General features: G+C 48.8%; 47 protein-coding genes and 1 tRNA gene (1 of these 48 running past the window's edge). 15 read left to right on the top strand and 33 right to left on the bottom strand.

What is annotated here, in order from left to right:
• Nucleotides 1-405: 405 nt before the first annotated feature.
• Complete coding sequence (locus tag HQ48_RS08205) at nucleotides 406-1,293, top strand: DUF3078 domain-containing protein (protein ID WP_044233065.1); 888 nt, start codon at nucleotides 406-408, stop codon at nucleotides 1,291-1,293.
• A gap of 92 nt (nucleotides 1,294-1,385) precedes the next feature.
• Here the strand turns inward: HQ48_RS08205 and HQ48_RS08210 are convergent, their stop codons facing one another.
• The 19 genes from HQ48_RS08210 to HQ48_RS09590 form a co-directional block, all read right to left on the bottom strand.
• Nucleotides 1,386-2,132: a glycosyltransferase family 2 protein gene (locus HQ48_RS08210; protein WP_044233067.1), complete on the bottom strand. Its 747-nt coding sequence runs from the start codon at nucleotides 2,130-2,132 to the stop codon at nucleotides 1,386-1,388.
• Between the two features lie 4 nt (nucleotides 2,133-2,136).
• Complete coding sequence (locus tag HQ48_RS08215) at nucleotides 2,137-2,556, bottom strand: RNA-binding S4 domain-containing protein (RefSeq protein ID WP_044233069.1); 420 nt, start codon at nucleotides 2,554-2,556, stop codon at nucleotides 2,137-2,139.
• Between the two features lie 25 nt (nucleotides 2,557-2,581).
• Nucleotides 2,582-3,229, bottom strand: a complete 648-nt coding sequence (locus HQ48_RS08220) for a porin family protein (RefSeq protein ID WP_081969770.1) — start codon at nucleotides 3,227-3,229, stop codon at nucleotides 2,582-2,584.
• A complete protein-coding gene (locus HQ48_RS08225) occupies nucleotides 3,226-4,707 on the bottom strand; it encodes a LysM domain-containing protein (RefSeq protein ID WP_044233070.1) in 1,482 nt (493 codons plus the stop codon). Before HQ48_RS08225 ends, HQ48_RS08220 begins: the two co-directional genes overlap by 4 nt.
• Before the next feature lie 64 nt (nucleotides 4,708-4,771).
• A complete protein-coding gene (locus HQ48_RS08230) occupies nucleotides 4,772-5,410 on the bottom strand; it encodes a WbqC family protein (RefSeq protein WP_044233072.1) in 639 nt (212 codons plus the stop codon).
• A 38-nt stretch (nucleotides 5,411-5,448) separates the two neighbouring features.
• Nucleotides 5,449-6,084 (bottom strand): signal peptidase I, encoded by a 636-nt coding sequence (lepB, locus tag HQ48_RS09095; protein ID WP_052409035.1) that lies wholly within the window; start codon nucleotides 6,082-6,084, stop codon nucleotides 5,449-5,451.
• A gap of 19 nt (nucleotides 6,085-6,103) precedes the next feature.
• On the bottom strand, nucleotides 6,104-7,543 hold the full coding sequence (lepB, locus tag HQ48_RS08240; RefSeq protein WP_044233073.1) for a signal peptidase I: 1,440 nt from the start codon (nucleotides 7,541-7,543) through the stop codon (nucleotides 6,104-6,106).
• 25 nt (nucleotides 7,544-7,568) lie between these two features.
• Nucleotides 7,569-8,345 carry a 4-hydroxy-tetrahydrodipicolinate reductase gene (gene dapB / locus HQ48_RS08245; RefSeq protein WP_044233075.1) on the bottom strand — a complete coding sequence of 259 codons (777 nt, stop codon included), beginning with the start codon at nucleotides 8,343-8,345 and terminating at the stop codon, nucleotides 7,569-7,571.
• A gap of 260 nt (nucleotides 8,346-8,605) precedes the next feature.
• Nucleotides 8,606-9,616, bottom strand: coding sequence for an energy-coupling factor ABC transporter permease (locus HQ48_RS08250; protein WP_081969771.1), 1,011 nt, complete (start codon nucleotides 9,614-9,616; stop codon nucleotides 8,606-8,608).
• 10 nt (nucleotides 9,617-9,626) lie between these two features.
• Nucleotides 9,627-10,541 (bottom strand): sirohydrochlorin cobaltochelatase, encoded by a 915-nt coding sequence (locus HQ48_RS08255; protein WP_044233076.1) that lies wholly within the window; start codon nucleotides 10,539-10,541, stop codon nucleotides 9,627-9,629.
• Nucleotides 10,542-10,597: 56 nt separating this feature from the next.
• Complete coding sequence (gene fmt, locus HQ48_RS08260) at nucleotides 10,598-11,548, bottom strand: methionyl-tRNA formyltransferase (protein ID WP_044233128.1); 951 nt, start codon at nucleotides 11,546-11,548, stop codon at nucleotides 10,598-10,600.
• Between the two features lie 136 nt (nucleotides 11,549-11,684).
• Nucleotides 11,685-11,759, bottom strand: a tRNA-Pro gene (locus HQ48_RS08265).
• Nucleotides 11,760-11,792: 33 nt separating this feature from the next.
• Complete coding sequence (aroB, locus tag HQ48_RS08270; RefSeq protein ID WP_044233077.1) at nucleotides 11,793-12,854, bottom strand: 3-dehydroquinate synthase; 1,062 nt, start codon at nucleotides 12,852-12,854, stop codon at nucleotides 11,793-11,795.
• A 126-nt stretch (nucleotides 12,855-12,980) separates the two neighbouring features.
• Entirely contained in the window at nucleotides 12,981-14,255 is a 1,275-nt protein-coding gene (locus tag HQ48_RS08275; RefSeq protein WP_044233079.1) for an acetate kinase, read from the bottom strand.
• A 45-nt stretch (nucleotides 14,256-14,300) separates the two neighbouring features.
• Complete coding sequence (gene pta, locus HQ48_RS08280) at nucleotides 14,301-15,308, bottom strand: phosphate acetyltransferase (protein WP_044233080.1); 1,008 nt, start codon at nucleotides 15,306-15,308, stop codon at nucleotides 14,301-14,303.
• Nucleotides 15,309-15,362: 54 nt separating this feature from the next.
• The gene (locus HQ48_RS08285; protein WP_044233081.1) at nucleotides 15,363-16,922 is read right to left on the bottom strand and encodes a YifB family Mg chelatase-like AAA ATPase; all 1,560 of its coding nucleotides are present in this window, start codon (nucleotides 16,920-16,922) and stop codon (nucleotides 15,363-15,365) included.
• 35 nt (nucleotides 16,923-16,957) lie between these two features.
• A complete protein-coding gene (locus tag HQ48_RS08290; RefSeq protein WP_044233083.1) occupies nucleotides 16,958-17,653 on the bottom strand; it encodes a hypothetical protein in 696 nt (231 codons plus the stop codon).
• A 235-nt stretch (nucleotides 17,654-17,888) separates the two neighbouring features.
• Nucleotides 17,889-21,131 (bottom strand): T9SS type A sorting domain-containing protein, encoded by a 3,243-nt coding sequence (locus HQ48_RS08295; RefSeq protein ID WP_044233085.1) that lies wholly within the window; start codon nucleotides 21,129-21,131, stop codon nucleotides 17,889-17,891.
• A gap of 312 nt (nucleotides 21,132-21,443) precedes the next feature.
• Nucleotides 21,444-21,569 (bottom strand): hypothetical protein, encoded by a 126-nt coding sequence (locus HQ48_RS09590; RefSeq protein WP_255327507.1) that lies wholly within the window; start codon nucleotides 21,567-21,569, stop codon nucleotides 21,444-21,446.
• A gap of 658 nt (nucleotides 21,570-22,227) precedes the next feature.
• On the opposite strand from HQ48_RS09590, the gene HQ48_RS08300 reads away from it, so the two are divergent.
• The 5 genes from HQ48_RS08300 to HQ48_RS08320 all read left to right on the top strand — a co-directional run bounded on the left by HQ48_RS08300 (nucleotide 22,228) and on the right by HQ48_RS08320 (nucleotide 27,016).
• Nucleotides 22,228-24,765, top strand: coding sequence for an ATP-dependent Clp protease ATP-binding subunit (locus HQ48_RS08300; RefSeq protein WP_044233086.1), 2,538 nt, complete (start codon nucleotides 22,228-22,230; stop codon nucleotides 24,763-24,765).
• Nucleotides 24,743-25,315 carry an RNA polymerase sigma factor gene (locus HQ48_RS08305; protein ID WP_044233088.1) on the top strand — a complete coding sequence of 191 codons (573 nt, stop codon included), beginning with the start codon at nucleotides 24,743-24,745 and terminating at the stop codon, nucleotides 25,313-25,315. The genes HQ48_RS08300 and HQ48_RS08305 overlap by 23 nt, the downstream gene beginning before the upstream one ends.
• Nucleotides 25,316-25,399: 84 nt before the next feature.
• Nucleotides 25,400-25,792, top strand: a complete 393-nt coding sequence (locus HQ48_RS09100) for a hypothetical protein (RefSeq protein WP_052409036.1) — start codon at nucleotides 25,400-25,402, stop codon at nucleotides 25,790-25,792.
• A 30-nt stretch (nucleotides 25,793-25,822) separates the two neighbouring features.
• Nucleotides 25,823-26,371 carry a hypothetical protein gene (locus tag HQ48_RS08315; RefSeq protein WP_044233090.1) on the top strand — a complete coding sequence of 183 codons (549 nt, stop codon included), beginning with the start codon at nucleotides 25,823-25,825 and terminating at the stop codon, nucleotides 26,369-26,371.
• A gap of 60 nt (nucleotides 26,372-26,431) precedes the next feature.
• Nucleotides 26,432-27,016, top strand: a complete 585-nt coding sequence (locus HQ48_RS08320; RefSeq protein ID WP_044187423.1) for a peptidylprolyl isomerase — start codon at nucleotides 26,432-26,434, stop codon at nucleotides 27,014-27,016.
• A 110-nt stretch (nucleotides 27,017-27,126) separates the two neighbouring features.
• Here HQ48_RS08320 and HQ48_RS08325 read toward each other — a convergent pair whose 3' ends face one another.
• The 4 genes from HQ48_RS08325 to HQ48_RS08340 are packed head-to-tail and all read right to left on the bottom strand — an operon-like array spanning nucleotide 27,127 to nucleotide 32,045.
• The gene (locus tag HQ48_RS08325; RefSeq protein ID WP_044233091.1) at nucleotides 27,127-28,350 is read right to left on the bottom strand and encodes an ABC transporter permease; all 1,224 of its coding nucleotides are present in this window, start codon (nucleotides 28,348-28,350) and stop codon (nucleotides 27,127-27,129) included.
• A complete protein-coding gene (locus tag HQ48_RS08330; RefSeq protein ID WP_044233092.1) occupies nucleotides 28,350-29,528 on the bottom strand; it encodes an ABC transporter permease in 1,179 nt (392 codons plus the stop codon). The genes HQ48_RS08325 and HQ48_RS08330 overlap by 1 nt, the downstream gene beginning before the upstream one ends.
• Nucleotides 29,529-29,530: 2 nt before the next feature.
• Entirely contained in the window at nucleotides 29,531-30,520 is a 990-nt protein-coding gene (locus tag HQ48_RS08335) for an HlyD family secretion protein (RefSeq protein ID WP_044233094.1), read from the bottom strand.
• Between the two features lie 43 nt (nucleotides 30,521-30,563).
• On the bottom strand, nucleotides 30,564-32,045 hold the full coding sequence (locus HQ48_RS08340) for a TolC family protein (protein ID WP_044233095.1): 1,482 nt from the start codon (nucleotides 32,043-32,045) through the stop codon (nucleotides 30,564-30,566).
• A gap of 999 nt (nucleotides 32,046-33,044) precedes the next feature.
• Between HQ48_RS08340 and HQ48_RS08345 the strand changes: the two genes are divergently transcribed.
• Nucleotides 33,045-34,985 carry an Omp28-related outer membrane protein gene (locus tag HQ48_RS08345; RefSeq protein WP_044233096.1) on the top strand — a complete coding sequence of 647 codons (1,941 nt, stop codon included), beginning with the start codon at nucleotides 33,045-33,047 and terminating at the stop codon, nucleotides 34,983-34,985.
• Between the two features lie 134 nt (nucleotides 34,986-35,119).
• Here the strand turns inward: HQ48_RS08345 and HQ48_RS09305 are convergent, their stop codons facing one another.
• A complete protein-coding gene (locus HQ48_RS09305) occupies nucleotides 35,120-35,404 on the bottom strand; it encodes a hypothetical protein (protein WP_152568356.1) in 285 nt (94 codons plus the stop codon).
• A 180-nt stretch (nucleotides 35,405-35,584) separates the two neighbouring features.
• Here HQ48_RS09305 and HQ48_RS09425 point away from each other — a divergent pair, with 180 nt between their 5' ends.
• Together HQ48_RS09425 and HQ48_RS08350 are read left to right on the top strand one after the other, a co-directional pair.
• The gene (locus HQ48_RS09425) at nucleotides 35,585-35,725 is read left to right on the top strand and encodes a hypothetical protein (RefSeq protein ID WP_160225971.1); all 141 of its coding nucleotides are present in this window, start codon (nucleotides 35,585-35,587) and stop codon (nucleotides 35,723-35,725) included.
• Between the two features lie 26 nt (nucleotides 35,726-35,751).
• Nucleotides 35,752-37,902: a hypothetical protein gene (locus HQ48_RS08350; RefSeq protein ID WP_044233097.1), complete on the top strand. Its 2,151-nt coding sequence runs from the start codon at nucleotides 35,752-35,754 to the stop codon at nucleotides 37,900-37,902.
• Nucleotides 37,903-38,108: 206 nt separating this feature from the next.
• On the opposite strand, the gene HQ48_RS09310 is transcribed toward HQ48_RS08350, so the two are convergent.
• On the bottom strand, nucleotides 38,109-38,339 hold the full coding sequence (locus tag HQ48_RS09310; protein ID WP_152568357.1) for a hypothetical protein: 231 nt from the start codon (nucleotides 38,337-38,339) through the stop codon (nucleotides 38,109-38,111).
• Between the two features lie 31 nt (nucleotides 38,340-38,370).
• Here HQ48_RS09310 and recJ point away from each other — a divergent pair, with 31 nt between their 5' ends.
• The 6 genes from recJ to HQ48_RS08380 all read left to right on the top strand — a co-directional run bounded on the left by recJ (nucleotide 38,371) and on the right by HQ48_RS08380 (nucleotide 48,357).
• Nucleotides 38,371-40,110 carry a single-stranded-DNA-specific exonuclease RecJ gene (recJ, locus tag HQ48_RS08355; RefSeq protein WP_044233098.1) on the top strand — a complete coding sequence of 580 codons (1,740 nt, stop codon included), beginning with the start codon at nucleotides 38,371-38,373 and terminating at the stop codon, nucleotides 40,108-40,110.
• A gap of 5 nt (nucleotides 40,111-40,115) precedes the next feature.
• Nucleotides 40,116-42,182 carry an ATP-dependent DNA helicase RecQ gene (locus HQ48_RS08360; RefSeq protein WP_152568358.1) on the top strand — a complete coding sequence of 689 codons (2,067 nt, stop codon included), beginning with the start codon at nucleotides 40,116-40,118 and terminating at the stop codon, nucleotides 42,180-42,182.
• Nucleotides 42,183-42,343: 161 nt separating this feature from the next.
• Nucleotides 42,344-44,137: a 30S ribosomal protein S1 gene (gene rpsA, locus HQ48_RS08365; RefSeq protein ID WP_044190019.1), complete on the top strand. Its 1,794-nt coding sequence runs from the start codon at nucleotides 42,344-42,346 to the stop codon at nucleotides 44,135-44,137.
• A 908-nt stretch (nucleotides 44,138-45,045) separates the two neighbouring features.
• The gene (locus HQ48_RS08370; protein WP_044233099.1) at nucleotides 45,046-46,245 is read left to right on the top strand and encodes a uracil-xanthine permease family protein; all 1,200 of its coding nucleotides are present in this window, start codon (nucleotides 45,046-45,048) and stop codon (nucleotides 46,243-46,245) included.
• Between the two features lie 58 nt (nucleotides 46,246-46,303).
• Nucleotides 46,304-47,005 (top strand): DUF5020 family protein, encoded by a 702-nt coding sequence (locus tag HQ48_RS08375; RefSeq protein WP_044233100.1) that lies wholly within the window; start codon nucleotides 46,304-46,306, stop codon nucleotides 47,003-47,005.
• A gap of 53 nt (nucleotides 47,006-47,058) precedes the next feature.
• A complete protein-coding gene (locus HQ48_RS08380; protein WP_044233101.1) occupies nucleotides 47,059-48,357 on the top strand; it encodes an NCS2 family permease in 1,299 nt (432 codons plus the stop codon).
• 120 nt (nucleotides 48,358-48,477) lie between these two features.
• Here HQ48_RS08380 and HQ48_RS08385 read toward each other — a convergent pair whose 3' ends face one another.
• From HQ48_RS08385 to ispG, 8 genes are all read right to left on the bottom strand, one after another.
• Nucleotides 48,478-50,142 carry a dipeptidase gene (locus tag HQ48_RS08385; protein ID WP_044233132.1) on the bottom strand — a complete coding sequence of 555 codons (1,665 nt, stop codon included), beginning with the start codon at nucleotides 50,140-50,142 and terminating at the stop codon, nucleotides 48,478-48,480.
• A 258-nt stretch (nucleotides 50,143-50,400) separates the two neighbouring features.
• Nucleotides 50,401-50,880, bottom strand: coding sequence for a hypothetical protein (locus HQ48_RS08390; protein WP_044233103.1), 480 nt, complete (start codon nucleotides 50,878-50,880; stop codon nucleotides 50,401-50,403).
• A 141-nt stretch (nucleotides 50,881-51,021) separates the two neighbouring features.
• Entirely contained in the window at nucleotides 51,022-52,335 is a 1,314-nt protein-coding gene (gene rimO / locus HQ48_RS08395) for a 30S ribosomal protein S12 methylthiotransferase RimO (RefSeq protein WP_044233104.1), read from the bottom strand.
• 622 nt (nucleotides 52,336-52,957) lie between these two features.
• Nucleotides 52,958-54,043 (bottom strand): PepSY domain-containing protein, encoded by a 1,086-nt coding sequence (locus tag HQ48_RS08400; protein ID WP_044233105.1) that lies wholly within the window; start codon nucleotides 54,041-54,043, stop codon nucleotides 52,958-52,960.
• A 153-nt stretch (nucleotides 54,044-54,196) separates the two neighbouring features.
• Nucleotides 54,197-55,060: an RNA polymerase sigma factor RpoD/SigA gene (locus HQ48_RS08405; protein WP_044190036.1), complete on the bottom strand. Its 864-nt coding sequence runs from the start codon at nucleotides 55,058-55,060 to the stop codon at nucleotides 54,197-54,199.
• 128 nt (nucleotides 55,061-55,188) lie between these two features.
• Nucleotides 55,189-56,184 (bottom strand): HAD-IB family phosphatase, encoded by a 996-nt coding sequence (locus HQ48_RS09105; protein WP_160225973.1) that lies wholly within the window; start codon nucleotides 56,182-56,184, stop codon nucleotides 55,189-55,191.
• On the bottom strand, nucleotides 56,165-56,596 hold the full coding sequence (gene dut, locus HQ48_RS08415; RefSeq protein WP_044190038.1) for a dUTP diphosphatase: 432 nt from the start codon (nucleotides 56,594-56,596) through the stop codon (nucleotides 56,165-56,167). The genes HQ48_RS09105 and dut overlap by 20 nt, the downstream gene beginning before the upstream one ends.
• An 18-nt stretch (nucleotides 56,597-56,614) precedes the next feature.
• A protein-coding gene (gene ispG, locus HQ48_RS08420) for a (E)-4-hydroxy-3-methylbut-2-enyl-diphosphate synthase (RefSeq protein ID WP_044233106.1) crosses the window boundary here: on the bottom strand, nucleotides 56,615-57,671 show its 3' portion. 731 nt of this gene lie beyond the right edge of the window; only the last 1,057 of its 1,788 coding nucleotides appear in the window; the start codon falls outside the window, past its right edge; its stop codon occupies nucleotides 56,615-56,617.

Below are 57,671 nucleotides of genomic sequence, written 5' to 3' on the forward strand. Positions count from 1 at the left end.
TTTGTAGATGGTTAGTGAAGGTCTAGACCACTACACTTCTTGTCAATATCTTATCTCACCTCATCGAAGCTCGGTCTAGTAATAGATCGAGCTTTTTTGTGTCAATATGAATGCGCAAAATGGAAGAAGCTAAGACATAGGCTCACGACAAGCTCCGTGCGGACCCAATGTCGCAAGTAACTTGAGCAGTTTACGTGTTATGATACATCGCCTTTTGGTTTTGTGTGTTATCCCATATAGTACTACTCGATGTAGCGATACTTCTAGTTCAGATTCATCTAATAATAAGTCTTTTGCCCTCTTTTTTGATCCTAAAAATGGGATATTCTCTTGTCGGATTAGGGTTTTTTGATTAATTTTGTGTGAATTTGCAATAAAGTATTTATATAGTAAGATAAAACTAAAATGAAAAAGATCTTCTCTATTTTGGCACTTGCAGGTGCTGTGACTCTTTCGGCTCAAGCTCAGGAAGAGAAGGATAGTAAATGGACGCTCAAAAATGTAGGTGGCATCAATCTTGCCCAGACCTCTCTGACTAACTGGGCAGCTGGGGGTGAGAACTCTGTGGCTTGGAATGTGTACTTTAATGGTTCTGCCAACTATAAAAGCGATCGCTGGAGCTGGGACAACGGTATCGTTGCAGACTTCGGTAAGACCTATACTTCTAGCAACAAGTGGCAGAAGAGCCTCGATAAGCTGAACCTCAATACCAAGGTGGGTTATGGTATTAGTAAGCATTGGAACATGTCGTTCTTGGCAGATTTCCTTACGCAGTTTGCAGAGGGGCACAAGAATGCAGCCGCTGCGCTCAACAATGAGGCGCCAATCTCTAAATTTATGGCACCGGGTTACCTTACTACTGCGCTTGGTTTCGACTATAAGCCAAACTCCAACTTTTCTATGCTGATGTCACCTGTGACTGGCAAGCTCACCTTCGTGACGGATAAGGCCCTCTCCGATGCAGGTGCCTATGGCGTGCAGAAGGGTAAGAATGTGTTGGCCGAAGTCGGAGCTTCGCTTGTGGCTAACTACAATCAAAACATTACGTCAAACATCAACCTCATCAGTAAGCTAACCCTCTTTACTGCCTACAACAATAACTTCGGCAACATCGATGTAAACTGGGACGTGATGGTGTCCTTCAAGATCAACAAGTATCTGGCTGCCAACTTCTCAACTAACCTCGTGTACGACGACGACATAAAAACTATTGATGAAAAGACCAAGATGCCTCGTGGAGCCAAGGTCCAGCTTCGTCAGGTGCTGGGCTTAGGTGTCACTTACAGTTTGTAGGCGATAGCTTCTCCCTCTCAGCATGTAAAAAGCCCCTCAAAGGATAAGGTCCTTTGGGGGCTTTTTGTGTGTAGATTTTGTTTAGGCCGTTTTTAGTCCCTCAGTGCGCGTAGCACAAAGCCGATGTGGCGTAGTAATGTAGGGAGTAGGCCATAGTGGCGGCGCATCACATCGAAACGCTCTAGTAGAGATGCTCTGTGGTTGGCAGTAGTAGTTCCCTCATTGAGGTAGAGTGAGAGAGGACTGTCAATGCGCTTATAGAGTTTGGCTTTCTTCATTAGGCGAATGCACCAATCGACATCAGCAGAGAACCGATAGCGTAGATCATAGCTTAGAGCCAGCTCACGTTTAGCAATAAAAGACTGGTGACAGACTAGCATACCCCTACGGAAGCTCCGCCAATTAAGCTCCTTAGGTGGGCGTAAACGTCTAGGCCCAATAATCCGATCCTCGGCATCAATGAGCCAAGTATCACCATAGATCACATCAGGCCAAGTGTGGTACTCGCCACAGGCTTCGGCTACCAGTAGCTCTACTACTTTGTTGTGGGGGAGTGCATCTCCAGCGTTGAGAAACCAAACATAGTCCCCAGTGGCATATTTTATCCCCTTATTCATTGCATCATAGATCCCCTTGTCAGGTGCGCTATAGATATGTGCTGTCGGCATATATGTGTGCACAAGCTCTAGGGTGCTATCGGTAGAGGCGCCATCAACTACGATATATTCGATAGCTGGATAGCTCTGCTGGGCGACTGAGCGTAGGGTACGCTCTATGCTCTTCGCCGCATTGTAGCAAACGGTAATAATGGATATAGTAGGCGCCGTATGCGTGTTCATAGGTTTACTCCCAGTCTTCGTCCCAGTCGAATAGATCCAAGCCTGAGGGGAGGTCTTGGCTGAACTGATCCAGATCTCGACGCTCTTTTTTTGTCGGGCGTCCCAGGCCTTTGGCTCTATCAACGAACCCAGAGATACGCTGTAGCTCTAGGATATCGTACTGCTCTCGTGGGGTGATATTTTCCATGTATTCGGGTACAAGCTTGGCGCCTACTCGATTATTGAGCAATGCTAGCACACGAAATGAATACTCAATAGGAGGTTTGCGTACCGAAACGATATCGCCAACTTTAACGCTTCTGGCGGCCTTGGCAGCCGATCCATTGATGCTTACTCGGTTTTTCTTGCATGCATCAGTGGCAATGGAGCGTGTCTTGAAGATACGTACAGCCCACAGCCATTTATCTACTCTTACTTCTGACATAATAATTACGATCGAGCTTGACCGACTACTTCAGACGAAAGAAATAGTTGAAGGTAAAGCCAAAAATCATTTCCGCCGACTGCCCATAGTCGTCTTTGCGTTGATTAGGCCAGATATCTCCAAAGCCATATGTAAATCGCCCTTCTAGCTCAAGACGATTATGGGTGCCGAGTATTACACTTAGCCCCGGCCCTCCGCCAAGCCCCCAGAAAAGCTTGTTCTCTACTCGGCGTTGGTAGCTGGTATTACCGACAGCTTCGGTCTGTTGGGTATCTTCATCGAGGTTGTACCCAACGATAGGTCCAGCATTGACGAAGATGCGTGCTGGGCCATTGCCGAGGTACAGCTGAGCCAGTAGAGGCACCTCTATATAGGTCAGATTACGTTGGTAGGCCTTATTTGCATCATCGAAGCGTACCTTCCACCCCGTGCGCATATAATTGACCTCGAGCTGGGCTGATGCTCCACGCTCCACCTCGAAGCGAAGGGCTATCCCACCACGCTGACCGAAATGAGTATGCTGTCTGATAGAGGGGACGAATAGAAAGCGGCTAAACTGCACACCTCCTTTAGCTCCGATCCACCAAGACTGGCGAAAAGGTTTTTTTTGCTGCCCGAGAAGAACCGAACATAAGGTCAGGCCTAGTGCTAGGGTGTAGAGATGCTTCCTCATAGTGAGATGCGCTGGATAGACCCATCTTGAGCATAGGTCACAAAGTAAAATTTCATATTACCAAAACCATTGGCCTCCACCATACGATCTAGTTCGATATCCAACTGTAAACCATCGGAAGGTAGTAGGTGCGAGTGCGTGGTAAGCTCCAAGCCTAGAGAAGCGTACCCACGGATAAAGTAGCGGGCCATATCGTAGCCCAGTACACTAAATTTGGGGTAGTTGTTACCCGTCTTCTTGTTGAACCAAGCTCTATACTTGGTCAAGAACAGCTTGCCATCGGGCGATTCAGGATCGAAGAAAAAGCTACTATATATAGTGGCATTGTACTTACGAGCCTTTGAGAGGAAGTCTGTTCCATAGCTTTGCCACTGCGGATAGCCGAAAATCGTACAATTATTGTGGCTAATGGCAGAGAAGAGCTTTAGTCCAAGATCTCGACTACTTGATACGGGTACAACGACAGAGCGTGCTGGGAGGTCATTGACAGTGGTCTGTCGATCAAGATCAATATAGCGGACGTCGCTCCCGGATTGCTTTAGTGATTTTTTAAGTTCGTCGGCGAATGGCTCTTCTCTGTCTTGGTTGCGACCAGCTAAGTAGATCTTATAACCATTGTATTTGTCTAGGAACTTGGGGATCGCACGTGCGACGACTTCTCGGGCAGGCTGATTGATACGGATGAAGTTGCTAGCCTTCAGATTGCTGTACTCTTGAGAGCTGAAGGGAATTACATACAAGCCCTCTGATGGCATCTTACTAGCGATAAGTTGGATCTGATCGTCCGATATGCCACCGATGACTAGGTCATGCCCGTAGAGAATGCCCGACGAAACGTGATGTTTTAGTGTGTTCAGGTCGGGGATATCAAGTGCAGTTAGGTTAATGGATATTCCATCTTTTTTTAGGTCGTTCATGCCCATTAGGAAGCCTTCGTAGAACTCTACATGTCTAGGCATACCCTTGAAGGGGAGCATCAGCAACACTTTGATTGCCTCTCGTTTGGCTTTGTGTTCCTCTCTCTCTTCGTGACTCAGACTATCGGTAGTATGTGTTGTGGTAGAGGCAGGAATGCGTAGCTCTACTCCGATGGGGAAATGGCTTGCACTGATGCCGGGATTGGCACGTAAGAGCGCTTCTTCGCTGATGTCGTACATGCGACAGATTCTGTAAACCGTTTCTCCTGCTTCTATGCGATGTGTGCGTGTCTGTTGGGAAGCTATCTCCAGACTATCTAGCGTCGAGAGCACCATTAGTTTGTCGCCGTCTTTGATTTTATCCTTAGCCCATGGATTGAGCTCGTAGACTTTCTCTACGGATGTCCCATATCTCTGTGCTATGCTGTACACAGTTTCGGACTTGCGCACAATATGCTCCACAAGCCGACCCTTATTGGTTTGCCCTAGTCCTGCTTGAGAGATGCTCCAGCAGAGGATAAGCAGGAGCGTTACCTTGAGTTTAATACCCTTGATATTCATTCGGAGAGTCTAGAAGTTATTATCTTACAAATGCACAAATTTACACAAAAACACCATACTCTTCTTATTGCTTAGGTGGCACAATACTCTCGTGCAGGGCTATTAGAGCCTCAGGCCCCATATTGAAGAGCAGATCTAGTATGCTTGCATTAGGCACGAAGCCATGCCTTAAGGCAAAGGGTTGGTAGTAGGGGGGAGCTACGAAAGTAGGATCTGCCTCAGTGTGTTTCGGGCGAATACGATAGCGCCAATCATCCGGGCTGTCTGTTGGTGCTAGATAGTCACTTGTTTCTCTCAAACAAATGTCCAAATCAATCATAGAGGCTATTAGCTTGATCATAGATAGATTTAAATCCCATAGATGCACCCATTGGCGCTTTAGCTCTGCCTCTATGTCGTCCCAGTAGTATTCGAAGAAAGGACTGGGACCGTATGCTGTGCGTATGGCCTGTATGTGGGATCTCTGCCAACTACCATGACTAGAGAGCCTCAGCTCTCGAATCGTTTGTTTACGACCTGCACCGTGCTCAACTGGTATGGAGAGTATCTGAGCTCCTCGGGCTTCGACGATTAGGCAGCGACTGCGGTAGGTTTGTTTGACGAAGCTCTCGCATGCCTCTAGATATACCGGCCCTCCAGAGGCAGCGTATAGCTTGCTGAAATATTGTATGGGAGGGAAATATGCAGTAGAGAGAAGTGTCATCAGAATTGATAATAGACTACGTGAAGTGTAGCTAGATATTAGAGGTGGAAGAGTACAACAGCCTCTATTTGCTCGGCAGAAATGATTCCGATGTGTCTAGAGTCTGGGGTTTGGTTTAGGTTGTCCAAAAGAAGCCAATAATAGTCGTGCGCAAAACCGAAACTCTTGAGCTCCGCTCCTTGTATGTATGGACGCCCTTGCCTCCAAGTGAGTTCGGTCTTTACATTATCTAGCTTGATCTCCTGCTCTATAGCTTGTCGAAAGGCAACCGATTGTAGCGGGTCTAGTGCGGTACGTTCGCCTGCACGAGGTAGGCGCAGGCTATAGGTAGTTGTGTCACTCGTGTTTGGATATGAGTGAATTGCCTCTCCAGAGCGAAAGAGCTTCCCAGAGCGATAGGTAATGCTATCCCCAGGTAAGGCGACTATGCGAGCTACGGAGAGTTTTCCTCCACCGTGCGATTTGGGTAGCCTAAAAAGAACAATATCTCCTCGTCTAGGGGATAAGAACTTAATGCCAAAAGCATAGCTGCCAGAGGGAATAGTCGGCGCCATGGTCTGACCATCTATTCGTATAATAGATAAGATCATAAAGCGAAGAATAAGTACTACTACTAGTGTTAGTAGTGGCCATGCTCCGTAGCGGAGCCAACTTCGTTTTGCGATCTGATTCATACGGAAACCAAGTTAAAGTCTATTCTCCTGTAATGATGGAGAATAGTCTACTCCAGCGGATGCGACCAGAGAACCAACTCTGCTCGTCGTTAAGCGACATCCAAATAAAAGCCGGTTTGCCCACGATATGGTCCTCGGGGACGAAGCCCCAAGCACGGCTATCGGCAGAGTTGTGTCTGTTGTCACCCATCATGAAGTAGTAATCTTGGCTAAACGTGTAGTGCGTAGCTGGTTGTCCGTCGATAAGAGCCGTACCATCGGCTTGCACCTCTAGTCGATGTCCTTCGTAAGCATGGATACAGCGAGCATAGGTTTTGAGATTGTCTGGAGTGAGTTCTACTCTGAGTCCTGCACGTGGTATCATAAGAGGGCCATAGTTATCTCTATTCCACCCTTTATTTAGGTCAAGAGGGTAGACGAAATCTCCCTCCATTTGGGGTAATTGCTCCACGATGATTGCCTTGACGTACGGTTCAGAGCCAAGCTTCTGCTTCATCTCTTGCGTTAGTGGAATGTGATAGAGACGTCCATATCTATGGCTATCGTCTATTGGTTTGAGGCCCGTTTGTGCTGTGATGACACTGTCGGTAGCTGAGTTGTCTGAGGCAATGGGTACCTCGCTTACATCTCTATAGTTGATTTCGAGAGCATCAAAGATCTCTTTGCCAATGGCTGTTCCATTAGTCTGTACAAGGTAGTTGAGCTGTAGGTACTTGGGATTTACGAGGGCTTTGCCGTTGATGTATACCTGATTGTTTATAATCTGAATCGTTTCTCCCGGCATTCCGATGCAACGCTTTACATAGTGGTCGCGCCGGTCTATAGGGCGGTAGACAACTTCGCCAAACTCCTTAGGATTATTGTGAATAGCCTCTCTACCGTAGATCTTGCATAAGCTGTAATAGTCTGGGTTAGGCATACGCAGAGCGACAGTATCGCCTGCAGGGAAATTGAAGACTACCAAGTCGTTTCGTTCCACTTTGCCTAGTCCTCGGAGTCTGTGGTAGCCTAGTGTAGGGGTCTCGCTGTAGGACTTGTGCCCGAAAATTTCATTATGAACTAGGGGGAAAGCTAGAGGTGTCATTGGCATACGAGGACCATAGCTCAGCTTATTGACCCATAGATAATCCCCAATAAGCATCGTTTTCTCTAGAGAAGAGGAGGGGATGCCAAAGTTTTGGAAGAAGAACGTGGTCAAGAAAGTTACCCCGATGACAGCGAAAAGGATGTCATCCATAAGCTTACAAACAGAGCGAACGATGGGGTATGGGCTATTGCGATACCAGCCCCAGTTGATAAACTTGGTGAAATAGTTATCAATAATTAGAGGCAGAAGAACAAGCCAACCCCACCCTGCCCAAAAACAGAATAGGGTGTAGGCTACGACAATAATAGCGCCCACAATATATCTACGCATACGTTTACTCGAACTCTCGGCTGGGTCAATATATCTTTTCATCAAAACTTAGTTCAAAATAAAATGGTTAGGTGTTTTGCTTATTGTCTTGCGTCGTGCTAGAGCAGAGGTAGTCCATTACGTCTTGCATGCGATGTGCTCCATAATGTGTGCTGGCATACTCAGCCGCGACAACGGCGCCTAACGCAAAGCCTTCTCGGCTAAAGGCCTCGTGTTCTAGAGTGATTTTATCAACAGAAGAGGTATAAGCTAGGCGGTGGATTCCTGCGACTTCTCCTTTTCGGATTGACTTGATCGGTAGAATGCCCTTCTTAACTTCATCTTCCCCACAGAAGGGTGACCAACTAGATAAGTCTGCTCGTTCCGATAAAACGGTTTCAGCCAATGTAATAGCAGTACCGCTGGGAGCATCAAGTTTGTGGGTATGATGTATTTCCTCGATAGAGAGGCGGTAGCCAGAGATAGACTGCATTAGACGAGCCGCTTGCCTATTTAGTTCCCAAAACAGATTGACGCCCAAACTGAAGTTGGAGGACCACAAGAAACTCATCGTCTTGTTGTGTGAACATAACTCTTGCAGCTGAGCAACACCGTCAGTCCAAGCAGTGGTGCCAGATACGACGGCTACTCCTCTTTCCAGAGCTCTGTGGCAGTTGGTGTATGCTGCCTCGGGCGTGGTAAACTCAATGGCTACATCAGCCTCGGCTATTAGTTCATTGTCCAGAATATTTGTATCAGCCTTGTCTATACGTAGGACAATCTCGTGGCCACGTTCACGAGCTACCCGCTCTACCATTTGCCCCATACGGCCATAGCCAATGAGGCAAATCTTTAATGATTTCATATTTGATTATTTCTAACTAACTGAAAGGTCGCAATTAAACGACCATCTGCTAAGGCAAAGATACTTAATCATCGCTACTTGAGAAAGAGTGTACACTATAATGTCTAGAGAAATCCTGCTCAGAGAGCCTACCTTCAAGTTTACTCATGTGTCAAACTAGATAACGAAGAAGGTGCTGTGACTGAATAAAAATCCAGACATAGCACCTTCCTTCCCTCTTGGGTGAATTTTAGGGAGGGCTAAATACTTCTCTCCCGAAGTTAAGGTTGTTTCATGCCTCTACGCTTAGCGAACAGTCTATATCCCCAGATGAATAGAGCGATCCCTAGGGTTGCTTGTAGTACGAATAGCCAAGGTTCGAGAGCTTCGCTTGGTTCGTAGCCCTCAAATAGAGGCATAGGCATATAGTCTGGCGCAAGAGACTCAACCGTTGCTCCTGCACGATCGTCTGAACCCTCTCCGAAATCAATATAGGCGCTGAGTATAGGTGCTGTAAGGCAGATGAGAGCACCAAGGCTGAGTAGGAACTCGCGTATGCCGAAGACTGGCTTGGACGAGGTTGTGATACTTGACGTCGTAGAGCTACTGGTGCGTTCGAGTAAGCGAATGACGGCGAGTGTCATGCCCCCTTCAAGTAGGGATAATGGCACTTGTGTGACAGCGAAGATGGACATAAACTTCGTAAATGCTGCCCATATTCCTTCTTGGGCATCTGGGAAAACAATAGCTAGCTGTAAGGAGGTGGTTACATAGGTAGCCATACTGCCGATGAAGGCAGCAAGGAAAATTCCGATGGACTTGCCCAAGTTTAAACGACGGCACAATGTATAGATTGCGTAGGCTACCAATGGCCCAGCAATTGCTAGCGAGAAGACATTAGCCCCGAGTGTACTGATGCCGCCATGGGCCAGTAGTAACGCCTGGAAGAGTAGCACAATCACCCCGATCAAAGGCATAGACATAGGGCCAGAGGTGAGTGTGCCGAGGGTAGTTCCCGTTAGGTGAGAGCTTGAACCAGTCACCGAGGGGAGCTTGAGCGCAGATAGGATGAAGACGAAAGCCGTGTTGAGAGCAAGCGTGATGCGTTCCTTAGGCGAAGACTTGAGCTTGCGACTGATAGTACGATAGCTTAAGATCACGAATGGAAGCGACACTAAGTACCAGAAGATACACCAGCCTAGAGGTAGGTATCCTTCCATGATATGCATCGCATGGCTTGGGCTAATGGTTAGCGTCAGTACGAGTACAATTAGATATAGTTTACGTAGCATAGCGGTTTCGTTATTGAGTTTGATTGCTTAGTTGATGCCTATCTCTCGCCTCGGCTCTCAGCAGGTGGTTTACCCAGATTTGGCAAATCTCATCATAGTCGCCAAGTCCGTGCATATGGCTATTTTCTTCTTCTGCGCAGAACCCCTCGTGTAGCAGACGGCTACGCCAGCTCTGCTCTTCCAGAGGCTCGTCTTCCTCCCATTCACCTACCATGTCATTGAGCGCATGGTCGCCAGCCACAGACATCAGAGGTAAGAAGTTGATAGTCGCAGGTGGCGGGCAATGTTGGTGTAGATGTTCCGATACATGCTCGTACAGCATGGATTCGTAGTCCACAGTCCCAATCACGATTTTGGGGTCAAGTGATTGCAGATAGGCGTTGAGCTCGTTGTACTTACTATTGGCTATGGGGAATTTATCCGTGTGGTTGCCATGCCCCATAAGTACTAATCCCTCTCCTTTGCTTAGCCGATTGGCAAAAGCTGTATATAGAACGTCCCCTACCGATCTGATATCCTCATTGTCGTATAGGAGAGGCTCCCCAACTACCACAGATATATCTGGGTACTTAGCCGAAAAAGGAGGAAGGTACCGATCATATATAAATGAATACTCTAGCCCGGGAATGATGTGCAGACTCTGGATACTGACGTGCTTGTATCCTGCTGCTCCGATGGCATCAAGCCATTTGTCGGCAGGGTAATATTGCTCGCCGCTCTTCTGGAACCAGCGTTTCATACACATACCAGAAGTAAAGGCCATAAAAATATCTCGATGGGGGAAGGCATCGGCAAAATACTTGCGGATACGGGCGAAGGTACGATGTGGCCCGGGGTATGTGCTCCCAAAGGTTACTAGTAAGAGGGCTTCGTTAGACGATCGGGTAAGCTCCGAGGGAGATAAAACTTTTGCGTGAAGATCCATTTAGTTATGTTTTGATTCCTTGGCAAATATAGTAAACAGTTTGTTAAGCTGAGCCTTTACCTAAGTCCGTTGAGATATGCGGACGTGGGCATTGATTTCTTCCCTGCCGGCTGTAGTTGTGTGATGCGTAGCACACCCTCTCCACAGACAACGTCTAGGTGTTTCTTACCTATGATTACGACTTCTCCCACTGCTTTGCCTAGATGATCAGCTGTAGGCTCAATTACCTCACAGGCGTGTAGCTTGTAAGTTATGGCCTCGTCAAGTAGAGGGAGCCGAAGCTCAGTCCATGCACAGGGGTAGGGGTAAAGACCTCTTACGAAGTTATAGAGCTCTCGTGCTGGTTGCTTCCAATTTACTTTAGTATTCTCTTTGGTGAGTTTAGGTGCCTCTGTTGGGGGCTCGTCCATAGTTTCCTGAGCTGTCACACTGGGTTCTGTTTCAAGGAATAGGTCTACAGTCTTGAGTAGAGTCTTGGCTCCAAGGTGCATCATGCGGTCGTGTACTTGTCCTGTGGTTTCATCGGGGGCGATGGGCATGCGTGTCTGTAAGATGATATCCCCCGTGTCCAGCTCATGCTTGAGTCTAAAGGTTGTGACCCCTGTCTGTGTATCACCGTTGATGACTGCCCAATGTATGGGGGCTGCGCCTCGATAGCGAGGGAGTAGTGAGCCGTGCAGGTTGATAGTGCCTAAGCGTGGTAGGCTCCATACGATTTCTGGAAGCATACGGAAGGCTACGACTATTCCTAGATCAGGAGCAATCTCTCGTAGTCTATTGACAAAGATCTCGTCCTTGAGCTTCACTGGTTGTAGGACCTCGATCCCTACGCTCTGTGCGTAACGTTTGATATTGCTCTCTTGCAGCTTCATGCCTCGGCCTGCCGGTTTATCTGGCATGGTGACGACAGCCCTAACATTGTATCCTCCCTCGACCAGTGCCTGCAATGATGGTAGGGCAAAGTCTGCAGTCGCCAGATAGACGAGCTTAAAGTCTGTCTTGTTCATCTGTGCTATAAGTGATGTATTGCGGTTGGCTATGAATAGTAGATGCAAAGTTAGAGATTTGTCTGCTGAATCTCTACTATCTACGCAATAAAGGAAAGAGGGCGTGTCACTTTTCAGACACACCCCCCTCGCTTTGTCGGGATGACTGGATTCGAACCAGCGACCACACGCCCCCCAGACGTGTACTCTAACCGGGCTGAGCTACATCCCGCTCAATTGCATTGCAAAAGTAGAATAAATTTGTCTAATTGCCAAAACTCTCTCGATAAAAATCCAGTGCGTCTTTGATAATATCTGGGTCAGAGAGGTTAAGTGTAATAGGTTCTCCTACCCTCCTAAGTCCAATAGCCACGATTTCGTCTTGGCGATTCTTTTTGTCGCTACGCATTAGGCGGATGATCTCTGGGTAGTCCTTACATGTGTAGTGGAAGGGGGAATATAGCTCTCTGCAAAGCGTATGTAGCTGTCTAAGAATATCTCTATCTGCACCTGCCTGCACAACTCCAGCATAGATCTCAACAATCATACCCACGATGATGGCTTCTCCGTGCAGGAGGGTGCGGTGTTTGTCCGAGCTGTGGCTGAGTGCCTCTAGGGCATGGCCTACTGTATGGCCTAGATTGAGTACACGGCGTAGGTCCTGCTCGGTCGGGTCAGCCTCGACGATACGTTTCTTGTAGGCTACTGCCTGCTCGATTAGCCTAATCCAACTCTCTATCTCGATGTGTTGAGGGTCTTGGATTCGCAGAATTTCTCGCCAAAACTCTTTGCTATCCAGTAGAGCTGTTTTAATTAACTCGGCATACCCAGAATACAGTTCATCTAGGGGCAGAGTGTCTAGGAAAGCAATATCAAGGAATACGGTTTCGGGTTCGTGGAAAGCTCCAACAAGGTTTTTGATTCCTCCGAAGTCAATGGCTGTCTTGCCCCCTACTGAGGCATCAACCATACCTAGTAGGGTGGTTGGGATATTTACTGTACGGATGCCTCGCATATAGGTGGCGGCTGCGAAGCCCCCCATATCTGTGAGAGTCCCCCCTCCCACGATGACTAGTACCGATCGTCTAGATGCTCTCGAGTGCATCAGCCATTGCCATATGAGCTGCACGCTGTCGATGTGCTTATTCGCCTCTCCAGAGGCTAGGCTGAGGTGTCTTTCTGTGGTTGTGAGTTCTTTTAGCGGGGCTAGAGCCTCTCCATGCAGATTATCTACTTGCACATCAATGAGTAGGTAGATGCTGTCACAGGCCATAGATTGCAGATGTGGGACGATTCTATTCTCGACTATGTGATGACCAATAACCATATTTCCTTATCGACTTTATTTGTGCTGCTGGCGTCTTGTTCAGTTTAGATGGCGAGGTGCCGAGTATTGACAGAGGCGAAGACCGATGAAGATCTTCGCCTCCGATACTATAGCTCTAGTGAGTGATTACTTACTCTTGGTTACGATGTCGTAGGTGTCCTTTGCGATCATGTATTCCTCGTCAGTTGGGATAACCACCACCTTGACTATGCTATCTGGGCTGCTGATCACACCGGCTTCGCCACGTGCAAGCGAATGATTGAGCGATTCGTCTATCTTTACACCCATATATTCTAGTCCAGAGCAAGCATCTGTACGTAGCTCTGAGCGATTCTCTCCAACACCTGCCGTGAAAACTAAAATGTCTAGGCCTCCTAGTGCTGCCGCATAGGCTCCGATATATTTCTTTACTCTGTAGCCGAGCATATCGGCTGCGAGTTTAGCGTGCTCGTTACCCTTCTCTGCTGCGCTATCGATGTCACGCATATCCGAGCTACCGATGCAAGCGATGCCGTATAGTCCGCTACGCTTGTTGAGCAGGAAGCTTACATCTTCGGGCTTCAGACTAGTGCGTGTGTCACGCTCGGCTTTGTCTTGGATATACTCTTGGATCTCGGCATTGTCGAAGTCCTGCTTGCTCAAAAGGAACTCAATGACCCCTGAGTCTATATCGCCAGCACGAGTCCCCATGACTAGTCCTTCGGCTGGAGTCATACCCATAGAGGTGTCAATACATTTGCCACAGTCGATAGCAGATATGGAGGCGCCGCTACCCACGTGTGCTGTAACGATTTTGACCTCATCGTATTTGACGCCAAGCATCTTGGCTGCCTCATGGCTCACGTAGTCGTGGCTAGTGCCATGGAAGCCGTAGCGACGCAGACCGTACTTCTCGTATAGGGCGTAGGGTAGTGCGTACATGTAGGCGTGCTTAGGCATCGTTTGGTGGAATGCCGTATCGAATACCCCCACATGAGGAACCTGACCGAGCACAGCTTTGGCAGCTCCTATACCCATGATGTTGGCAGGATTGTGTAGAGGGGCTAGAGGAATGTTCTCTCTGAGAGCCTCTACGACAGTTTCGTCAATCAGTACACTAGTGGCAATGCGCTCGCCCCCGTGAACCAACCGATGACCAACAGCCTCAATCTCGCTGAGAGAAGCAATGTGTCCAACCTCTGGGCGTGTTAGGACATCTAGAATGATTTCTACGCCTCTAGTATGGTCGGGAATGTAAACGCTCTCGACAATCTTTTCGCCAGCGGGGGTAGTAAACTTGATAAAAGACTCGGCGGTGCCTACACGCTCCTCGATACCAGAGGTGATGACACGATACTCTGGTAGCTCGATCAAGGAGTATTTGAGTGATGAGCTACCACAGTTTAGAACTAGTATTTTCATAACGAATGTAATGTCTATCGGTTTGCAGTGAGCCAGAAGATCGGTTTAGTGCTTCATCGCAATGGCCTGATTGGCTGTAATGGCAGCCATCTTATATATATCGTCTACCGAGCAGCCACGGCTGAGGTCATTGACTGGGGCCGCCATACCCTGCAGGATAGGACCCACGGCCTCTGCACCGCCAAGGCGTTGTACGAGCTTGTAGGAGATGTTGCCTACTTCCAAAGTAGGGAATACCAACACATTTGCTTGACCTGCTACAGTGCTGTCTGGAGCCTTGAGGGCAGCAACCTTGGCTACGAGTGCAGCATCGGCTTGTAACTCCCCATCGATCTGTAGATCGGGGGCCATCTCCTTGGCAAGGCGTGTAGCCTCCACGACTTTGTCCACCATCTCGTGCTTGGCACTGCCCTTGGTTGAGAAGCTAAGCATAGCCACACGTGGCTCCACACCTGCAATAGCACGCGCGGATTGAGCCGAGGCAATGGCGATCTGAGCTAGCTCTGGAGCTGTGGGGTTGGGCATTACTGCGCAGTCTGCGAAAAGCATTAGGCCATTGTGCCCGTACTCCTCCGTTGGTAGGAACATCAAGAACACACCACTGACGCAGCTCATACCAGGCATAGTCTTAACAATCTGTAGTGCAGGGCGTAGGACATCGCCAGTGGCATTGATTGCTCCTGCGAGCTCACCGTCTGCATCTCCAGCTTTGATCATCAAGCACCCAAGATATAGAGGATCCTCGACAAGGATCGACGCCTGCTCCTCTGTCATGCCCTTGCTTTTGCGTAGCTCCATAAGTAGGTTGATGTACTCTTGCTTCTTCTCATGGTTTTTGGGGTCGAGCAGGTTTGCCTTGCCGATGTGCTTTAGTCCTAGGTCGTGTGCTCTAGCACGTATTGAGTAGGGGTCCCCGATGAGAGTTAGCTTCACTACACCATCTCTGAGCAGCCTATCTGCTGCCTTGAGTGTACGCTCCTCTGTCCCTTCTGGGAATACGATGTGCTGGGGATTAGCCTTCGCACGGTCGATAATGTCTTGAATTAGATCCATAGCGATGTCTCTATATTTTTAGTAATTGATGTTGTATGCTACAAAGTTAATAAATCAGACCGGACTTTTGGCCGTTTGCGTACCCCAACTTGCTTTATCAAGGCTGCGGTACTGGATCGCCTCACCGATATCTGACTGATCTATCCGTTCTTTTCCTGCTAGATCGGCAATCGTGCGTGCTACCTTGAGGATACGGTCGTAGGCTCTTGCCGATAAGTTTAGGCGCTCCATGGCGACTTTGAGCCGTGCGAGCCCCGCTTCGTCGGGTTGGGCATAGAGCTGCATCAACTTGGGTGTCATTTGAGCGTTACAGTGTACCTCGGGGCACTGTGCAAAGCGCTGATTTTGGATTTCCCTAGCTCGAACAACCCTCTGGCAAATCTCGTGACTACTCTCACCCATAGTTTGATCCGAGAGCTTCTCAAAGGGAACCGGAAAGATCTCGACTTGGATATCTACTCGGTCTAGCAGCGGACCTGATACACGCCCTAGGTACTTCTGTACCTGCTGTGGGGTACACTCACAAGCTCTAGTTGGGTGGTTGTAGTAGCCGCATGGGCAGGGATTCATAGCAGCGATAAGCATAAAGCTCGCAGGGTAATCGACCGAGAAGCGAGCACGTGCTACCGTAACCATGCGCTCCTCCAAGGGTTGGCGCATTACCTCTAGCACGTTGCGGCTAAACTCAGGCAACTCGTCGAGGAATAGTACCCCATTGTGGGCTAGGCTAATCTCTCCGGGCTGCGGGTTGCTTCCGCCTCCGACTAGAGCGGCGGGCGATATAGAATGGTGTGGAGCTCGGAAGGGGCGCACCGTCATCAGCGTAATGTCCTTACCTAGTTTCCCCGCTACCGAATAGATCTTGGTCGTTTCTAACGATTCGCCTAGAGAGAAAGGAGGTAGGATGCTGGGCAGTCGTTTGGCCATCATCGACTTGCCGCTACCGGGGGCACCTACCATGAGCAGGTTGTGTCCACCCGCTGCAGCAACCTCCAAGGCACGTTTGACGTTCTCTTGCCCCTTGACCTCGTTGAAATCGAATGGATAGGCTCGCTGGTTACGATAAAACTCGCCTCGTGTATCGACCTCGGTCGGCATGATGTCTTGCCGACCGCAGAGCATGGCTATGACCTCGCTTAGATTGTCTGCTCCGTAGACCTTGAGCTGATTGACCACAGCGGCCTCTTGGGCGTTGCTTTTGGGAAGTATCAACCCCTCGTAACCCTCGCTACGTGCTTGTATGGCGATAGGGAGTGCCCCTCGTATGGGTTGGAGTGAGCCATCGAGAGATAACTCGCCCATGATCATCAGGCGCTCGAGTGGCTCCGATGGTATTTGCTCATCGGCTGCCAGTATGCCTATGGCTAGAGGTAGGTCGTATGCCGAGCCTTCTTTGCGTAGGTCGGCTGGGCTCATATTGATGACGATACGTCGACCGGGATATCTGTAGCCACAGCTCTGTATGGCCGAGATGATACGATCTTGGCTCTCTTTGATAGCGGTATCTGGTAGCCCCACGAGTTGGAAATATGATCCGGGTGTACAGCTCACCTCTATGGTGACCGTACGGGCGTTGATGCTCTGCAGGGCAGCAGCGTATGTTTTGACTAGCATAGTTTGTGGTAGAGTAGGTTAAGCTGGGGGGAGATCTATAGAGCGCTGACTTTGCCTAGGCTATCAATTAGGAATAGTTTGGGAGAGGTAGCTCGATCTATCCCATAGGCCTTGCGCATCTGTGTCACTAGGGAGAGGCTGTCCGAGTAGACAATCCCGGAAAGCGTGTCCCGCTTGATACGTGCTAGGCTGGCACTGTCCGAGAGAGAGAGCATCATATATATAAGTTGTAGGCTATCGCCCCCATATTGTTTACGTAGGCTATCTCGCTCGGCTTTGCTGTGCGTGCGCAGGTCTAGTGAGCTAAAGACTAGTACTGCATAGCGCCTCTTGATGAGCTCGGCTATGTCATGGCTCTTGCCTTTGGTATCTATACCAGAGATAGGCAACACTTCTTGCGGTGTTTGCTCTGGGGTGTAGGTTTCGGGTGCCGTAGCGCTCCATTGCCCTTGGCTGAGCTTGTAGTATTGGGCTAGTCGGTCGCCAGCATGAGCAACCACGAGGTGCATAATCCCCGTAGTGTCGGGATACAGCTCGATCGAGTCGGCTGAGTAAAAGTAGAGGCTATCCTCTCGCTCTGTATTCCTCCCCCAAAAGGAGAGGCGTGCCATTGTATCCGTTGAGTCTGCTGCTACGAGTGATAGACTTAGCCTAGGCATCTTGGGCTTGGGTTTGCAGCTAGTTGCCCATACCAAGCTACATAGGATTGGTAGTATATGTAATATCTTCATTTAGCAAGAGTGTATCTGTTCCTGCGTGGACCTAGGGGCCTATGCAGCAATATGCACAAATGTATTATATATGTCGCATTTGAGCAAGCACATATCTGTCGAGATGGATCGCTCTGTTGGATTCATTCAAGATTAAGGGGCTGTTGCAGGATTTGTCTTTGCAGCAGCCCCTATAAAGTGTGCCAGAATGCTTATTCTAGCATATCATCAGTTTACATAAGTATGATAGATTACCCTAGCGCAGTACTACCCTATGCGCCATGCCGTCCACTAGGAGCAAGTAGATACCACGCTCTAGATGCGACACATCTATGCGCTTGTTTGCACCTGTCCTGGCCTCTAGGACTACACGCCCTACCAGATTGAGCAGGCGAACCTGCTTGGCTGTATCTGCATTACCTCCTATTATAATATATGTAGAGGCGGGATTGGGATAGATGCGCAATGAGGAGCGACTGACCATGCCGATGGCAGTGTCTTGCTTGATGCGCACCTCAATCTTGATGTCACCCTTGACGACAAACTTGTAGGGTGCCACAATAATATTACCATTGACTTTTACTCCCTCGACGATATACCCTCTCTCTGGCTTCACCTCTAGCTCTAGTTCTGTTTCGTAAGGCACCCGATTTAGGTCGTGATTACCCTTGATACGTACCGTGGCATGTTCCACCTCGGGCAGAGTCACCACATAGACTTTCTTCGTGAAGATGCCGACGACCTCGATGCTGCTCTTGACGGTAATGCGTTTAGTCTGCAAAATATCTTCGCCACCAGCGGTGAGTGAGGTCAGTTCATGCCCCTTGCCATTTGCTGTCACTACTTGCAGCTCTGTGCCGTAGGGGACAGCAGAGAGATTATTCGCTCCCGTGAAAGTAATTGAGCCCTTGCCCTCTACTCGGTGGCTCACTCGGAAGACCTTTTTGCGGAATGTGGCTCGTACCGTAGTATGCGCTTCTGCTCGGAATCGCTTGCTCTCCGTGATGTCTTTGCCGCTGGCTGTAAGCCTCTCTAGCTCGTAGCCCTCCTTTGGTGCCACCAGTACGATGAGCTCGGTGCCGTCCTCTACTGCGTTGAGGTCTTCGGTGCTTTTGCCTTCAATAGAGATGGTACCGCCCTCTCCCTGCTCGAGAGTAATCTTATATGTGCGCTTTCTGAAGGTTGCCTTGACAACCGTAGCTTCTCGTACNTTGCCTTCAATAGAGATGGTACCGCCCTCTCCCTGCTCGAGAGTAATCTTATATGTGCGCTTTCTGAAGGTTGCCTTGACAACCGTAGCTTCTCGTACGACGAACTTGCGGTTAGCCATTATATCTACGCCATTGGCTGTAAGGGTTGCCAAGTCGTAGCCCTCTTGTCTTGCTATGGAAACAGTAAGCTCAGTACCTTCCTCTACGGCTTTTAGGTCCTCGGGTGACATACCCTTGATCCTGATGCGTCCACCCTCTCCCTGCTCTAGTGTCACTGGATAGCGCTTGATCTCAACGGGCTTNACGGCTTTTAGGTCCTCGGGTGACATACCCTTGATCCTGATGCGTCCACCCTCTCCCTGCTCTAGTGTCACTGGATAGCGCTTGATCTCAACGGGCTTTTTGCGGAATATGGCTCGTACCGTGGTATGCGCTTCTACTCGGAATCGCTTGCTCTCCGTGATGTCTTTGCCGCTAGCTGTGAGCCTCTCTAGCTCGTAGCCCTCCTTTGGTGCCACCAGTACGGTGAGCTCGGTGCCGTCCTCTACTGCGTTGAGGTCTTCGGTGCTCTTGCCTTCAATAGAGATGGTACCGCCCTCTCCCTGCTCGAGAGTAATCTTATATGTGCGCTTTCTGAAGGTTGCCTTGACAACCGTAGCTTCTCGTACGACGGCTTTTAGGTCCTCGGGTGACATACCCTTGATCCTGATGCGTCCACCCTCTCCCTGCTCTAGTGTCACTGGATAGCGCTTGATCTCAACGGGCTTCTTGCGGAAGGTAGCCACGACTTTGGTATCGCCTTGTACAGTGAATTTGCGGCTCTGTGCAATATCCTTGCCATTGGCTGTGAGCGTCGCGAGTTCATAACCCGTATTGGGCTCTACGGTAACGCTTACCTCTGTGTTTGCTCGAACATGAGTAGGGTCTGTAACAGACAACCTAATCTGTCCTTCGCTGCGATCAAACTCAGTTGTGATCGTGTAGAACACGACTTCTTCTGGGTCGCCATCGTAGTTGTCTTGGAAGCCATTTTCTCCATAAAAACCGATAATCCAACCCTTGTCCTTAGCTTGCTTTACAAGCGACTTGCTAATCCGATTGCCTTCGGGGATTGGTTCTATTGTAGCTCTTATATAGATGCGTCCATTCGTTTCGTGGTCGAAGTCATCTATATCACTGCCCGGGGTGTAGCGTGGTAAGCTCCCAATAAATCTAGTCATGGCATCTAGACTGAGGCTGTTGAAGATAAAAGATGCCGAGTACATGCTGCTGTTGGGGTTGAGCTTAACCTCATTTAGCTTATTGATATGAGCGGATATAAATTTTGCTGCCGAGGTTGTGGATAGATCTAATGCAGCTAGCTGGTTGTTTGTTATCTCTAGCGTTTTGTATCTTATAGATCCTGCTGTGAAACGGGTCAATTGGTTGTGGCTGGCATTCAATCTTATTCCATAGTCCCCTGTATTATTGACTCGGCTCATATCGAGGTTGCTCAATTTATTGTTGTTGAGCTCCAAACGCCATAATTCGGGTGTTTCTTCTACCTCAAACTGCGTTAATCCTATATTGGGCACCTCTACCTCTCTCAACTTTGGGCAACGCCTTAGACTCAGGCTCCCAATCTCGCTCTGCGAACACTTGATGACGGATAGTTTAGCTAAATCGGCGACCTCTAGACGAGGCAATTTCACTCCTTCTAGGTCGATCATAAAAAGCTCATTCTGGCTGGCAACGTCCAAAGATGGTAAGGAGATATTTTGTAGGTTTAGTGAAATAAGAGGGGAGTTGGGACTGAGATTAAGTCCCGTAATCCCAACTTGACTAAGAGATATGACAGATAGCTTATTATTGCTAGATAGATCGAGTACTTGGTTTAGTCTAGGGGCATCGGTGATAGTCAAAGAAACCATGTTAGGGCTGTTGGATACATCGAGGCCGACTAGGGACTCGACATTTTCAATGCCAAGACTGTACGTTCGGTAAATACGGATCTTGCGATCTTTGAGGCGTAGATAAAACCATGGATTGGTACCTATGGCGCCTTCTTCTTGTCTGACTAACTCTGCTCCCTCGAAAACGGGCTTGCGTGATCCCGGTCCGGTACCAAGACGAATGGCAACCTCCGAGTTTATTGGGCTGTCAAAAGTTAGCACGCTGTATTCGTGGTCGTTGGATTGGGCTAAAGCATTTAGATTCGTCAATACGAGTAGGCATAGAAGCAATTTCCAGCCCTGCCATAGGAATTGCAAAGCCTGCGTTCGGCTTCGCCATAGTAATTGTTCGTTCATAGATCTTGGGATATTTGATATTATATGAGTGAGTATTCTATTGCCCTTGATATGAAAAATGCAACCTCTCCCTCATAATAGCCTATGCGACGAGGAGGAAACCCTATTCTGTTTGTCGTAGAGGGTTCTTCTTTTGCTTGGTCGAAAGGTGTACAGTCTATCTAAGGGTTGCGCTTGCGCCTAGGCTAAGGGATTTCTAGAGAGCCAATCGATTGTTGTCGTTATATTGTTAGTCGCTCTACAAATGTAATTGTTTTCTTTGATTTATGATTTAAGTGTTCGAGAAGGTAGGTTCTTATATCTTAGTTAGTTCTATCGTGTGGCATCGCTGTATGTAGGGTGGATATGTATGCTCTGTACATGCGTTTCGCCTTGGCAGTGGCAGGCAGCCCATAGCGCCATCACAAGCTCGGTGTATTTGCGGAGTGATCTTTGCACTTTTTGTGTTAAGGACTGTAAATGATTTTCCCTCGAATTTGGGCCGAGGTTCGGGGGCATTGAGGGCAACTGTCCAGACTTGCAATCAAATTGATGGGAACATTTTTTGGGATCGGTGGGATAATCCGCTATGATGTGTCCTACAATACCCCGAGATTGATGGGAAGAAAATCAGGCTATGGCGACACGAAAGTCTAGAAGTGTAGTACTATTATGTTTTATATTGTTGATAATTAGTGGCTTGCCTTTGGCTTGTTTTAGGTGACGATTTTCATGCCACTAGTAAGGAGGTCCCCAAAAAGAGGTTGGACGCAACCTAGAGCCTGCTAGGAGGCAAATACGAGGTCTCTGCTTTTGGGTAGCTACCTCCAGTGTTTCCCCATAAACATTTTGAAAAGTGAACGAAAATATAAATTTGGCGGTATCGCCCAACTCGTCATCATAATGTGTAAATTGCAGGGGCAAACCATTATGATGTTCACTCGGTTGCGTGGACCTCTACCATGCAGCAAAGAGGGAGTACATCGGATAAGATAAGGCAATGTTTCGGCACTGTAAAGCGTTGTAGAGGCAAACCCTCGACTGTTTGGTATGGTTTTTGATAAGAGTTATACGCAGATCATGCGTGACAATAAATAGATAAGTTTCGACGTAAAAGATGACATACAACTATACAAACACCCTCCGTCTAGCTCTAGAGCTCACATACGCAGAGGCTCGACGGCTCGGGCGAGAGGAGATCAATCCCGACTTGCTTGTTTGGGGGATCCTCAAGCAGGGGCAAAATCGAGGCGCCAGTCTACTCAGAGATAGTGGGCTGGATCTGGAGGATTTGCTCGGCAAGATTAGCCATAGGCTCGAGGCTGACGATGAGGCCAATGGGCATTGGGAGCAGGAGCCCTCTCTGAGCCAGCTCTCACGCCGAGCGATTGCCCTATCTACTCGCCTAAGTCAAGAGCTTAGTGAGCAGGCTGTCAGTCCCTTGCATTTGTTGTTGGCAGTCCTCAGGACGGACAAGCACAGCTATCTCAATGAGGTGTTTATGTCCAAGTCTATCGACATACAGAGTCTACTAGCCCCTATTATGCGCTTCGATCAAGACGACTTCGACGAGGACGAAGACGAGCAAGAGGGAGAGAGTAGGGAGGTGTCGTCTACGACCTCGGCACCCGAGGCACCGAGCAAGGGCAAGAGGCGAGGCGGAGATACCCCTACGCTCAACTCCTTTAGTCGAGATCTGACGGCTCTCGCAGAGGCAGGCAAGCTAGACCCCGTAGTTGGTCGTACAGCCGAGATCGAGCGTATGGTGCAGATCCTCTCTCGGCGTAAGAAGAGCAATCCCGCTCTGATTGGTGAGCCCGGTGTGGGTAAGACGAGCCTTGTGGAGGGACTGGCCCAGCGCATCATCGCTAGAGCTGTACCAACTAAGCTCCTCGGCCGCCGTATCCTAGAGCTGGATTTGGCCGCCATGCTCGCTGGCACCAAGTATCGTGGTCAGTTTGAAGAGCGCCTCAAAGCAATGATGAAGGAGCTGGAGGCTCACCCCGAGATCATCTTGTTTATTGACGAGATCCATACGATGATGGGGGCTGGTGGTGGTGGCGGCACTATGGACGCTGCCAATATGCTCAAGCCCGCCCTCTCTCGTGGCGAGATCCAGTGCATCGGCGCCACTACCCTAGGAGAGTACCGCAAGCATATAGAGAAAGATGGGGCTATGGAGCGACGATTCCAGAAGCTGATCGTGGAGCCCAATACTGCTACCGAGACACTCGAGATACTCAAACAGCTACGTCCTCGGTACGAGGAGCACCACGGAGTGCACTATACCGATGAGGCGCTGGAGGTAATGGTAGACTTGGCGCAGCGCTATCTGACAGATAGGGCCTTCCCCGACAAGGCAATCGACCTGATGGACGAGGCGGGGGCAAAGCTAAGCCAGACGATACTGCCTCCCAATAGTGAACTAGAGCAGCTGGAGCAGTCCAAGAAGCAAGCCATAGAGAGCAAGCTAGAGGCTATACGAGAGCAGAAGTTTGAGCTCGCCGCTAGCTACCGCAATCGTGAGCGTGAGCTGGAGGTGGCTATTGAGGCTGCACGAGATCAGTGGCGACGAGAGCTCTCCCAGATGCAGACCGATGTGACGGGCGAGCATATCGCCAGCGTCGTGTCTACGATGACAGGTATCCCAGCAGAGCGTGTGAGTGGTGGCGAGCTAGAGCGTCTGAGGATACTAGAGCAGAAGCTCAAGGCCAGTGTCGTGGGGCAAGATGTAGCCATTGCCAAACTTAGTAAGGCTATCAGACGTAGCCGTCTGGGGCTAAGAGATGAGCATCGCCCTATTGGTAGCTTCCTGCTCCTTGGCCCTACTGGAGTGGGTAAGACCTATCTGGCCAAAAAGCTTAGCGAGGAGCTATTCGGTTCGAGCGAAGCGATGATACGTGTGGATATGAGCGAGTATATGGAGAAGTTCGCCGCTAGCCGTTTGGTGGGGGCGCCTCCCGGCTATGTCGGCTATGACGAGGGTGGTCAGCTCACCGAGCAAGTACGCCGTCGCCCCTACTCGGTGGTGCTTTTTGATGAGATTGAGAAGGCTCACCCAGATGTTTTCAATCTATTGCTACAAGTGATGGACGAGGGTGTCCTTACCGACAACGAGGGGCGTAAGATAGACTTCCGCAATACGGTAGTCCTTATTACCTCCAACGCCGGCTCTCGTGAGGCTAGAGCTTTCGGCCGTGCTATAGGGTATCAAGACGAACACGCCTCGACCAACCGCTCTGGCGATATTATGCGCAAGGCGCTTAGCAAGACCTTCAGCCCAGAGTTTCTCAATCGCTTGGACGATATTATTGAGTTCTCGGCACTTGACAAGGCTGCCATTCGTCAGATCGTCCAGCTTGAGCTCGATAAGGTGCGCAAGCGCCTCATTCATGCGGGCTATGATGTGCGAGCCGACGAAGCAGCCCTCGATGCGCTCGGTAGACTTGGTTATCAACCCGAGTATGGAGCTAGGCCACTGCGCCGCATCATACAGCAGGAGGTAGAGGACAAGCTGACCGACCTCATCTTAGATGGCGGAGCTACTTATGGCGATGTACTAGAGTTGAGCGTAGATGAGGCGGGAGGTATCGTCCATAGTATAAGTAAGTCAAGTAAATCTGCTCCCTGCGATGAAACAACCTCTGGTGAGTGAAGAGCAACTACAGGAGATGCTTGCTGCCCTAGATACTAGGCGGCAAGCATTCTCTATGATAGTACAGATGTATAGCCAGCAGATCTACTGGCAACTCAGGCGTATGGTTTATAGTCATGAGGATGCCAATGATTTGGTGCAGAACACTTTTTTCAAGGCTTGGGAGGCGATAGACGGGTTCCGTGGAGATGCCAAAGTGTCTACATGGCTCTACCGCATTGCGCACTATGAGGCACTTAACTTCCTCAAGAAGCAGAACCGAGAGGGTGAGTGCTTCGTCGATCTAAGCGATGAGGAGCGGGCTCGCTTCCTTATGGCTCGCCTACAGGCCGATCCTTACTTCGATGGCGACGAGTATGAGCAAGCCTTCCAGAGGGCTTTGGTGAGCTTGCCAGAGAAGCAGCAACTGGTCTTTCGCTTACGCTACTACGATGAGATGCCTTACGAGGAGATCGCTAGGATTACGGGTACGAGCCAAGGCGCACTCAAGGCCTCGTATCATCACGCCAGTCGCAAGATATCTGAGATGCTATCGAGGGAGGATCTTTAGCTTTGTAGTTAGTTGGTTAAACCTTGCTTCGTCTAGGTTGTCTATCCTAGTACAAACCCAATAGGAGCATTGAGCACTAGAGTAATGGATATAAAAGAACAAAGTCATAAGCAGTACGATCTGCCCGAGGCCAAAGCCTCTCAAAAGCACTACACTACCCCAGACGGATATCTAGATGGTCTGGCGCAGCAGATTATGGCTGCTCTGCCAGAGCAAGAGGTGAGGCCTGCACAGCGCGTCGGCTGGTGGGTCAAAGCCAAGCCAATCATCTATCTAGCGGCGAGCTTCGTAGGGCTGTACTACGGCTTCAAGGCAGTCAATTCATTTACCCCCGAGGCTCGAGTAGAGCAAGTCGCCCAGCAAGTGGCAGACGCAGGAGTACAGACAGAGGACGATTATTGGCTCTATCTACAAGACTACAGCGAGTCGCTCGGAGAACTTGAGTTCGAACCCACCCTTGAGGGCGAGCTAGACTAACGGAAAATCAACCACCAAAAACGAAAAGTAATGAAACAGACACTGTGGATCATATCCGTCTGCCTCTTCTTGTGTATAGGCAGCGCCTCGGCTCAGGACGACAAAAGACCCAGCCGAGAGGAGATAGCCAAGGCTAAGAGAGCCTACCTTGTCGAGCAGCTTTCGCTCGATGACAAGCAGGCCGATGGACTGATGGAGGTACTCAATGAGCTAGATGAGTTGCGCTTCAAGCTATGGCAGGAGGAGCGTGAGGTAAGGCTCCGTATTCATCGCCGAGATACGACGCTCACCGATGACGAAATGCGCCTGCACTTTGAGCGTAGCCTAGATAATCGTGTACGTGAGGCAGAGCTAGAACGTGTGTACTACAAGAAGTGTGCTGCCGTCCTCCCTATTGAGAAACTCGTTCGACTCGAGCGGCTCAATAAGCGATTTACACGCAACTACTTCAAACATCATAAGGCTAGCCGTGCTCAAGCGAAGGCACTACGAGGCCATCGGGACGTTCAGATCCAGAAAGCGAGGCAAAGACGAGCCGCTGATAGGGAGCTAGAGCGCAGGCATCAAAACCAACACTAGGCCTTTTTTGTTATCTTTGAGCGACAACAAATAATTATTTATAAACAGAAAACTAACCTAATGAGTATTTCAGCAAACAAGTTCGTAGCTTGCACCTACGAGCTATACGTAGGCGACGATAACGAGCGTGAGCTCATGGAGGAGGCAACTCTAGAGCGTCCACTCGAGTATATCCACGGTATGGGTATGATGCTTCCAGAGTTTGAGAAGAATCTATTCGGCCTTAACGCAGGTGATAGCTTTGACTTCGTCCTAACGAGCGAGCAGGCTTATGGCGATCATAGCGAAGAGAACATCATGGATCTGCCTAAGGAAATCTTCACCAATGAAGACGGAGAATTCGATTCTGTACGTGTTGTAGAGGGCAATACCCTCCCTCTCTACACTCCAGAAGGTCAGACTGTGATGGGGACTGTCGTGGAGATCAAGGACGAAACGGTCGTTATGGACTTCAACCACCCTCTAGCTGGCGAGACGCTACACTTCATCGGTAAGATCGTAGAGGAACACGAAGCGACTAGCGAGGAGATCGAGAAGTTCTTCGGTGGACAAACTGGTGGCGGCTGCGGTGGTGGCTGTGGCTGCGGAAGCAAGGACGAGGAAACAAGTGGTGGTGGATGCTGCGGTGGCGGTTGTAGCTGCTAAAGCAATCTCCTAACTCATACGATACAATAAGAGCTACGCCAGAGGTTGAGATAAGGCCTCTGGCGTAGCTCTTATTTATATATTCAGTACGGTTGGTAGGGGTGAGTGGATTACTCTGCCTGCATCTCAAGTGCTCTGCTACGGCTACGGGAGATGTTGATGTAGTACACCCAGCAGGTTGCTATGAAGTACACACCGGCTTGTATCCATAGAGCCTTAAACTCGAATGCCACCTCCGAGAGCGTTGCGCCCATGTTGTTCATCTTGACGAAGCCGTTGATCCCCAAGGTTGATGGGAATAGATAGGAAACATACTTCCAGAATGGAGCAATAGCTGCCCCCGGCCAAGAAATACCAGAGATGAAAAGTAGCGGAACGGAGGTGAATACAAACAGCAGCATACAGGTCTCTCGGTTGCGTACTAGGGCAGAAGCTGCCATAGCAAAGAAGATGCAAGCCAAGAGATAAGGCAAGGCGAAAAGCAAGAGGTCGCTTGCTTGTCCGATCTGTACCAAGCTAAATATCCGAGGTACTACCCCCAATACATAGAATGAAACAAGCATATAGACGAGGAAGTAGCACAGAGATTTGCCGAGTACTACTCTCAGCGTCCCAGAGTAGTGGTCGTCTATGGGCACTAGATCGTGGTGCTTGCTCCGCTCTCTGGCCGTCCCTGCCGAGAGGCCTACACCGAGCAGCAGAGTTTGCTGGATAATCAGTATCAGTACCGCTGGTAGGAGGAATGAGGCAAAACCACCCGAGGGGTTGAAAATGGGCACTTCTTCGTAGGCAATAGGGTAAGCGGTCAGTTCGTCCTGACGGGCGGTGGTGTTGCTACTTCGCTCTATTTTGATTTCACTATTCATCTCAAGTGATACGGCGGTATTGGCCAATACGATGCTCTTGTAGTACAGCAAGCCGCTCATGTCGCAGTAGAGGCTGATTGTAGCTTGACGCCCCAAGGCGAGCTGTGCATCGAAATCTCGAGGAATGTAGATGATACCGTATGCATCGCCTCTGCGAAGACTCCGCTGTGCCTCTTGCATATCGGCACATTGAGCCACGATCTCTACATCTGGCGTAGCATCTACTCGTCGCAGATAGTCACGGCTAGTGGCACTTAGGGACTCATCGACCACGACGGCTGGCACCTCCCGAACTACTTCGTTGTTGTAGATGTAGCTATATAGTAACGGATAGAGCAGAGGTACGACCACGAAAAATATCATTACCCCCATGTCCTTGTAGGTCATCTTGGCTTCTGCGACGAATACGTGGAGCAGATCTCGTAATCCCTGTACGGCTCTTTGCCATAGGTTCCTATTATCTTTCATTATGGCGTATATCTATAGTGGAGTAATGCTGTTTTAAGTCGCCCAAGTATAAGCAGTGGCAACAGAAGGAATAGCAAGAGTGCGACGTAGTGAGGCCACGAATAGGCGAAGCCATAGCCATGCAATGCCTCGTCTACATAGATGAGGAAGTAATGGCGAAGAGGAAAAAGTATGCTGAGGGCCTGAATAGCGCCCGGCATAGCCATCACAGGAAACGAAAAACCAGATATGGATATTGAGATCATCCCCCATAGCGAAGCCAGACTGAGGCCAAGGCGTAGGGTAGGGAAGATCGCAATCATGACGATACCCAAGGCTTGTGAGGCTAAAATGAGGCATAGGGTAGCTAGAAGCATGGGGACAATGCCACTCTGGCAGGGAAAGCCTAGATAACCATATAGGTAAACATTGTAGAGTATCCCCATGAGCATAAAGACAGCCGTCTGCGGGAGGAGCTTACCCGTGAGGGCTGTCGCGATGGAGCCATTGCTCGCCTCGAGCCAAGCCTTAGCCGTCCCTCCCTTGATCTCCATACCAATACCTGCCACAGTCACCATCATGATCAAGAGGCATAGCACTGCTGGTAGCAAGATGTTGGATAGATAGATCGAGTAGTTGAGCCACGGATTGCCTAATGCGTGCGTATCTATAACGATCGGGCGTAGATATGCCATAGCTTCGTCCTCGCTAGCCCCCTTGGCATAGAGTACTGACCGACTTGCAGCACCGGAGGTCAATTCTCCAAGCATCTTCATATCTCGGAAGAGCAGTGAGCCTGCGATGAGGTATGAGTAGTTGGTGTAGAAAGATACCGTTGGTTGCTTCTGCGTCTGTACCTCTGCGGATAGTCCCTCTGGCAGGAGGAAAAAGCCGTATATCTCCCCTCGCTGTACAGCTCTGCGAGCCTCGCTTACATTGGCGTAGTGTGCGATGACTTCGGTCTGTGGCATCGCATCTAGGTTGCGTGCCACACGTCTAGAGAGAGCAGTGTCGTCTAGGTCTACGATGCCTGCTGGCAAATTCTGCGGTAGCCCTTCGTCCATCAGTGTGGTGAAGAAGACGTAGCAGAATAGCGGAGCGATCACCATGCAGAATAGATACAGCGGCCGTGAGGTGAGAATCCTCCATTCACGCTGCATAACCTGCCATAGTGAGCTCCGAGTCTTGGTCGTGGACATTGCTAGCGATTGATGATGACAGACATTCCGGGTCGAAGATCCTTGATCTGATGCATAGGAGTAGCCCGCACCTCGAAGGTCTTGAGGTCAAACTGACCCGTTGTCTTGGTTGCCTTCCAAGTGGCATAGCTGCCTAGATCCTTGATGTAGTGTACACGTAGCTTCACTTCTTGCAGCCCCAGTGCTGGGATATGGGCATCGAACTCGGCACCCATCTTGAGGTCTCGGAGCAGATCTTCGCGTACGTTGAAAGTTACCCACTGTTTCTCTAGCTGAGCTATATTCATGATTGGCGCACCTGTGCCGACGAGCTCGCCGACTTTGGGGAAGATCTCTGACACCTCACCCGAGGCTTGTGCGATGAGATAGGTTTCTCTGATGTACGACTCTACCTCTGCTACGGCTCCCTTGGCACGGCTAACTAGTGCCGAGGCAGCGAGCTTGTCCTCTCGCTCGGCTCCATTGTAGGCCATCTTGTACTGCGCCTCGGCGGCACGCTCGGTAGCAAGTGCTGCATCACGTTGGGCGATGATCTCGTCGAGCTTCTGTGCCGCTACGACTCCCTCGGCGTGTAGTTTGCTGATGCGTTGGTAGCTCTTCTCCATAATGTCGGCGCCGGCCTTGGCTTTCTGCCACATCTCATAGGCTGCTTGTATCTGTTCGCTACGTGCGCCCTTCAGGGCTTTGGCATTCTGTGCCTCGGCCGCTGTCTGGGCAGCTCGGGCTTGTTCCATCTTGGCTTGTACCTCTGGGGCCTCAAGTATGGCCAGTGTATCTCCGGCCTGCACCTGCTGCCCCTCCTCTACTCGAAACTCAAGGATACGCCCCGGTACCTTGCTCGATACTCTGTACTCATTGACCTCGGCTTGTCCTTGGATACTGTCGCTCTCCTTGCCGAGCATCAAGAAGCCAACAAGTGCTACAAGTGCTATGGTAGCTAGTAGTGATAGGAATGCCAGCAGTGTGTTGCGGCTCTGTGTCTGTGATGTCATAACTATGTTTATGTCTATTATTTCGTCAATATTGCTGTTCTGTTTATAGTACTCCCAATACCTTCTGTAGATATACGTCCGTGAGTTTGACCTCGATTTGTGCGTCTATCTTGCTTGAGTGAGCCGATAGCCAAGCGGTCTGAGCCTCGAGTACGTTGCTCGTGGGGATCATACCCTCTTGGAAGCCAAGATTGGCATAGCGTAGGTTCTCCTCTGCTCGCTCCATATTCTTTAGGGCTAGAACTAGGCGCTTGTTGGCTTCTTTGACCTTCGATGCCGATTGAGCTACCTGTAGCTCGATCTTATCTCGAGCGCCCGAGAGGCGTAGGTCTGCGATGCGTGCCTCTGCCTTGGCGGCTCTTACCTTGTAGTAGCCTTGTCCCCAGTGCCAGAGTGGCACTTTGAGCATGATGCCTACGTTCCACATACCGTCAAACTTATTCTGGAAACCATTGAAAACCGAGGGGTTAATTACGATATAGTTGCCTACTAGTGCTAGCGATGGGAGATGCTCCGATCGGGCGATATTGACCTTTTGCTTGTAGATCTGTGTTGCCAGACTTAGGCTCTTGAGTTCCGATCTATTGGCTAGAGCTGTCTGCACGTTGATCTCGGTGTCGAAGCTGGAGAGGCGAATATCCTCCATATTTTCGTCTGCTAGGCGTATCGGACTGTCTAGGCTGATGCCACACAGCTGGCAGAGTAGCATACGTGATAGGCTAAGACCGTCCTCTACCTTGGCCAGATTCATTTCGGCTTCATTGACCTTGACCTTGACGGAGAGCAAATCTGCCTTGGTTGCCACTCCCTCGGCTACTAGATGCGTTACGTCTTGCTCTAGTTTTTGTAGCAGTTTGTAGTAGTCCTCTGCCAACTTCTTCTTGTTGGATAGAGAGATAACCTGCCAGTAGGCCTGATCGGTACTGAGGATCACCTCTGCCATATCTGCCTTTTGCTGCTCGTGAGCAAGCGCCTCGGCGTAGCGTGTTATTTTGTTGTATGCACGTATCTTGCCTCCCATATATATAGGCTGAGTCAGGGTAAGCACTCCTGCATATATGTTGCGTGTATCGGTGCGAGAGTCCTCGACGATCGAAGCCCCCAGCTGATTGAGCTCTGGGGCTAATGCCCCTGCGATGAGCTGCTGTGCAGGGCCGAGTAGGGGCATTAGCTCCGGGTGCTTCATCAATATACCCTTGAGGCGTGGGTCGTGTGCCATTTGCCCCAGCCTGCCAGCTAGGGTAGTCCCTAGGGTTGATAGGTTGTGCTTCTGTTCGTGGCTGAGCAGTACCGTCTCCTTTTGGTTGTGCATGTACGAGCCAGTAGCCGTGAGGCTAGGGAGGTAGTTGGTCAGGGCTGCTTTGCGCTCATTGCGGGCGGCTTCGATTTTCTCCTTGGCGATGCTCAGCTCTTTGTTATGCTCGAGGGCTAGTTTTCGGCAACTATCGGCAGTTAGCTCTTGCTGGGCGTGGCCTATCGAAGCTGTACATAGCCCAATCCCTAGGGCGATGATACTTCTTTTCATACGTTCTGTATTTATTTCGTTTTTTCTATTCCACGGACTCTTAGGTCCTTAATACAAAGGAAAAACAGGCTAATCAGAAAGACTGCCTGCACACGTGTGCAAATTTAGGTGGTTTTTACGGAATAAAAAACTTTTTTGTATTTATGTGCATCTCTCTTCTTCCCCTAGTAGCTTATCTTGGGGGAGGGGCATTAGTGCTATGTCCCCTAGATCGCCTTGTGTGGGTTGAGGGTGCAAGGGACCAAGGTGGGCGTTTGGGAGCCAATAGCTCTCTTGAGCGCTGTGCCTAAACGAGTAAATACTTGCAGCCTACAAGCCCCTATCCCTATAATCTAAGTGCTATAATATCCCTCCGAGCCTATACAAGTTTAGATAAAATTTACCCTGATATGGTATGTCTTTGGAGGTAAAACTATGCGGTATTTGTGTATGGCTGGATTTATATTTTAGACCAGTTTTCAGAATGTTGATGGAGTAGTTCCAAATTGACAGAGCAAATAAGGGTAGGCGTCGCATTTGCCCCCTAGGAGGCTCCGTATTGCCCTCTAGGTGGTTTGCGCACTTAGCCCTCGTTTGGCCTAGATCGCTTGATGTGGAGGTTCTTTTTAATGTTTTGATTTTCAGTGTTATGTAGTTGGTTCTTGGGGTGAGTACCTGCATTGATGGCTCAATTTTGCATTTTTCTTCCCATCGATCTTCTAGGATTGGTGGGCACACCCTTGGAGATTAACCCATCAATCTCCAAAAATCTTCCCATCAATCTTGTTTGCTTGTCAGGTTTGGCTAATATACTCTTCCGCTCTTTGCATTCAATTCTTAGGTGATACGTTTACAGACCTTAACATTATTGGAGTAGGGTCGGAAGGAGGGATTGGATTTTAATTTTGTGTATATGATGCGCTTTTGTAGTGTATTTTTAATGTTTTTGATTTGCAGTTTGTTGGTTTTAATTTATATATTTGTCCTGTTTTAGTTACTAATATTAATTCTTTGGCTATTATGAAGAGAATCTTTACTAGCTTTCTGGCGCTGTTCCTTGCATCTAGTGCAGCTTTTGCGCAGAAGCAGAGCGTTAATAGCTCTGATGGGTTTGAGCTCAAGGCTCAAAATGTCAAGATCCCCGTTGTTACACAAGCGGCTGGGGAGCGTTATTTCGGTTATGCAGACGCAGATGTTGCCGATATTGCATACGTAGGTACTGGTCGGCCTATGGTTATCGCTGAGGCGATTAAAATCTCAGCGATGGGAGGGAATCAACTCAAGAAGATTCGTTTCAATAGCGGTCAAGAAGTTGATGGTACTATTTTCGTCCTATCTGCTAGTACGAACCAGCTCAAGTATGTCGAGAAACTTGCAGTCAAGAAAGGCTGGAATGATGTTGCTTTGAGTACGCCATTCACAATGGCTAACAATGAAGAGTACTACATCGGCTACCAAGTCAATGCAGCTGCCGATCCAAGACCTCTTGCCTTTGACAATAAAGTAGATCAGACCGCTCCCGGAGCTAATGTGATCATTTTCAGTAATGGCCTCTTTGACATGGCTACACCTCTTGTTGGTAGAGATGCCTTGCTTGATCTAGATGCAGCTGGTCTGAATTTTGGTAATGCCATGATTTTCCTTGAGATTGATGACAAGGTATCGGCGCTAGACAATGTTGCTTATGTGACCAAGCTTTCTCTTATTTCATCTGGGGATTTAGCTCCTAATACAGAAGCCAAGATTAAAGCTACCGTACGCAACGTAGGGTTTAAGCCACTTACAAGTCTTACTTTTACTACCAAGAGAAGTGCCAAATCTCCAGAAGTAGAGCAAAAAATAGGAGGGCTAAACATTGCTAAGGCTTCTACCGCAGAGGTGGAACTAAAAATCAATACGGTAGCTCGTGGTATAGCTTTGGCATCTGCTAAGCTAGTCAAAGCTAATGGCAAGCCTTCTTGGTTCAGCAATCAGCCTCTATTGCCTTATCGTGTTGTTACACCTAATGGTGAAGCCAAGAGAACAACAATGCTTATCGAGCGTTTTACCACAGAGAAGTGCCCCAACTGTCCTAAAGTGGATCAGCCTCTTGCGGAGATGACACAGCAGCTACAAGGTTTCGGTATAGATGTCAGCTTCATTGCTCATCACTCTGGCTATCATACCGACTTCTTGACTGTCAATGAGTCTATAGAGCTCTTGCCATACGCTTTCAACAAGCAGAATCGTACGTACGCTCCTGCGTTCATGTTCAATCGTTTCCCAAGCCTTGACCCAACTAAGGACAATGGTGCCGAGCTAGCTTCTCTAGAAACTATGGAAGAGAGAGCTAATGCCGTACTTGCTTCTCCAGAACCCGTACAGTTTAGCCGTTATGCCAAGGTAGAGAAAGACGGTAAGGTCGCTCTCGAGGTAGAGGGCGTTACAGGTTATGTAGACCTAGACAACCTATATCTGACAGCTGTGATCACAGAGGACGGTATTACTGCTAAATCTCAAGCTGGTGCACCAGCTGGATATATCCACGACGGTGCGGCTAGAGTATTCATGACACCTGCCCTAGGTAAAATGATTATTCCTAAAGCCGATGGTTCGTTCAAGATCACAACCGATGCAGTGGAAATCGACTCCGAGTGGAAGACCGAGAAGATGAAGATCGTATTCTTCGTTCACAAGAATATGGCATCTCCTCTGATCAATCAGCGACAGGTATATTCGTCCAAGACTATGGCCTTCAACAACTCAGGCTCGGCCGAGCAGCTACTAGGTGCACAGGCTCCTCGTATCTACGATCACGACGGATATCTCGTGGTTGATACCGATGTATCGGAGCTCGCTATCTATGACCTAGCTGGTCGCCTTGTAGGTAAGTCTGCGGACCGCAAACTAGCCAAGGGCGTGTATGTAGTTAAGGTAACCAATACCTATGGTACATTTACTCAGAAGGTAATCGTAGACTAGAACTTGCATAAGCTCTCTGGGGCCGCCTCTACAATCATTGAGATGTAAGGAAGGCGAGGAGAGTAGCGCAATGAATATAGGGGCTGTGGCAAATTAAATTTTGTTCACAGCCCCTTTTCTGTGCATCAGAATGCTCAGAATACAAAGATTGTGTCCGTTGAGAGTAGAGCGGTGTTTGCTCTAGCTATGCCGAGGCGAGTAGTCGTATACAGAGCGTGGTAGGATCGAGCACAGCATACCCGAGTAGGTGTCACCTTGAGCCGAAGCCGAACTCCGTGCAGAGCTTGTGGTACAAGCAACTTGAGCCGTTGGGGTATTAGAGGTAGCGCCGTATTGACCTGAGCAGAGATGAGCAAGAGGCAGAGGATTGGTGTGGCATAACCTCTACCGACTACACCTATATGAGACTCATTGTGCAATAGTCTCTAGATTTAGAACACGTAGTCAACAACTTGAAAAAGAGCATAGGCTTACGCAGAACCTATCAGTAGTATTAGATAACAAATAACTAAAAACGAGCCAAACAACCCCAAATTCAGGAGTTAATTTTTGGCGAGTAGTATATTTTCTTACCTTTGCAAAAAATATGCGTGCATAATATGAAAGAAAAAAAAGGAAATATGATTTATGGTGCTCCGTGTGCAGAGGTACTCTATTTCAAGAACCCTAAGAACATTTTAGCATCTCTGTCTGTAGTTGGAGAACTTGAGGATTTTGAAATTGGGGAGGATCTAGAATAATCATAAGGCATTAATTTTAAAGTTACATGAATAAACTATTTGGCTCAGTGTGTTTGGTCTTATTAGTGGCTACTTCTTGTGGTAAAAAAGACCAACCTTTCACTGAGAATACTAAAACTATCTACACAGATAGGATTGTACTCAACTTAGAAGCCGATGTTGCTAGCGAATCAAATAAGGCTCGTGGTGTTGGTACTATAAAGTTTTTAGGCCAAGATGAAAACGGGAAGATATATCCGAAATTGCATGTTCCCGAAGGAGTTACATTTATCCCCGTTCACACCGCTATTGCCAATCTAAGGGGCACTATTTATGGGGCAAAAACACTTAATTGGGCATATACTCCTGCAAAAGACGGACAACCTGCGACACTGCGATGTCCGATAGATCAGGATATAGAATTACTTAGTGAATCTCAATTTATTCCTGGCAATGAAACATTTTATGTCACAGCGATTATTGAGGGGAATTTATTGAATCATAAAACACCTAACCAAAAAGTAGATTTTTCTGGAAATACAGACCTCAAAGGCATTGCCTCTGTTGGAGAGACAATTGCAGATCTCAAGGCTCCATTCGCGATGCCTTGGACCAAGCTAAAAATTTTCAAAGATAAGCAGAAGAACATCGGGACAAGTCGATTTTCTTCTCCTCAGGGAGGAGATAACTATCGTCCCCTATTCAAACCACAGGGTTCTTTTGTGGGCTTTAGGATAAAAAATACTACTACAGGAACACTTACCCCTGAAGAAATTTATTTACGTACACAGCAATTCGGATTATCTGGTAGCTTTGATCTGCACAAACCCAACATAAGAAATGGCCAAGGAGATTTTCCTACTTGGAACTTCAGCCCTTGTGCCCATACTATGACTTTCACTTTTAACAATGGCACAAATGCAGGGAATATAGCTCCTAATAAAATCAGTGACAAAGTCTTCTATACTTGGGTTATGGCTAACCCCTCTACTAGTAGTTCAACTGGTATCTCTTCAGCAACTATTTATGGGAGTAGCAGTGATAAAACTAATGCTCCACTCAACAATTATTGGTCTACAAGTTTCACTGGGGGCAAAAAGCCACTTAATCACACCTCTCATCAAATTAAACTCCTTGTTAAAAATAATACAGGTGTTCGTATGCCGATTGAGGACTTTACGAATTACAACATTGCAGGTGGAGACGAGTATCGCAATTTACAATACAAATATGACCCCAATGTCCCTGGTGCGCTCAAGAACTGGAAGGGACGTTCGGGAGCCTATCGTCTAACCTCTGGAGATAAAGCTATTCACTCTGGAATGTACAATGGTTATATGGTACGAGGGATACAAGAGAATTACTTTAATCCTATGGGACATGATCTTGAGCGACTTGAGATTAAGGAGATTGAAGAACTTCAACCTAATGGCACTTTGGTTTCCAAACGTGTTGGTCCGTATGCCTTGAATGAACAATACTATATCCCAGCGGATGAAGATTATTCTGGATTAATCCCTTACAACGCAATTAGTTGGAATAACTCTCGTTTCATAGAACAGACTGATGAAAAAGTTCGTTTAGGAGGAGGATCAAGTCATCCAATGATTATTACCTCTAAAAGTGAATATAGTCCAATGAGGCAAAATACTCCCCGGAGTGAATATAAACGTTTCTATGGGATTCGGTTTAAAGATGCAACTACTAAGGTTGATAATTCGGATTGTCATGGGTATCAATTCAAAGTACGTTTGGCTTCAGCTTTCAGGTATACTTATGAATTTGTGCGGGGTGTTTCGGGTGTTCTTCGGGTTGAAGTCGTCTATTTGGGAAATGAAGCAGATGGGCTAACATTAGAGCAACTTGAACGTATGCCTGAGAGTTTTTGGACGGAACAAAACAAGAAAGGGGATAATCAAAAAGGTGTATTCGTCCGATCTATAAGATTTGCTGCGGTTGGTGATTTGCAGTCTGCTGGGTTTAGCAACTCTAGCGGTCCTAGTCCGTTTACTACATCAAGCCTTGAGCTATCTAAGCCTCATGGTTATGATTTTGGTCACTACTATGCTAGGAGTGTGTCTCGTACAGATAATAACCAAACAACAGTTATTGACTGGGCAAATGGTTATTCAATTAAGATAGAGAAGAATCAGCATTATAAGGGAATGCCAGTACGAGTATTCAAGAAAAATGAATAATTTAATTGATAATCACCAAGAAAAAAGGAGAGCTCTTTTCGAGCTCTCCTTTTTTCTTGGTGATTATCAATACTATACTATTCTGAGTTCATTACGCAATGGACTCGGAGGCGGGAATGTTTTTCGCTTACCCAAGGCCGAGTAGGATTTCACTTCTGGCAAGCACAATAGCAGGGGCTAAGTATAGTTTTTCATCGGGAAAACTTCTATCTTTGTGAGAACCTCAAAGAGGCAGTGTGCCATAATGCCCCCTCGAAGAGGAGATATCTGGGGCAAATTTGGCACGCCTCCACTGGAGCTAGTTCGTCAAGGCTCCCTCGGCTAGAGTAGAACTCAACAGAGGAGATTGAGAGCACCTCAACCGAGATTGAAGGCTCCACTACAGCAATAGCGAGGATCTGAGCACATGCCGCAAGCATAGCAAGTATCCTCATCATTATTTTCTAGACAAAAAAATGAAACAATATAATGACAACCCAATGGAACATCGCTCAGCCCTCAATCGAGGACCAAGCCTTAGCTCAGGAGCTCTGCCAGTCACTTGAGCTGAGCCCCGTACTTGGCAGGCTGCTGGTAGGGCGAGGGGTACGTAGCCTAGAGGAAGCACGTGCCTTTCTTGAGCCAACTCTAGAATCTCTCCACAACCCCTATCTAATAGAAGATATGGAGGTGGCTGTGCGCCGCTTGAGCCAAGCAATAGAGGGATGTGAACGCATTCTGATATATGGGGACTATGATGTAGACGGGACTACAGCAGTTTCGCTAGTCTACACCGCCCTTAGGGATCATCTATGCCCAGCAGATAGACTCTGCTACTATATTCCAGACAGATATGACGAGGGATATGGTATTAGTATACAAAGCATCGACCATGCCCACCGCTGGGGGGCAGGGCTGATTATTGCTCTAGACTGTGGCATCAAAGCACACGAACAGATTGCCTACGCCCGATCTCTAGGTATTGACTTCATCATCTGTGACCACCACCAACCCGACGAAGCGCTTCCGGACGCCGTCGCTATCCTAGACCCCAAAAGACCCGGGAACTTATATCCCAACGAGGAGCTTAGCGGCTGTGGTGTAGGATTTAAGTTGATGCAGGCTATGCTCTCCACTTGGGGGCACCCCGAGAACACCGTCTACGAATACCTAGATCTAGTAGCCGTGAGCATCGCTGCGGATATAGTACCTGTCGTGGGCGAAAATCGAGTACTTGCCTATCACGGCCTAAAGAAGCTCAACAGTTCACCCTCGCTAGGGCTTAAAGAAATCATTCGGACCTGTAACCTAGAGGGAGAGATCATTGATATGAACAGCATCGTATTTAAGATTGGGCCTCGTATCAATGCTTCGGGACGCATGATGAGCGGTACTGTCGCCGTAGACCTGCTCACTGCTGACAACGTAACGAAAGCACAGCAATGCAGCGCGCTGCTAGATCAGTACAACAACCAAAGGCGTGAGCTAGACCAAATCGTAACCCAGCAAGCCATTGATTTGATCAAGCGAGAGGGCGGACTAGCCAATAGGCGTATCTTGATTCTATACCAACCAGACTGGCACAAGGGAGTGCTCGGCATCGTGGCATCACGGCTAACTGAGCGATATAATCGCCCGACCATCATACTTACCCAATCAGCAGATGATCTAGTTGGCTCTGGCAGATCGATGAGAAGTGTCGATCTATATAGTGCCCTAGAGGCGTGCCGAGAGTATTTGGTTAACTTCGGAGGCCACACACATGCGGCAGGAATCACAATCCGAGAAGAAAATTTAGACGCATTCCGCCTCGCCATGGAGGTTTACTTCGAGCGCAATGTGGAGCCCGTACATCTGACCAAACAGATACACGTAGACATCGAGCTCAAAATCGAAGATGTACAGCCTACCCTACTAGACGACATACGCAGACTTGCTCCTTTTGGCTTGCAAAACGAGCCCCCAACTTTCGTCACCCATAGGCTCCGAGATGCTGGCGGTAGCCGTGTCGTGGGGCGTGACAGCCGCCACATCAAGCTACGCATGACCGACCGCTACTGCAAAAATCGGCCGCTACACGGCATCGCTCTAGGACAAGCTCGCCATGCTAGCTGGATTATGAACCAGCAGGCTTTCGGCATCTGCTACACCATTGAAGACAATAGATTCTATGGCTCTGGGTTTATGCAGCTGCAAGTTAAAGACATCCATACCACAGAGAAGGACTAGAAGCGATGTCACAAGAGGAGGACATGTGGATAGAGCCATCTGCTCAAGGGTGCGATCTTGGCACAAACGAAGCCAACGAAGAGCTACACCTATGGCCAGAAGAATGGGCTGCCGAACTGGCTGATATCCCATCGCCCCTCAAATTACCAGATACAATCGACTGCTCGGGGTTAACTCCTGAGGCTGTACTTAAGCACTATTGGGGATACGATGAGTTTCGTCCCCTACAAAGTGATATCGTCCTCTCGGTTCTAGAAGGACACGATACCCTTGGTCTTTTGCCTACGGGTGGAGGGAAGAGTATCACCTTCCAAGTACCGGGACTAATGCTCCCAGGGCTTACCCTTGTGGTCACTCCACTGATCTCTCTGATGAAGGATCAAGTCGATCACCTCAGACACCGAGGGATCAAAGCCGCAGCCATACACTCAGGAATGCATAGCAACCGCATCAGCCAAACGTTAGACAATTGTATCTATGGAAGATACAAGTTCCTTTACGTTTCGCCCGAGCGACTTGCCTCATCTGACTTCAAAGCTAAACTAGAGGCCTTGGATATTAGCCTGCTCGTGGTGGACGAGTGCCACTGCATCTGCCAGTGGGGTTACGACTTCCGTCCCTCATATCTCAATATCCTAGAGCTAAGGTCGCTCGTACCAGATGTGCCTATCATCGCCCTGACAGCCACTGCCACTCCCGATGTAGTAGCAGAGGTCCGTCGTGTACTTGGTTTTGGAAGTGATAGCCGTACCTATCAGAAAAGTTTCTTTCGCCCCAACCTCTCCTACTCCATTCGCTACAGCCCGGACAAAGAGCAGATGATGCTCCATATTCTTAGTCGTGTAGCCGGCTCGGCTATAGTCTATTGTCGCAGCCGAGATCTCTGCCGCAGCATCGCTAAGTTCCTCAACGAACATGGACACTCGGCAACATTCTTCCACGCAGGACTTACGCATACCGAGAGAGCACTCAGACAGAGCAGATGGATGAAGGGAGAGATCAGGGTAATGGTCGCAACGAATGCCTTCGGAATGGGTATAGACAAACCTGATGTGCGTCTAGTCCTCCATCTAGCGATGCCGACCTCTCCCGAAGAATACTTCCAAGAGGCGGGCCGAGCAGGCCGAGATGGAGAACAAGCCTATGCTGTGGCGATAGTCAGCCAGACGGACGAAAATACACTACGCAGGCGCTTGGCAGATGCTTTCCCTGAGCGCTCCTATATCCTCAAGGTGTACGACTCGCTATGCAACTACTTGGGCATTGGCGAGGGCGAGGGCTTCCAAAGAAGCTACAACCTCGAGATTGATCAGTTCGTCCGACGCTTCAGAATGCGCCCTATTCAAACTCGATCTGCCATTGAGATCATGCAAATCGCAGGTTGGCTCTCCTATCATGAGGACGATACTCGCTCTCGTCTAATGATCCTCTATACACGAGAACAACTCTATCAAGAGCACGTGGGGCATGATGGTCTGTTTCGGGCTTTACTCAGGCTGTACACAGGGCTATTCTCCGACTACGTCTACATCTCCGAGTCTGATCTAGCCAAACAAATGGGGTGCGGAGCCGATGACGTATATACGATGCTCGTAGCCCTGAGCAGACAAAATATCATTCATTACATACCTCTCAAAAATATCCCACGAATTGTCTTCCACATCAGACGTGAAGACACCCAATACCTACGCATACCTCGATCCGCCTACGAGGAGCGACGTGACCGCATGCAGGAGCGCACGGACGCCAGTCTTCGCTATATTAGTAGCAGGGATACGTGTAGATCTCGACTACTCCTAAGCTACTTCGGCGAGCAGTCTACCCAGTCGTGCGGCATGTGTGATGTCTGCCTACGTCGTGAGAGTGAAGGACTGCACCACTATATTATAGAAGATACTGAGCGCATGATGCAGCAAATGTTTGCCGAGCAGAGCGAGGGTAAGCCTATCCGCCTGCACGATCTATTCCATAACCTGCCCTATATTCCTGTCGATGTAGCACTAGCTCTACGCTATCTGGCAAGCGAGACAATGAAGTATCGCCTAGCAGGCGAACTTATCTATCTGCGCTAGCCTACAGATCTATGCACAGAAGCAGGATAAAGACACTGATTTATCCTAAGTTAGCCTTGTTATTTGAAAAGAATTAGCTATCTTTGTGCCGTTTTTGTGAGAGATTATTCATATAATGTCTAACCCATTAGCAAAAAGCTTTAAGTATTAATTAATTAAGAATGGACAACCTAAAAAACATTCAGCCCGTTGCAGACTTCAACTGGGATGAGTTCGAAAAAGGACAGAGCATTTGCCCTGTATCTATCGAAGAACAGGCTAAGGCCTACGAAGGTACGCTGAGCAACGTCAAGGAAAACGAAGTTGCTATCGGTACTGTAACTAAGATCGGTAAGCGTGAGGTACTCGTGAACGTTGGCTTCAAGAGCGAAGGTTCTATCTCAGCTTCTGAGTTCCGCTACAACCCAGACCTGAAGGTGGGTGACGAAGTAGAAGTATTCGTCGAAAGTCAGGAAGACAAGAAAGGTCAGCTAATCCTAAGCCACCGCAAGGCTCGTGCTGCTCGCTCTTGGGATCGCATCAACGAAGCCCTTGAAAAGGACGAAGTTATCAAGGGTTACGTTAAGTGCCGCACGAAGGGTGGTATGATCGTAGACGTATTCGGCATCGAAGCATTCCTCCCCGGTTCACAAATCGACGTTCGTCCTATCCGCGACTACGATGCTTATGTAGACAAGACTATGGAGTTCAAGATCGTGAAGATCAACCACGAGTTCCGTAACGTAGTCGTTTCTCACAAGATCTTGATCGAGGCAGAGCTAGAAGCTCAGAAGGCCGAGATCATTGGCAAGCTCGAGAAGGGTCAAGTTCTCGAGGGTGTCGTTAAGAACATCACAAGCTATGGTGTATTCATTGACCTTGGCGGCGTAGATGGTCTTGTACACATCACAGATCTCTCTTGGGGACGTGTAGGCCACCCAAGCGAAGTGGTAGAGCTAGACCAGAAGCTCAACGTGGTTATCCTAGAGTTCGACGAAAACAAGAAGCGTATCGCTCTTGGTCTGAAGCAGCTCATGCCACATCCATGGGATGCCCTAGATCCTAACCTCAAGGTTGGAGACAAAATCAAGGGTAAGGTAGTGGTTATGGCTGACTACGGCGCATTCGTAGAGGTAGCACCCGGTGTAGAAGGTCTAGTACACGTGTCTGAGATGTCTTGGACGCAGCACCTACGTACCGCTCAGGACTTCCTACATGTTGGTGACGAAATCGAAACTGTAATCCTAACACTTGACCGCGAAGATCGCAAGATGAGCCTAGGCCTCAAGCAGCTCAAGGAAGATCCATGGGCTGGTATTGAGGAGCGCTTCCCAGTTGGTTCACGCCACAAGGGCCGTGTACGCAACTTCACCAACTTCGGTGTATTCGTAGAGATCGAGGAAGGTGTGGATGGTCTTGTACACATCAGCGACCTCTCTTGGACGAAGAAGATCAAGCACCCTGGAGAGTTTACAGAAGTTGGTGCAGAGATGGAGATCCAAGTTCTTGAGATCGACAAGGAAAACCGTCGCCTAAGCCTTGGTCACAAGCAGTGTGAAGAGAACCCATGGGATGTATTCGAAACTATCTTCAAGACTGGTTCTGTCCACGAGGGTACAATCATTGAGCTCCTAGAGAAAGGAGCTGTGGTAGCACTTCCTTATGGTGTAGAAGGCTTTGCAACGCCTAAGCACCTCGTTAAGCAAGACGGTACTCAGGCGGCTCAGGGCGAGCAGCTCGAGTTCAAGGTAATCGAATTCAACAAGGACTCTAAGCGTATCATCGTTTCTCACAGCCGTGTATTCGAAGATGCTCAGAAGGCCGAGAGCCGTGCAGCTGAACGTGCTGAGCGTGGCGAAGCTAAGCGCAAGGAAAGCAACACTGCAAGCGCTGTAGCTAGCAACAACGCTTCTAGCGAAAAGGCTACACTTGGTGACCTCGATGCTCTGGCAGCACTCAAGGAGAAGCTCTCTTAGCAGACCTCTAATAGCTTAAAAATAGCAGAGGCAGTGCCATAGGAAATCGGCACTGCCTCTCTTTTTATCTCCCTCTCCCCCGATCTATACTCTACACTCCTATCAAGCGCCGCATACTACATTCACGTGCGGCATATCACAGAGTTTTACTAGTAGATGATACGTTTGATCGTACTCGAAATCTCAAATCTCGATAACCTACTCCAACACAAAGCATCTCGGATGAACCAAAACTAATCCTCTAACACAGAAAATTTCACACCACATATCTAAGTAAAATACTCACACATAAGATCATTAAATTGCGGTTTAATCAAGCTAAAGAGCAAGGAGAATTTCATCTTTTATGTTAATATTCGCAAACGAACTCTCCTCTAATCGGGGGACAAAAGAAGGCAATAATCTAGGATTACTCCACGCAGGGAATGAAATTGGGGGAGAGATTTTTTCTAATCCTAGGACTAATCTACTAAGATCTACCCACCAATACGGAGAAATTGAAGGAGAGAAATACTCGAGAATACTCTTCAAACATGTAAAACCATCTAGACAAACTACCTAAACTACTCTATACAAACGACTTACAAAAACCTCTTCTAGAGAGATATTTTGGCCCGACTGGGGCTAACAGCCCAAACTTGGGTAGAGGTGCTAGAAGGCCTCTAAAAGGGCAAATACGAGGTCTGCTATTTTTCAACCACTCCCGCCTAGATCTTCTCATCAACATTCTGAAATGTGAGCTAAAATATAAACTACGAGTCTTTGAGCTCAGCCCCGCTAGATAAGCAAATATCTTCGCAGTACCTCCTATTTCGAAACACTATCTGGACGACTTGCGCCCCATGTTTTTGTACTAAAGATAGTACCTTTGTCTGTCGGTAAAGTACAATCAAACCTAAATTACTTCTATGACTCAAGTCAATGACCTAACCCCGGGCCGTAAAGCGATTGTAGGGGTTCAGTATCTATTCGTTGCGTTTGGCGCAACAGTACTCGTACCTCTACTGGTGGGTCTAGACCCATCAACAGCACTTTTCTCCGCCGGTATCGGCACACTCATCTTTCATCTAGTTACCAAGGGGAAAGTCCCTATCTTCCTTGGCAGTAGCTTTGCCTTCATCGCTCCCATCAAGAGTGCGACCGAGCTGTACGGTCTGAGTGGTGCTCTATTCGGCATACTCGGAGTAGCACTGGTTTATATATTGATGTCCCTGCTGATTAGATCGTTTGGGATTAAGTTCATCACACGACTCTTCCCTCCCGTAGTCATCGGGCCAATCATTATGCTTATCGGGCTATCGCTCTCTAGTGCGGCTGTCGGTATGGCAGCCTCCAACTGGGTTCTGGCCATCATTGCCCTCTCCGTGGCAATCGCTGTGACTCTCTACGCTCGAGGTATCCTCAAGCTCATACCTATCTTCTGTGGTATCATCGCAGGCTATTTGGCCGATCTGATCTTCTTCGACGTAGACCTTTCGCCTATCGCTGCGGCCGAATGGTTCTCTCTCCCTCAGCTCATCTTGCCCGAACGTCTGATGTGGGAGCCAATTCTCTTCATGATCCCCGTGGCCATAGCCCCCGTCATCGAGCACATCGGTGATGTGTATGTCGTCAATAGTGTCGCACACCGCAACTTCGTACAAGACCCGGGGCTACACCGCACCATGCTAGGTGATGGGCTGGCGTGTCTATTCGCATCTCTCATCGGTGCTCCTCCCGTGACGACTTACTCCGAGGTTACGGGAGCTATGTCATTAACCAAGGTTACGGACCCAGTGGTGCTACGCATCGCAGCTATCACGGGGATTGTCTTCTCGATGGTAGGTAAGGTTAGTGCCCTACTCAAAAGTATTGACCCTGCCGTACTCGGCGGTATTATGCTACTTCTTTTCGGGACAATCGCTGGGGCAGGTATCAACAACTTACTACACAGCAAGGTCAATCTTGGCAGCTCACGCAACGTGGTAATCATATCCGTTACCCTAACAACCGGTATCGGTGGTGCTGTACTGCAGATGGGGAACTTCACGCTCGCTGGCATTGGGCTCTCAGCCATCGTAGCGGTCCTACTCAACCTCATTTTACCTCAACCCAATGAAGAAGCATAAGTCTATCGACACATGCCTAATCATTTACACTACAAACCCTCTAAACATTAAATAAATAATGAAACGTTTTTACTTTCTTCTGCTGGCTTGCCTAGCTCTGGTAAGCATCGAAGCACAGAACGTGCAACTACACTATGACTTCGGGAGTAAGATGGGCGATGCGCACAAAGGACGCCCTAGTCTGACCACGACAATCGAGCAGTTTCGGCCAGACAAATGGGGGAATACCTTCTACTTTGTCGATATGGACTATCAGGACTCTGGTATCCGCTCGGCATACTGGGAGATCTCTCGTGAGCTACGCTTCTGGAGAGCACCCCTGCTCCTGCATCTAGAGTACAATGGCGGCTTGAGCAACCAGGTCTCCTACAAGGACGCCTACCTCTTTGGTGCCACGTACGCCTACCACAACAAGGACTACACCTTCGGCATCAACATTACTCCGATGTACAAGTACCTAGCCAAACAAGAGTACCCACACTCGGCACAGCTTACTGCCGTGTGGTACTGGCACTTCATCGAGGACGCCTTCACCTTCAACGGCTTTATGGACATCTGGGGTGACCGCAACTTCGAGGGAAAGAATATGACGGTCTTCCTCTGCGAGCCTCAGTTCTGGGTAAATCTTAATCGCTTCGAGGGCTTCTCCGACAAGTTCAATCTAAGCATTGGGGGCGAGGTGGAGATTAGCTACAACTTCCCCGTACAGAACAACAAGCTCCACGTAATCCCTACCCTTGCGGCGAAGTGGACATTCTAGGATATTAGATTTATTCATCAAATACTACTCTACTCAGGAACACGCTACCTAATATGAATTTATACAAAGCCTTAGGGTTCGACCCCAGTAAGCACAGCGTGCGTACAGAGATTACTGCTGGGCTGACCACATTCCTCACGATGAGCTATATCCTCGCTGTGAACCCCGATATCCTGAGCTCCACGGGTATGGACAAAGGGGCTGTCTTCACGGCTACTGCGCTCGCATCTGCTCTCGGTACTATACTTATCGCTTTCCTTGCTAAGCTCCCCTTCGCCCAAGCTCCAAGTATGGGCATCAATGCCTTCTTTGCCTTCACGCTTGTAGGGGCTATGGGCTACAGCTGGGAGGCGGCACTAGCTGCGGTATTCGTCGAGGGGATTATTTTCATTCTGCTGACTATCTTCAATATCAGAGAGCAGATAGTACGCTCAATCCCGAAGAACTTGCGCTTCGCCATATCGGCTGGTATCGGTATGTTCATTGCCTTCATCGGGCTGAAGAATGCGGGCATCATCGTGTCTAACCCCGCCACATTTGTCGCCCTAGGTAAGTTCACCCCCACAGCCTTACTTGCCTGCATCGGTATCCTCATCAGTGGTACACTCGTCGTACTCAAGGTGCGTGGTGCACTCTTCTATGGGATTGTCTTCTGCACGATCATTGGCATTCCCCTCGGAGTGACTACAATCCCAGAGAACTTCTTCCCTATCTCGATGCCACAGTCGCTTGAGACGACCTTCTTCAAGTTCGACTTCAAGGCACTGCTCAATATGGATATGGCTTTGACGATCTTTGCCCTCGTCTTCATGGATATCTTCAATACTGTCGGTACGCTCATCGGGGCAGCTGCAAAGACCGAAATGATGGACAAAGACGGCAATGTGAAGAATATCAAGCCCGCCATGATGGCTGACGCACTCGCCACATCGGCTGGTGCAGTACTGGGCACCTCGACTGTGACAACCTTCGTAGAGAGTGCCTCTGGTATCTCGGAGGGCGGACGCACGGGTATGACTGCGCTGACCTCGGCTTCGCTCTTCTTACTTGCACTTTTCCTCTCGCCACTCTTCTTACTTGTCCCCTCTGCAGCCACAACGGGGGCACTCGTTCTAGTTGGGGTATTCATGCTCGAGGCAATACAGGAGATTGATCTGTCGGATATGTCCGAGGCACTTCCCTCTTTTGTCACCATGCTGACCATGGTGCTAACCTACAACATAGCCGAAGGTATGGCACTGGGATTAATCAGTTACACGATCGTCAAGCTACTAAGTAGCCAGTGTAAGCAGGTTAGCCTAACACTCTACATCGTGACTGCTCTACTGCTCTTGCGCTACATCTTCCAGTAAGTGTAGAGAGCTCTTTACAAAACATAATCGCCTGTGTAGCCGATACTACACAGGCGATTACGTTTTATAGGAGGACAGTCTATTTAATCAGGTTGCCGAACTTGCTCTGTCGCCCTTAGACTAATGCTGTTCCTTGGGACCTTTGATCTGCACGTTCTCCCCATGAGTCTTAGCAATAGCCTCGTAGTACTCCTTGCTATAGCCGGGGAAATTGGGCATCTCAGATAGGCCATTGCCATTGTCTAGGAAACGACCATCTTTTTCCTTCTTCTCATTGCCGTCCATATACTTGACTAGGAGGTATTCGCCGAGTTGCTTCCAGCGTGCTGTAGCTCCGTTGGCAGCATCTGCACAGTAGTTATTGAGGAATGCAACGGCCTTAGCTGGCGATTCCTTGTACAGACGAAGTGCCTCAGCGTCGATAGCTTTCTGTGCGGCATCGAAGCCATTCTCTAGACGCTCCTGCACGGGGCGAATATCACGGATCATAGGTTCGTAGCGATTGTACGCCATATTAGCAACCCAGTTGTGAATCCAGAAAGCTGATGTCCAAGAGAAGTGCATCATATCACCATTGCCCTGACGGTAGCACTCTGGGATCGCTGTAATGCTTGTGTACATCGGAGTAAATACAGCCGTATTGGCATCGTCTACGCCGAACCAAAGTACCCCACCGATTGCATCGGGGAGCCAAGAGCGTAGCTGAGCCACAAGGACGAAGCCAGTCTGCTGTGTCGCGATGGCACGTTCGTTCATATACTCCTTGCCATCAACCTCGAAGGTCATGGGGCGCCAGCGATAGGGAGACTTGTATGGGCCTGCACCAACGTCCTCGGTCATAGACATGGACGTACCTTCGTAGTGGTTGCGCATAGCCTTACGCACATCGGCCACAGAGATTTTGCGCTCGGGGATTACATACAGAGGCATTGGCTCGGCCTCTACATCTCCTCTGACATGCGCTTCGTACTTCTGAGTTCCTTTGTTAAACTCACGGAAGAAACTCCACACTCTAGCCTCGCAGCCACGTAGACCGCTGAAGGTGTATGGATTGTATGCCTTCTGGAAGTCGAAATCTTTGTCCTTACCCTTGAAGTATCCCATCTCACGAGCTAGGTTCACCACGTCCTTTTCGTACATACAGTTTTCCTTGTCGTCGAAAGGAATTTGGTGGATACGTGCCTGATTGGCATGAGCCGAAATAGCGTTGTCGGGGATACGAATAGCCACCCAAACAGCCCCTTTCTTTTTCGGCCCTTTACCGATCATCTCCATAACCCAGACTTCATTCTTATCGGCAATGGTAAAAGACTCTCCACTGCTGTGGTAACCATAGTCACGCACGAGGTCTGTCATCACCTTAATGGCTTCTCTTGCAGACTTACTACGCTGTAGAGCCACATAGATCAGACTACCGTAGTCCATGATGCCTTTGGGGTCATGGAGCTCCTTGCGTCCGCCCCACGTACTCTCGGTGATCGCCACCTGATGTTCGTTCATATTCCCCACTACGTTGTAGGTCTGTAGTACCTCGGGGATATACCCTAGGTGCTTGTTGGTATCCCACTCACGGATCTCACGCATCGTACCTTGCGCCCAGCTCTTGGCGGGCCAGTGGTAGAGCTCTCCGTAGAGCGTGTGCGAGTCTGCAGAGTAACTGATGATCACAGAGCCATCGACAGAGGCTCCCTTACCCACGATTAGGTCGGAGCAAGCGTCGGCTGAAGCCACACTTGCAGCCATAGCGACGGTCGCTGCGGCTGTAAGCAAAAGATTTCTCTTCATAAGCATCGATTTTTATATAATGAATGTTTGCTAATAATTGACGTATAACAGCCCTAAAGATACAAAGAAAAGAGATGCGCTAGAGGTCATAAACGGCCGAACTCCCTCTAGCGTCAAGGCTATATCCTGCACAAAAGTACATTCCAGCAGCCTTCACCTTGAGAGTTGGCATATACGCCCCCTAGCGCATCTCAATTAAGTAGCCTCGCTGAATGTGGTAAGCGATACTACGATGATGCTTGAGATCTACTCTAGAGGCTAAAACTTTAGCCCCAGAGAAATCGAAATATTGTGCAAACGGTTATTCCCTTCGTGAAATAGGAAATACTCATCTAATCCTATCCCCACATAGAACGGATCCATTAGCTTGAATTTAAGACCGCACTCAACCCTTAGATATGGAGCCTCAAGACGATTCCCTAACCAATATCCTGCCCCTAGATTGCTATACAAAGAATAGAAATGGTTATCTCCTTGAGGGAACTCATACCCGAAATATGCCCCGAGATGCGAAACATCTTCAAACCTCTGAACTCCGATAACCATACCCAGACGGTAGTTAGACTTAATCTTCCAGTCCGAAGACAGGAGATTATAGCTACCTCCTAAGGGAGAGTTATACAGAGAAGTTAAACGAACATCAAACTTCTTGACGGAAGAAGACGGATTAGCAGCTACGGCAGAACTCGAAAGGACAAGCATCGTAGCTAATAGCCACAGCAATACCTTATTTCTCATAATTCTTTTTCTAGTTGAATTAAAGACGAAAGTTTAATGTGCATGCCTATTGAAAAGTACATTACCCACAAAACTCTACGGTCAAAATTAAACATAAAAAGCGAATTAGAGAAATAATAATCTGATACTGAAATTGAAAACTTACCTATTAACCACTCGACCGTATAGGTCGAAGATGTCGGCGGAAGTAATCTCGACGGGGTAGAACTCCCCTACTTGGAGCGTAGGTGTCCCGTCGGTATGCTTGATTAGTACCTCTTGATCGACCTCTGGCGAGTCAAATTCGGTACGCCCAATGTAGTATTCGCCCTCTTGTCTATCAATTATGGTACGCAGAGTCTGCCCGATCTTCTGGGCATTAAGCTCTGTGGCGATGCCTTCCTGTACACGCATCAGCTCGTTGATACGCTCCTGCTTGACCTCTAGAGGGATATTATCCTCATAGTGCTTATAAGCATAGGTTCCCTCCTCGTGCGAGTAGACGAAAGCACCTAGACGATCGAAGCGAATATCACGGACGAAGTCGAGCAATTCGGCGAAGTCTTGCTCCGTTTCGCCGGGGTGCCCTACAATCAAGGTCGTACGCAGGTGCAGATTTGGGACCTCTGCCCTCATCAGGTGCAGCAGATCGTAGGTTTCGGCCTTAGTAGTACCACGGCGCATCGCCTTGAGCATTGGGTCACTGATGTGCTGCAAAGCGATATCCATATACTTACATACGTTCTCCCTCTCTCTGATGACGCGTAGAATATCTCTAGGGAAGGCATTCGGGTAGGCGTAGTGCAAGCGAAGCCAATCCAAACCATTGATATCTGATAGACGCTCGACCAGCTCGGGTAGCTTATGCTCTTTGTATAGATCTAGCCCATAGTAGGTCAGATCTTGTGCAATGAGCTGAACCTCTCTGACGCCTCCGTCTACCAGAGTTTGTGCCTCCTTGATGATATCCTCGATGCTGCGTGAGCGATGTTTACCCGTACTGATGGGGATAGCGCAGTAGGAGCAAGTGCGATCGCACCCCTCAGATATCTTGAGGTAGGTATAGTGACTAGGTGTGGTGATGCTTCTATTACCTCCCATAGGATCGTTGTAGTAGGCTTTACCAAGGTCGCTAATGAGCTTCTTCCAGTTAAACTTGCCATAGTAACCGTCTACCTCTGGGATCTCTGCCTTGAGTTCGTCCATGAAACGCTCGGTCAAGCAACCCATTACATACACTTGACCTACCTTGCCACGCTTCTTACTCTCAACGATATTCAAGATCATATTGATCGACTCCTCTTGTGCATCTTTGATGAAGCCACAAGTATTGATCACTACGATCTCTCCGTCTATAACATCGGCGTTGTGCTGTACTTTGTAACCATTGGCCAAGAACTGGCGAATTAGGTGCTCGCTGTCTACCAAGTTTTTGGAGCAGCCGAGCGTAATCATATCTACTTGATTTTTTCTCATCTACCGTTATTGTGAAACAAAAGACCCAAATCGCTCCCGAAGCGACTCGGATCTTGCCATAAATATTAGGTGCAAAGATATCATAAATCTACCAGAGCTAGGAGCTTTTTCCTATTCTGAGGAACAGCCACTCTGGGATTATCAACAAAAATTTACACCTCTGATGATGTTTTGGCTCACTACAAATAGCTATCTCGAACTCTGCCGGCCAAAGAGCTCACTGCTTATTTGCCCTCTAGAAAGCCCTAGATTGCATTTACCTCTATTGAGGCCTCTTTCCTCAGCTAACCTCAAATAAAGGGCTTAAACGAGGCCTTTATAAATAGCTAATAACTAAACAAATACACTGAACAATCAGAGATGAGCATAGGCTTTCGGGGCAGTTTGGAGCATTTCTTCCCATCAATCCTCTCCGATTGTAGGACTAACCTCAAGCGATGTTACCTACGATCGCCAGAAGTCTTCCCTTCAATCTCAAAGCACGAGAGGCTACCTCCAAATGGAGATAGCCTCTCGTTTTGCCGAAATTAGGCTCTAACATTTATCATATATTAACATTCATTTAGGTCTTTGGCTCACCACTTTCTATGCAGTATGGAGGAGGCCTAGTGAACTAAGAGCCTTACTTTTTCTTCTTTCTCTGTTTGCGCTTAACCCAATAAATGTAATAACCCGTAAGTGGCAGCGTAGCTCCAAGCAAGGCAACCAAGAAGGTAATACTTTTGATAAACCACCCTCCCCAAGAGCCCACATGCACAGCATAGATCCAACCTCGTACTTTCTGCAGGCGAGGCTGCTCGGTATAGGGTGTATACTCGGTAATCTCGCCTGTGCGTTGATCAAATCGGTATTTCTCCGAGGCTCTAGGATTACCCCACGTAAACTGCTCGGCAACGCTTGCCTCTCCATTCTCTAGTGTAATCTGTCTATAGCTAGGGTGCTGGGCTTCGAGTCTACGGAACACCTCTTGCCAAGCCAAATAGTTAATCGACACAAGTTCCTTCTTCTCTTCGGTCTTACCCGATTTAGACGAATTAAATTGAGTGCCAAAGAGCCCATACAAACCGCTACGCCACCACGGGAAAGACCAGTTGAGCCCAGTGATACAAAGAATGAGCAGAGGGATAGCCAGATAGATCCCCAATGATCTGTGGCTATCGTACCACATACGCTGCCGGCTTGCCTTAGTCTTGATCTGGAAGTGCTGCTTGAGGTTTTTCACGGACTTAGGTACCCAAATAACTATACCAGAAATCAATATGAAGATAAACAGAAGTACTCCATAGCCAACTATGGCCTTCCCCCAAGTACGGCTACCATCTAGCAGCCAGCGGTGTAGCCTCATGACATCTCCAAAGAAACCATCTCGCTTGCCTCTCTGGCCTGCCACTGTGGCCGTATAGGGATTGACGTATAGACTCTTGTCCCCGCTCTGTAGCTGTACCACATAGTTTCTAGTGGTATCACTCGGTACAGTTATGCGAGCGACAGCATCGTCCTCTAAGGTGCGATTAATACGCTCAGCCACTTCGCTAGGCTCTAACCTAGCTTGTGCCGGTGCGTCGGAAACGAAGTAGAGCTGCGGACTAGCTAGCTCGCGACACTCGTCCTCAAAGACTAGTATAGCCCCCGTTAGACAGATGAGAGAGATCAGTAGGCCAATAGCAAGGCCTAGAATCTGATGAATGCGAAAGAATACTTTTTTCATATATGGTCTAAGTTTGTACATACTACTAGGCCGTTGGACAACAGCCTAACTTCAAGGTTTAATCAAGGTGGATAGCAGGTAACTAAAAAGCCCCCCGAGAGTAGTATATCTCGGAGAGCTTACGATGTCTAGTGCTGCAATCCTCTGCTACCTCTAGCCTAGATAAGGCTTGAGAGGCTGGCATTTGTCGCTTTGACGTAGGCGCTTGATGGCCTTCTCTTTGATCTGGCGGACACGTTCACGAGTCAGCCCAAACTGATCGCCAATCTCCTCGAGCGTCATCTCTTGATTGCCACCGATGCCGAAGAAGAGTTTCACGATCTCTGCCTCACGCTCTGTAAGCGTAGAGAGCACACGGTCGATCTCTCTAGCAAGAGATTCGTTCATTAGAGAGCGGTCTGCATTGGGTGCATCGTCATTGACTAGCACATCTAGCAGACTATTGTCTTCGCCCTCTACGAATGGAGCATCTACAGAGATATGACGCCCAGACACTTTGAGAGTATCGGAGATCTTATCCTCTGCAATATCGAGCTCCTGAGCTAGCTCTGCGGACGATGGACGGCGCTCATTCTCCTGCTCAAACTTAGATAGAGCTTTGGTGATTTTGTTGAGCGTACCAACTTGGTTGAGGGGCAGACGCACAATACGTGATTGCTCGGCTAGAGCTTGTAGGATAGACTGACGAATCCACCAAACGGCATAGGAGATGAACTTGAAACCACGAGTTTCGTCGAACTTCTCAGCCGCCTTGATCAGCCCGAGATTACCCTCATTGATCAAGTCAGGCAAGCTCAGCCCTTGGTTTTGGTACTGCTTGGCCACAGAAACGACGAAGCGCAAATTGGCACGTGTCATCTTCTCTAGAGCTTTACGATCGCCTCGCTTAATGGCTTGTGCCAGTTCGACTTCTTCCTCAATCGTGATGAGTTCCTCACGACCAATCTCTTGGAGGTATCGGTCGAGAGAGGCGCTCTCTCTGTTGGTTATCGACTTAGAAATTTTAAGTTGTCTCATCTGAATCCTATAAATCTTTACACGTATAGAACCGCAAAGGTACACACTTTGTTTCGATGTGTCAAATACTCACTATAAGTGATAATCATAGTCACTAGAGGGCATTTACCCCATTTGTGTGGCAGGCATCAAGACAATCTCAGCAGGTCTATCATGGTCGTCAAGGGTAGAGCTGGAGTCGCCCCTATCTCCGAGGCACAGTAAAGCATTGCATGGCCAGCATAGGCCAACATGGGCAAGTCATTTGCCCCATCACCCACGACGAGCATCTGGTCTAGTGAAACATAACGTTCTCTGGCGATTGTCTGTACTAACCGAGCCTTAGCCTCGGCATCTACTATCTCCCCCGAGAATTGCCCCGTCAGCTCCCCACCAGAGAAGCTCGGAGAGGAGGCGTAGTAATGGTCGTAAGTGAGGCGGTCTTGCAGAGCTTGGCAGAAGATATCGTAGTTGCTCGTCACGATATCGAGCGGCAAGCCACAATCCGCAAGCCAACGATAAAAGGCCTCAATGCCAAGGGCGAGTCGAGCTGACCGAGCTGTCGCCTCGAGCAGATCTCGCTTGGTTCCAGCGAGCATACGTGTACGCTGACGAAAGCTATCCTCAAAATTGATTGCCCCTAACATAGCCTGCTGGGTAATCTTCTCAAAAGCTTGGCCTAGGCCTACCTGCCTAGCCAGCGACACAAGCAACTCGTCCTGTAGAAGTGTACCATCAAGATCGGAAACAACATGGGCAATAGGGTGCTGCGCTTGGGCACTAGGGTAATAGACGACAGCTCCATAGCTACGCACGAGAGGCAATAGCTGCGTAAGACGGTCGAGACGCTGCCCAATGCTCTCTGGCGCTTCTCGCGGTAGTTGTAGCTCTAGAATCGAAATACACGTCTGGGGGGCGTGTGGTAGCTGTGGATCTAGCTCTGTAAGATGCCCAAACGATTGCTCTGGGTCAATAAAGCAACGTGTGATATAGACCAAGTCATCTCGATCTATACCACACGTCCTCAAACATCTTTTGAGTATTGATGTGATCGCCTCTACCGATAGGCCTGAGGCTATGTATATATGCTCTCGAGAGAGTGTAGGAGAGAGCTCCAACCCGATACTAACGTCCCGTATGCCCAAATCCGCCTGCTCCTCTATCGCTTGCCTCTAGAGCCTCCACCTCAAGCCACTCAGCCTGCTCATGTTTGGCAATCACAAGCTGGGCGATACGCTCCCCGTCCTTGATTTCAAAGGCTTCACCAGAGAGATTAACCAAAATGATGCCGATCTCTCCCCTATAGTCTGCGTCAATCGTCCCCGGGCTATTGAGCACGGTAATGCCGTGCTTCAGCGCCAAGCCACTACGAGGCCTTACTTGTGCTTCGTAGCCCACGGGCAACTCTATGAACAGCCCAGTTGGGACTACTATACGAGCAAGCGGAGCGAGGACGATGCTCTGCTCTAGATTGGCACGCAGATCCATACCAGCTGCCGCATTGGTTGCATATTGTGGCAGTGCATGCCTCGAGCGATTGATGATTTTGACTATCATGATCTGTCTATTTCTTGATTATGGTTCCTGCCAGTCACCTTCTTCCTTAATCAACTCAATGAGCTGATCCACGGCCTCGGCCTGATCAACACCTCGACGGATACAAGTCTGTCCCTTGTAGAGATCAATCTTGCCGGGAGCCGCTCCCACATAGCCATAGTCAGCATCTGCCATTTCGCCGGGGCCATTAACGATACAACCCATGATGCCTATCTTCAGACCCTTGAGGTGAGAAGTAGCAGCCTTCACACGGGCGATTGTTTCTTGCAGATTGTAGAGTGTACGACCGCATCCGGGGCAGCTGATAAACTCTGTTTTGCTCATTCTTAGGCGAGTAGCCTGTAGAATGCCTAGCTGTGTCTTAGCCATATCTTCGTCCGATATGCCATCAGCCAAGAGGCACAGCCCATTACCCCAACCGTCTAGCAAGATCGTACCAGCATCTGCCGCGGCTTGCAAACGGAAGAGAGTGACATCATTGGTACGATAGTGGTGGCTCAACACAATAGGATTGTTCAGTCCGGCTCTTCTCAGTAGAGTAAAACCAAGACGCCACTCGGCAGCCACGTTGGAGCCAGGGCTATCCAAGAGGACAATAGTCTTAGGATTATCTTTTAACTTCTGGATAAGCTCGTCTGTAATGCTATAACAATCGGCCTTGATATAAGCTAACTCATCAACTTTAGCACCGTCTTTGCTGTACAGATACCCGTCAGTTCCGAGGCTATAGTCAGCTTGCACCAGCTCTGCTGAGGTATCAGACTTCAGTGCGTTGGGGCTAATCACAATGGGGAGATTGCCTCCGCCTACGAGTTTGCCTACGGCAATACTCTTGGCTCTTGCCTGATCACGTAGCTGATTGTACTCCTCCCAAGAGGGCAGAACTTCCTCGGCTAAGCCAAGCGGCGTGCGTGAAACTATATAATCTACAAGAGCCTTCCCTACGGGAATCTCGAACTCTGGGTCTTCGCTTAGAGATACTCGAATGGTATCCCCTATCCCATCAGCCAGAAGAGAACCAATACCTACTGCACTCTTGATTCGTCCATCTTCGCCCTCTCCAGCTTCCGTCACG

Origin of the sequence: Porphyromonas sp. COT-290 OH3588, from assembly GCF_000769075.1 — a bacterium.
In the GTDB taxonomy this organism is placed as follows: domain Bacteria; phylum Bacteroidota; class Bacteroidia; order Bacteroidales; family Porphyromonadaceae; genus Porphyromonas.

Excerpts from the sequence above, each read along its gene's own strand:
- HQ48_RS08225 (WP_044233070.1), bottom strand. The coding sequence starts at position 4,707 with ATGAATATCAAGGGTATTAAACTCAAGGTAACGCTCCTGCTTATCCTC.
- HQ48_RS08255 (WP_044233076.1), bottom strand. The coding sequence starts at position 10,541 with ATGGATCTTCACGCAAAAGTTTTATCTCCCTCGGAGCTTACCCGATCG.
- HQ48_RS08360 (WP_152568358.1), top strand. The coding sequence starts at position 40,116 with ATGTCACAAGAGGAGGACATGTGGATAGAGCCATCTGCTCAAGGGTGC.
- lepB (WP_044233073.1), bottom strand. The coding sequence starts at position 7,543 with ATGAAAAGATATATTGACCCAGCCGAGAGTTCGAGTAAACGTATGCGT.
- recJ (WP_044233098.1), top strand. The coding sequence starts at position 38,371 with ATGACAACCCAATGGAACATCGCTCAGCCCTCAATCGAGGACCAAGCC.
- HQ48_RS08315 (WP_044233090.1), top strand. The coding sequence starts at position 25,823 with ATGAAACAGACACTGTGGATCATATCCGTCTGCCTCTTCTTGTGTATA.
- HQ48_RS08325 (WP_044233091.1), bottom strand. The coding sequence starts at position 28,350 with ATGAAAGATAATAGGAACCTATGGCAAAGAGCCGTACAGGGATTACGA.
- HQ48_RS08215 (WP_044233069.1), bottom strand. The coding sequence starts at position 2,556 with ATGTCAGAAGTAAGAGTAGATAAATGGCTGTGGGCTGTACGTATCTTC.
- HQ48_RS08340 (WP_044233095.1), bottom strand. The coding sequence starts at position 32,045 with ATGAAAAGAAGTATCATCGCCCTAGGGATTGGGCTATGTACAGCTTCG.
- aroB (WP_044233077.1), bottom strand. The coding sequence starts at position 12,854 with ATGGTTATTGGTCATCACATAGTCGAGAATAGAATCGTCCCACATCTG.
- lepB (WP_052409035.1), bottom strand. The coding sequence starts at position 6,084 with ATGAATCAGATCGCAAAACGAAGTTGGCTCCGCTACGGAGCATGGCCA.
- HQ48_RS08375 (WP_044233100.1), top strand. The coding sequence starts at position 46,304 with ATGAAACGTTTTTACTTTCTTCTGCTGGCTTGCCTAGCTCTGGTAAGC.
- HQ48_RS08230 (WP_044233072.1), bottom strand. The coding sequence starts at position 5,410 with ATGACACTTCTCTCTACTGCATATTTCCCTCCCATACAATATTTCAGC.
- HQ48_RS08285 (WP_044233081.1), bottom strand. The coding sequence starts at position 16,922 with ATGCTAGTCAAAACATACGCTGCTGCCCTGCAGAGCATCAACGCCCGT.
- rimO (WP_044233104.1), bottom strand. The coding sequence starts at position 52,335 with ATGAGAAAAAATCAAGTAGATATGATTACGCTCGGCTGCTCCAAAAAC.
- HQ48_RS08380 (WP_044233101.1), top strand. The coding sequence starts at position 47,059 with ATGAATTTATACAAAGCCTTAGGGTTCGACCCCAGTAAGCACAGCGTG.
- HQ48_RS09310 (WP_152568357.1), bottom strand. The coding sequence starts at position 38,339 with ATGATGAGGATACTTGCTATGCTTGCGGCATGTGCTCAGATCCTCGCT.
- HQ48_RS08350 (WP_044233097.1), top strand. The coding sequence starts at position 35,752 with ATGAATAAACTATTTGGCTCAGTGTGTTTGGTCTTATTAGTGGCTACT.
- HQ48_RS08335 (WP_044233094.1), bottom strand. The coding sequence starts at position 30,520 with ATGACATCACAGACACAGAGCCGCAACACACTGCTGGCATTCCTATCA.
- HQ48_RS09425 (WP_160225971.1), top strand. The coding sequence starts at position 35,585 with ATGAAAGAAAAAAAAGGAAATATGATTTATGGTGCTCCGTGTGCAGAG.
- HQ48_RS08345 (WP_044233096.1), top strand. The coding sequence starts at position 33,045 with ATGAAGAGAATCTTTACTAGCTTTCTGGCGCTGTTCCTTGCATCTAGT.
- HQ48_RS09100 (WP_052409036.1), top strand. The coding sequence starts at position 25,400 with ATGGATATAAAAGAACAAAGTCATAAGCAGTACGATCTGCCCGAGGCC.
- HQ48_RS08385 (WP_044233132.1), bottom strand. The coding sequence starts at position 50,142 with ATGAAGAGAAATCTTTTGCTTACAGCCGCAGCGACCGTCGCTATGGCT.
- HQ48_RS08250 (WP_081969771.1), bottom strand. The coding sequence starts at position 9,616 with ATGCTACGTAAACTATATCTAATTGTACTCGTACTGACGCTAACCATT.
- HQ48_RS08405 (WP_044190036.1), bottom strand. The coding sequence starts at position 55,060 with ATGAGACAACTTAAAATTTCTAAGTCGATAACCAACAGAGAGAGCGCC.
- HQ48_RS08205 (WP_044233065.1), top strand. The coding sequence starts at position 406 with ATGAAAAAGATCTTCTCTATTTTGGCACTTGCAGGTGCTGTGACTCTT.
- rpsA (WP_044190019.1), top strand. The coding sequence starts at position 42,344 with ATGGACAACCTAAAAAACATTCAGCCCGTTGCAGACTTCAACTGGGAT.
- HQ48_RS08320 (WP_044187423.1), top strand. The coding sequence starts at position 26,432 with ATGAGTATTTCAGCAAACAAGTTCGTAGCTTGCACCTACGAGCTATAC.
- dut (WP_044190038.1), bottom strand. The coding sequence starts at position 56,596 with ATGATAGTCAAAATCATCAATCGCTCGAGGCATGCACTGCCACAATAT.
- HQ48_RS08390 (WP_044233103.1), bottom strand. The coding sequence starts at position 50,880 with ATGAGAAATAAGGTATTGCTGTGGCTATTAGCTACGATGCTTGTCCTT.
- dapB (WP_044233075.1), bottom strand. The coding sequence starts at position 8,345 with ATGAAATCATTAAAGATTTGCCTCATTGGCTATGGCCGTATGGGGCAA.
- HQ48_RS08210 (WP_044233067.1), bottom strand. The coding sequence starts at position 2,132 with ATGAACACGCATACGGCGCCTACTATATCCATTATTACCGTTTGCTAC.
- pta (WP_044233080.1), bottom strand. The coding sequence starts at position 15,308 with ATGGATCTAATTCAAGACATTATCGACCGTGCGAAGGCTAATCCCCAG.
- HQ48_RS08400 (WP_044233105.1), bottom strand. The coding sequence starts at position 54,043 with ATGAAAAAAGTATTCTTTCGCATTCATCAGATTCTAGGCCTTGCTATT.
- HQ48_RS08370 (WP_044233099.1), top strand. The coding sequence starts at position 45,046 with ATGACTCAAGTCAATGACCTAACCCCGGGCCGTAAAGCGATTGTAGGG.
- HQ48_RS08300 (WP_044233086.1), top strand. The coding sequence starts at position 22,228 with ATGACATACAACTATACAAACACCCTCCGTCTAGCTCTAGAGCTCACA.
- fmt (WP_044233128.1), bottom strand. The coding sequence starts at position 11,548 with ATGAACAAGACAGACTTTAAGCTCGTCTATCTGGCGACTGCAGACTTT.
- HQ48_RS08220 (WP_081969770.1), bottom strand. The coding sequence starts at position 3,229 with ATGAGGAAGCATCTCTACACCCTAGCACTAGGCCTGACCTTATGTTCG.
- HQ48_RS08275 (WP_044233079.1), bottom strand. The coding sequence starts at position 14,255 with ATGAAAATACTAGTTCTAAACTGTGGTAGCTCATCACTCAAATACTCC.
- HQ48_RS08290 (WP_044233083.1), bottom strand. The coding sequence starts at position 17,653 with ATGAAGATATTACATATACTACCAATCCTATGTAGCTTGGTATGGGCA.
- HQ48_RS08305 (WP_044233088.1), top strand. The coding sequence starts at position 24,743 with ATGAAACAACCTCTGGTGAGTGAAGAGCAACTACAGGAGATGCTTGCT.
- HQ48_RS08330 (WP_044233092.1), bottom strand. The coding sequence starts at position 29,528 with ATGTCCACGACCAAGACTCGGAGCTCACTATGGCAGGTTATGCAGCGT.